The following is a 57,081-nucleotide window of genomic DNA, read 5'->3' on the forward strand; positions in this document are numbered from 1 at the left end:
GCGCTTCATGGCGATCCATCCGCAGGTCCAGGTGCATCTCGAGGCAACGAATCGCCGCGTCGACCTGTTGAGCGAAGGATTCGATCTTGCGCTGCGCGTGCGCTTCCCGCCGCTGGAGGACAGCGATCTCGTGATGCGCGTGCTCGCCGACAGCCCGCAGCGGCTGGTGGCCGCGCCGCAGTGGCTGGACGGGCGACCCGCGCCGTCGGGCCCGGCCGAGCTGGCCGGCGCGCCGAGCCTCGACTGGGGGCCGGCGCGGCATCACGTGTGGCAACTGGTCGGGCCGAACGGCGAGCAGGTGCAGTTGCGCCATCACCCGCGCTTCGTGACCGACGACATGCACGCGCTGCGCGATGCGGCGATTCATGGCGTCGGTATCGTGCAACTGCCGTGCATGGTCGTGGAGGACGACCTGCGCAACGGCACGCTGATCGACGTGCTGCCCGGCTGGGCGCCGAAGGGCGGCGTGGTGCACGCGGTGTTTCCGTCGCGGCGCGGCTTGCTGCCGCGCGTGCGGCTGTTGATCGACTTCCTGGCCGAGCACATCCGCAAGGATTGACGGGCGGCGCGCGGCCTTGGTGCGTCGCAGCAATCTGTCGGCGCACCGGCCGTGGCCCGGCGACCGAGCGTATCCCCTGATGCAAGCAGGCACGCCGGGCGTCGCGGATTGGTGTTAAATACATTTCGGCACACCGTGGCCCGGCGCGCAAACGGGGCGTACCGGGTATCGGCGTCCACCCGGGGTGAAACAGGGCACGACATATCGATAACGAATCGGGCGCATCGGACCCGGTCGGACAGACGGCAGGATTCAGCTTGAATACCGAACCGCAACGTTCTCGCTACAGCGGCGGGCTTGCCGCGGAAGTGCTCGCCTCCGAGCAGAGCGTGCTGAGGCTGATCACGCGCAATACGCCGCTGCCGGACCTGCTGGTCGAAGTTTGCCGGCGTGCCGAGAGTTTGCTTGGCGACGGCGCGTCCTGCACGATCCTGCTGCTCGACCCGGACGGCGTGCACGTGCGCGTCGGCGCGGCGCCGTCGTTGCCCGCGCGGTACAGCGCGGCGATCGACGGCGCGGCGATCGGGCCCGCGGCCGGCTCGTGCGGCACCGCGATGTACGAGCGCCGGATGGTCGCGGTCGAGGACATCGAAACCGATCCGCTGTGGGCCGACTATCGCGCCATCGCGTTGCCGCTGGGCTTGCGCGCGTGCTGGTCGGTGCCGTTCCTCGACGATACGGGCGCCGTGCTCGGCGCGTTCGCCGTCTATCATCACCGGCCGTGCCGGCCGAGCGACGAGGAAACCGCGCTGTTGCGCGATATCGGCAACAGCGTCGGCCTCGCGGTGCACCAGGACCGGATCGCGCGGCAGCTCGCGCGCAGCGAGGAACATCACCGGCTCGTCGTCAACAGCCTGAGCGAGGGCATCCTCGTCATATCGCGCGAGGGCGTCGTGATCGCGAGCAACCCGAGCGCGAACCGGATGATGCGCGTGAAGGGCGAACTCGTCGGCCGCCGGCTGTCGACGGTGATCCTGCGCAAGCTGCGCGAGGACGGCACGCCGATCGAGCCGCGCGACTGGCCGAGCCGGCGCGCGCTCGAGACGGCCACGCCGATGCTCGACTATACGGTCGGCTTCGGTCTCGCGGACGGCGACATCATCTGGGTGCGCGGCAACGCGGTGCCGATCGTGAGGCCGGGCGAGACGCAGGCCGACTCGGTGCTCGTGTCGTTCAACGACATCGGCCCCGTGCGCGAAGCGCAGCAGCAGTTGCGGTATCTTGCGACCCGCGACGCGCTGACGGGCCTCTACAACCGCCGCTGGCTCGGCGATCGCATGCGCGAGCTGTTCGGCGTGCGCGATGCGGTGGCCGGGCCCGCGCGCGTCGCGATCCTGTTCATCGATCTGGTCGGCTTCAAGAAGGTCAACGACACGGCCGGCCACGATGCGGGCGACACGCTGCTGCGCAGCGTCGCGGCGCGGCTCGCGGCCTGTGCGGATGGCCGCTACGCGCTGACGCGCGTCGGCGGCGACGAGTTCGTGATCCTCGTCGACGACTGCGACGATCCCGATCGTCTCGCGGTGCTTGCTCGCGAGGTCATCGACGCGATCGCGAAGCCGTTCGCGATCGCGAACAACGAATACTGGCTCGGCGTATCGATCGGCATCAGCGTCGCGCCGCGCGACGGCGACGATGCCGTGACGCTGATGCGCAACGCCGATTCGGCGATGTACGACGCGAAGCAGCGCGGCCGCAACCACTTCACGTTCTTCACCGCGCAGCTGAACCTGCGGCTGCAGCGCCGCTTCGCGATCGAGCAGTCGCTGCGGCGCGCGCTCGCGTCGGACACGCTGCAGCTCGCGTATCAGCCCGTCGTCGATGCGCGCAGCGGCCGCACGGTCGGCGCCGAGGCGCTGCTGCGCTGGACGAGCCCCGAACTCGGGCCGATGTCGCCGGCGGAATTCATTCCGGTCGCGGAGGACACGGGGCTGATCGTCGCGATCGGCCAGTGGGTGCTCGAAACCGCATGCCGGCAGGCGGCCGAGTGGCGCCGCACGATCGCACCGGACCTGATGCTGGCCGTGAACCTGTCGCCGCGGCAGTTTCACGACGGGCTCGTCGAATCGGTCGGCCGCTGTCTCGCGCAAACGCGGCTCGACCCGTCCGCGCTCGAACTGGAGATCACCGAAGGCGTGCTGATGCACGACACGGACACCGTGCTGCCGATGCTCGAGGCGCTCACGGACATGAACGTGCGGATCTCGGTCGACGATTTCGGCACCGGCTATTCGTCGCTCGCGTACCTGAAGCGCTTTCCGCTGCACAACCTGAAGGTCGACCGCTCGTTCGTGTCGGGCGTGCCCGATCATCACGACTCGGTCGCGATCACGCAGGCGGTCGTCGCGATGGCGCATTCGCTCGGGATGAAGGTCACCGCCGAAGGCGTCGAGACGCAGGCGCAGTCGTGGTTCCTGCAGCAGATCGGCTGCGACATGCAGCAGGGCTACCTGTTCGGCCGCCCGCTGGAGGCGAACGACTACGCGCGCCGGCTCGGCGCCGCATGAAGGCGCGCGGCCGGTGTCCCGCTAGCGCGCGTCGAATCCGCCGGTGCCCACCGGTGTTGGCGGCGTCGGCGGCGCATCGATCTCGACCCGGTTCTTGCCTTCGTGTTTCGCGCGATAGAGCGCGCGGTCGGCGGCCTCGATGAGGAGGGTCGTCGGCAGGCCGGCCGCGGGCACGATGCTCGCGCCGCCGATGCTGATCGTCACGGTGTTGCCGGTCGACGAATGCGCGTGCCGCAGCCGCAGCGCCTCGACCGCGAGCCGGATCTTCTCGCCGAGCAGCCGCGCGGCGCCGGGCGACGTGGCCGGCATCACGACCGCGAATTCCTCGCCGCCGAAGCGCGCGGCGAGATCGCCGGACTGCCCGAGGCAGCGCTCGATCGTCGACGCGATCTGCTTGAGCACGCTGTCGCCGGATACGTGCCCGTACGTGTCGTTGTACAGCTTGAAGTTGTCGACGTCGATCATCAGCAGCGACAGTTCGCTGCGCTCGCGCGCGCCGCGCCGCCACTCGGCGGCCAGGTATTCGTCGAGATAGCGGCGGTTCGACAGCCCGGTCAGGCCGTCGGAGTGCGTGAGGCGCCGGAGCTCGAGATTGGCCTCGAGCAGTTGCTGCTGCGACTGCCGCAGCGCGCGATAGGCTTCGTCGCGCTGCAGCAGGTTCAGGTACGAGCGCGAGTGGTAGCGGATCCGCGCGACGAGCTCGATGCGATCGGGCAGCTTGACGAGGTAGTCGTTCGCGCCCGATGCGAACGCCGCGCTCTTGACCACCGGTTCTTCCTGGGTCGACAGCACGATGATCGGCACGTCGCGCGTCGCCGGATTCGCGCGGTACGCCCGCACGAGGGTCAGCCCGTCGGTGCCCGGCATCACGAGATCCTGCAGGATCACGGTCGGGCGCGTCTCGATCGCGGTGGCCATCGCGTCGTCCGAGCGCGGGCAGTAGTGGAAGTCGATGCCTTCCTCGTCGACGAGCGCGCGCCGGATGGCTTCCGCGACGATCGTCTGGTCGTCGACCAGCAGCACCATCGCCGGCGCGTCGGCGGGCGACGCGGTCGGGCCGCCCGGCGGGCGAGTCAGGTCAATCGTCATGGTCGAGGCGGGTCGTTGCGGTCGTGGCAGGGGCAGGCATGGGTGTCGCGCGGGGCATCGTCGGGCTCAGATCCGGGCAAGCGCCGCCAGCTCGCCCGCGATGCGCCCGAGCGGCAGGATCGCCCGCGCCGCGCCGAGCGTCGCGGCTGCCTTCGGCATGCCGTACACCGCGCTGGTCGCCTCGTCCTGCGCGATCGTATGGTAGCCCTTCATCCGCAGCGCCTTCAGGCCGATCGCGCCGTCGCGGCCCATCCCCGTGAGCAGCACGCCGATCACGCGGCCCGGCCAGTGCTCGGTCAGGCTGTTGAAGAACACGTCGACCGACGGACGATACGGCGTGGCGGCCGGTTCCCGCGTGTATTCGAGCGTGCCGGCGCGCGTGATGCGCAGGTGATCGTCGGTCGCGGCGAGCAGCGCGACGCCCGGCTGCGGGCGGTCGCCTTCGCGCGCGACGCGCACCGTGAGCCGGGTCTGGCCGTCGAGCCATTGCGCCATGCCTTCGGCAAACGCGCGATCGACGTGCTGGACGATCACGATCGGCGCATTGAAATCGGCCGGCAGGCTGCCGAGGATCGACGCGAGCGCGCCCGGGCCGCCTGCCGATGCACCGATCGCGATCAGCGGGCCGCCGCCGTTGCGGGTGCCCGCGCCGGCGACCCGCGTGCCGCCCGGCGCGTCGAGCAGGCGGCCGATCTGGTCGATCTTCGCGAGCAGCAGCCTGGTCGTGTCGCCGGCCGCGCCGTCGCCGAGCCGCGGCGTGTCGACCGCGTCGAGCGCGCCGGCGCCCATCGCCTCGAACACGCGCCACGCGTTCGCGCCGATGCAGCTCGTCACGATCAGGATCGCGCACGGTCGTTCGGAGCGCATGATCCGCCGGGTGGCTTCGATCCCGTCGAATTTCGGCATGATCAGATCCATCAGCACGATGTCGGGCGGTTGCGCGGCGCATAGTTCGACGGCCTGCGCGCCGTCGGTCGCGACCCACAGCACGCGGTGCTCGGGCCGTCGCGCGATCGCGCGGCGCATCGCCTCGACGGCAAGCGGGAGGTCGTTGACGATGCCGATGTTCACGAGCGGGATTCTCCGGTCGGTTCGTAGTGTTGGAGGTTGGCCGGGTTCATGGAGGGCGCAGCCGGTTCGGCGCTGCCGGGCGGCATCGGCGGCCGGACGGCGCGGCATTCTTTTCGGTTGGCGACGCCCGAATGCTGTCATGCGGCGCGGGCGGCGGCAATCGAAAAATGTGCGCATGATGCCGTTTCAGTGTGTTTCCTCTATGGCGATGCGGCGTTTCCGGCTGGCCACGTGCACAGGCCGCCGAAGCACGCATGTTACCGTGCCGGTCTCGACGAAAAGAAAAGCGGAAAACCGGCTGACCGTGCGCGATCCGTCATGCGTCGGCCGCGGGCCGGCCGCCCCGATCGCGACCGGGCGCGACGGGCCGGCTGCCGGGCACGGCACGGCGCCGGCATGCCGGCCGCGGCGCGGCGCCCGGCCGCGCGCCGGCGGCACGCGGGACGTGCGGCCCCGTCGTCAATGGCTGCGCGCGTAGCCCTGGATCAGCGCGCGCATCATCCCTTCGACCGTCGCGTCGCGCAGGTCGCTTTCCTGCTCGGCTTCCTCGACGAGCGCGGCATAGGCGGTCGCGAGCGTCACGCGGTCGACTTCGTGGCGTTGCTCCATCAGCGTCACCATCCCGTCCTTCGCCAGATGAGCGGAGAACGCGCGGCTGCCGATGGTCTGGAATACGTCAATCATGGCGGCTCTCCCGTACGTTGCCGATGCCTTTCAGTTTAGTCGGCGTGCCGGGGCGGCGCCATGCGCGCCGGCCGGCCCGATTCGTCCGATGAAACGTGACCGGCACACGGTGCGTGCACGGTGCTCGTCGGGTTCAACGTTTACCCGAACCGGCAAATTATCGACTTTTTATCGATAAAGTCTCGTGTTAGATTTCGCCGTCCGAGCCCGATGCAAACCGGGCCGGCCGCGCGCGGCCGACGTGCCGCGCGTCCAGACACGAGGAGGGGAAATGCTGGTGCTGATTGGGGTGCCGATCGTCGTGATCGGCTTCGCGCTGCGCTTCAATGCGCTGCTGGTGGTCACGATCGCGGGGCTCGCGACGGGGCTGGCGGGCGGGCTGAATCTCGTCGACATCGTCAGCGCGTTCGGCAAGGCGTTCGCCGAGAACCGCTACATGGGGCTGATCTGGCTCACGCTGCCGGTGATCGCGCTGCTCGAGCGCAACGGGCTCAAGGAGCAGGCGAAGCGGATGATCTCGCGCGTGCGGGCGGCCACCACGGGCCGCGTGCTGATGCTGTACTTCGTGCTGCGCCAGGCGACGGCCGCGCTCGGCCTCACGTCGCTCGGCGGCCACGCGCAGATGGTGCGGCCGCTGATCGCGCCGATGGCCGAGGCCGCCGCGGTCGGCCGGCACGGCGAGTTGCCCGAGTCGGTGCGCCAGCAGATCCGCGCGCATGCGTCGGGCGCCGACAACGTCGCCGTGTTCTTCGGCGAGGACATCTTCATCGCGATCCAGTCGATCCTGCTGATCAAGGGCTTTCTCGAACAGAACGGCATCGCCATCGAGCCGCTGCACCTGTCGGTGTGGGCGATCCCGACCGCCGTCGCCGCGCTGCTGATCCACTGCACGCGCCTCGCGCTGCTCGATCGCCGGCTCGCACGCGGCTTCGGCCTGGTGAAGCAGGAGGGCGCGCGATGATCGGCCTCGAATCGCTGTATACGCTCGCGGGGCTGATGTTCGCCGCGTTCGCGTACTTCAACCTGACGGACCGCACGAACCCGCGGCGCGTCGTCAATTTCGCGTTCTGGGCCGTCTACGCGGTCACGTTCCTGTTCGGCGCGCGGCTGCCGCACTTCGTGACGGGCTGCCTCGCGATCGCGCTCGCGGTGATCGCCGGCTCGGGCAAGCTCGGGCGCGGCCGGTCCGACGAGGCCGGCGAAGCGGCGGCCGTGCGGCGCGAGACGCTCGCGCAGCGCTTCGGCAACCGGCTGTTCCTGCCCGCGCTGCTGATTCCGCTCGTCACGCTGATCGGCACGTTCGCGCTGAAGCACGTGCCGTTCGTCGAGCCGAAGAACGTGACGCTGATCTCGCTCGTGCTCGGCACGCTCGTCGCGTTCGTCGTCGCGCTCGCGATGCTGCGCGATTCGCCCGTGCATGCGCTGAAGGAGGCGCGTCACACGATGGACGCGGTCGGCTGGGCCGCGATCCTGCCGCAGATGCTCGCCGCGCTCGGCGCGCTGTTCGCGGTGGCGGGCGTCGGCGGCGTGGTGTCGGGGCTCGTGAAGGCGTGGGTGCCGATCGATTCGCCGTTCGCGGTGGTCGCGGCCTATACGGTCGGCATGGCGCTGTTCACGATGATCATGGGCAACGGCTTCGCCGCGTTTCCGGTGATGACGGCCGGCATCGGCCTGCCGCTGATCGTCCACCAGTTCCACGGCAACCCGGCGATCATGGGCGCGATCGGGATGCTGAGCGGCTTCTGCGGTACGCTGATGACGCCGATGGCCGCGAACTTCAACATCGTGCCCGCGGCGCTGCTCGAACTGAAGGACAAGAACGGCGTGATCAAGACGCAATGGCCGACGGCCGTGCTGCTGCTGGCCGTGAACACGCTGCTGATGTACGCGTTCGTATTCCGCTTCTGATTCGATGGACGAGATCCCCATGACCGACCGACTCACCCCCGAACTCGCGTCGAAATTCGCGTCGCTCGCGCTCGCGCACCTGACCCGCGAATATCCGAACAAGCTCACGCATGCGCTCGCAGGCCCGCACGACGTGCAGGGGCCGCGTGCCTTGCACCCGATCTTCTACGGCAGCTACGACTGGCACTCGTGCGTGCACGGCTACTGGCTCGTGCTGCGCGTGCTCGAACGCTACCCGGCATTGCCGGAGGCCGAACGCATCGTCGCGGTCGTCGACGCGCATTTCACCGACGCGAACGTCGCCGGCGAGCGCGCGTATCTCGCGCTGCCGCACAACAGCGGCTTCGAGCGGCCGTACGGCTGGGCGTGGTTGCTCGCGCTCGCCGCGCAGCTCGAGCGCCTCGCGCTGAAGGGTGTGCTGCCGCAGGCCGCGCGCTGGGCGAAGACGATGGCGCCGCTGGCCGACCTGTTCGTGTCGCGCTTCGAGACGTTCCTGCCGAAGGCGACCTATCCGCTGCGCGTCGGCACGCACTTCAACACCGCGTTCGCGCTGGCGCTCGCGCTCGATTTCGCGCGCGATACGCAGCGCGACGGGCTCGCGGCGCTGATCGTCGATACCGCGAAGCGCTGGCACCTGAACGATGTCGCGTGCCAGGCGTGGGAGCCGTCGGGCGACGAATTCCTGTCGCCGGCGCTGATGGAGGCCGAGCTGATGCGGCGCGTGCTGCCGGCCGCCGAATTCGACGGCTGGTTCGCGCGCTTCCTGCCCGATCTCGCGCGCGGCGAGCCGGCGACGCTGTTCGAGCCGGCGACGGTCAGCGACCGCAGCGACGGCAAGATCGCGCACCTCGACGGGCTGAACCTGAGCCGTGCATGGTGCCAGCGCTCGCTGGCCGGCGCGCTGCCGCAAGGCGATGCGCGGCGCGCGAAGCTGCTCGACGCGGCCGACCGGCATCTCGCGAGCGCGCTTGCGCACGTGGCGGGCGACTACATGGGCGAGCACTGGCTCGCGACGTTCGCGTTGCTCGCGCTGGACGCGTAGCGCGCCATCGGGCTCTCGCCGGCGCGATTGCCTTTGCGTCGTGCGCAACACCGCTTTCCACGACGGCGCCGACGCGCGACGGCGGCGACTCGCTACACTGCCGTACCGGTTGGACGGGCCCCGGCATCAGGCCCGCGAGCAAGGAGACGGAAGAGGATGGACACCCCACGCGCAGCGGTCGTCACGTACCGCGGTCATGCGATCGAGAACACGCACGTCGCCCATGTGGCGGTCGTCGATGCACGCGGCCGGTTGCTGGCCCGGTTCGGCGATCCGTTCCGGATGACGCTCGCGCGATCGGCGGCGAAGCCGGCCCAGGCGCTGTCGGTGATCGAGACGGGCGCGCCGGAACGCTTCGGCTTCGACGACGCGGACATCGCGCTCATGTGCGCGTCGCACAGCAGCGAGGATCGCCACATCGAACGCACGCGCACGATGCTCGCGAAGGTTGCCGCGCACGAATCCGATCTGCGCTGCGGCGGCCACCCGCCGTTGTCCGATGCGGTGTACCGGTCGTGGATCAAGCGCGACTACACGCCGACCGGCGTGTGCAGCAACTGTTCGGGCAAGCATGTCGGGATGCTGGCCGGCGCGCAGGCGATCGGCACCGCGATCGCCGATTACCATCTGCCCGACCATCCGATGCAGGTGCGCGTGAAGCAGGTGGTGGCCGATGCGTGCGGCCTGCGCGACGACGAAGTCGAGTGGGGCATCGACGGCTGCAACCTGCCGACGCCGGCGTTCTCGCTGGACCGGCTGGCGCGCCTGTACGCGTCGCTGGCCGACGGCGCGGACGCGGTGGAAGCCGGCGGTGCGCTCACCGATCGCGTGCGCGCACTGGCGCGCATCCATCGTGCGATGACCGCCCATCCGGAACTGGTGGCGGGCGAAGGGCGCTATTGCACGGTGCTGATGAACGCGTTCGGCGGGCAGGTGGTCGGCAAGCTCGGCGCCGATGCGTGCTACGGAATCGGCGTGCGCGCGTCGGAACGCACGCGGCAGCTCGGCGCGGACGGGGCGCTCGGCATCTCGGTGAAGATCGAGGACGGCAATCTCGACGTGCTGTATATGGTCGTCAGCGAAATCCTCGAGCGGCTGCAGATCGGCACGGCCGGGCAGCGCGCGCAACTGGCCGGCTTCCACCGGCCGCGGATGCTCAACACGCAGGGCGTCGAGTTCGGGCACGCGACCTTTCCGTTCGAATTGCAGGCGGCCTGAACGCCGTCGCCGCGCCGCGGCCGCCGGCCCGCGATCCGGCCCGCGATCCGGGCCGCGCGTCGGCGCGGGCTACGCGCGTGCGTCGCGAATCTTCGCGAGTTCGCGCTCCGACAGCTCGCCGATCTGCGCGAGGTGTTCCGCGAGAAAATCCTTCAGCACCCGCAGCTTCGCCGAGCTGCGCCGGTTCGCCAGGTACGCGATGTAGATGTATTCGCCGGTCAGCCGGTTGTGCAGCCGGTAGCGCGGCAGCACGGCCTCGAGCTGGCCGCTCGCGAGCAGGTCGCGCACCAGCCAGATCTCGAATTCCGCGATGCCGAGCCCCGCGCAGGTCGCCTCCAGCAGCAGCTCCGAATGGTCGGTGACGAGATTGCCGGCCGGCAGCACGCTGTGCCGCGTGTCGCCCCTCACGAGATCCCAGCGCGGATCGCCTTCCGGGTGCACGTAGCGCAGGCAGTTGTGGTGCTTCAGGTCGTCCGGCGTTGCCGGGCGACCGCAGCGCTCGAGGTAGCCGGGCGTCGCGCACAGGATGCTGTCGTTGCGCGACAGCCGGTGGACGACCAGGTTGTCCAGGTAATTCTCGCCTTCGTGGATGTCGAGGTCGAAGCCGCCGGCCACGAGGTCGTTGTGGTTGTCGGTGAGCCGCACGTCGAGCTGGATCGTCGGATAGCGTGCCAGGAACGGCGCGATCAGCGGCGCGAGATGACGGCGGCCGAACGCGACCGGCGCGGTGAGCTTCAGCGGGCCGCTCGGCTGCGCATTCAGCTCGGCGACGACGCGCAGCGTGTCGTCGAGATCGGCGATCAGCGTGACCGCGCGTTCCAGGTAGATATGACCGGCTTCGGTGAGCGTCACGCTGTGCGTCGAGCGGTGCAGCAGCGCGACGCCGAGCGCCTCCTCGATCGCCGTCACCTTGCGCGCGACGGTCGACGTCGACACGTGCATCTCCTTCGCGACCGCCGAAAAACTCCCCGTTTCGACCACGCGCACGAACGCGCGCATCGCGCCCAGATGATCGATGCCGGTTTCTCTCGCGCCTTTTTTCATTCGATTCTCGCTGTTGCGTCCCACGCAAAACCGCTTTCGATAATACAGAAGGGAGCTTGTTTTTGCAAAGGCATAGAATGCGAACCCGTCGCGTCGGGAAGCGACGGACCACGAGCGGCACGAGACAATCAGGAGGGCACGATGGCAGAGAACGGCTTCCGCGTCGAAGCGGATCTTTTAGGCAAACGAAGCATTCCGGACACCGCCTATTACGGCGTCCACACGCTGCGCGCGAAAGAGAACTTCGACATTTCGGGCCGCACCATTGCGTCGCTGCCGTACCTCGTGATGGCGCTCGCGTCGGTGAAGGAAGCGGCGGCCGATGCCAATTGCGAACTCGGGCTGCTGCCGCGGCCGTACCGCGATGCGATCGCCGCCGCGTGCGTCGAGATCCGCGAAGGGCGGCTGCACGACCAGTTCGTCGTCGACGTCATCCAGGGCGGCGCCGGCACGTCGACCAACATGAACGCGAACGAGGTGATCTGCAACCGCGCGCTCGAAATCATGGGGCACGCGCGCGGGCAGTACGAATACCTGCATCCGAACGAGCACGTCAATCTCGCGCAGAGCACCAACGACGTGTATCCGACCGCGATCCGGATCGCGACGTGCTTCGCGGTCGAGCACCTGCTCGAAGCGATGGCGCGGCTGCGCGATGCGTTCGCCGAGCGCGCCGACGCGTTCGCCGGCTTGCTCAAGCTCGGCCGCACGCAGTTGCAGGACGCGGTGCCGATGACGCTCGGCCAGGAATTCTCGACCTACGCGGTGATGCTCACCGAAGACATCGCGCGGCTGCAGGAGGCCGGCTGGCTGATTCGCGAGATCAACCTCGGCGCGACCGCGATCGGCACGGGCATCACCGCGCATCCGCAGTACGCGGAGAAGGCGCTGGCCGCGCTGCGCCGCATCACCGGGCTCGACCTGAGCACCGCGCCGAACCTGATCGAGGCGACGCAGGATTGCGGCGCGTTCGTGCAGGTGTCGGGTGTGCTCAAGCGCATCGCCGTCAAGCTGTCGAAGATCTGCAACGACCTGCGGCTGCTGTCGAGCGGCCCGCGCGCGGGCTTCGGCGAGATCAACCTGCCGCCCGTGCAGGCCGGCTCGTCGATCATGCCCGGCAAGGTGAACCCGGTGATCCCGGAAGTCGTCAACCAGGTCGCGTTCGAGGTGTTCGGCAACGACGTGACCATCACCTTCGCGGCCGAGGCCGGCCAGCTTCAGCTCAATGCGTTCGAACCGGTGATCGCGAGCGCGCTGTTCCGCAGCTTCAGCCACCTGACGGCCGCCTGCACGACGCTCGCGCAGCGGTGCGTGAGCGGCATCACCGCGAATCCCGAGCGGCTGCGCGAAACGATGGAGCGCTCGGTTGCGCTCGCGACCGCGCTGAACCCGTACATCGGCTACAAGCGCGCGACCGCCGTGGCCGCCGAAGCGCATGCGACCGGCAAGTCGATCCGCGAGGTCGTGCTGGCGCGCGAACTGATGACCGCCGCACAACTCGACGAAGCGCTGCAACCCGAAGCGCTGATCCGCCCGCGCGCGTTCTGACACCGGCCGCGCTCGCGGCCGTACCGAAAGCGCCCCTGCGCGGGGCGCGACACATCAACAAACGACGGAGACTCACGATGAAACACCCCAGCGAGCGCCCGGCCGGCCAGGCCGGCGGCGCGGACGCCGTTCATGCCGACCCCGATGCGATGTTCGCGTCGCACGAAGCCGGCTATGCGAAGCAGTTGAAGCCGCGGCACGTGCAGATGATCGCGATGGGCGGGGCGATCGGCACCGGCCTCTTTCTCGGCGCGGGCGGCCGCCTGCAAAGCGCGGGGCCGGCGCTCGCGCTCGTGTATCTGGTGTGCGGCGTGTTCGCGTTCCTGATCATGCGCGCGCTCGGCGAACTCGTGATGCACCGGCCGACCAGCGGCAGCTTCGTGTCGTACGCGCGGGAGTTCATGGGCGAGCGCGCATCGTTCGTCGCGGGCTGGATGTACTACCTGAACTGGGCGACGACCGGCATCGTCGACATCACCGCGGTCGCGATCTACATGAAGTACTGGGCCGTGTTCACCGACGTGCCGCAATGGGTGTTCGCGCTCGGCGCGCTCGGAATCGTGTCGGTGATGAACATGATCGGCGTGAAGGTGTTCGGCGAGATGGAGTTCTGGTTCTCGCTCGTCAAGGTCGGCACGCTCGCGGTGTTTCTCGCGGTGGGCGCCGTGTTTCTCGCGAGCGGCCATCCGGTCGCGGGGCAGATGACGGGGCTGCATCTCGTCGCGGATCACGGCGGGATCTTCCCGCACGGGATCCTGCCGGCCGTGCTGATCGTGCAGGGCGTCGTGTTCGCGTATGCGAGCATCGAGCTCGTCGGCGTCGCGGCGGGCGAGACGGCCGACGCGCGCAAGGTGCTGCCGAAGGCGATCAACAGCGTGATGTGGCGCATCGCGCTGTTCTATGTCGGCTCGGTCGTGCTGCTGACGCTGCTGCTGCCGTGGACCGCGTACAGCGCGCACGAAAGCCCGTTCGTCACGTTCTTCAGCAAGCTCGGCGTGCCTTACGTCGGCACCGTGATGAACGTCGTGGTGCTGACGGCCGCGCTGTCGAGCCTGAACTCCGGCCTTTATTCGACGGGGCGCGTGCTGCGCTCGCTCGCGATGGGCGGCTCGGCGCCGCGCTTCGTGTCGCGGATGAACGCGCGCGGCGTGCCGTACGGCGGAATCCTGATCACGGTCGCGATCAACGCGATCGGCGTGCCGCTGAACTACATCGTGCCGGCGCAGGCGTTCGAGATCGTGCTGAACATGGCGTCGCTCGGGATCATCACGACGTGGGGCTTCATCGTGATGTGCCAGATCCTGTTCCGCCGCGCGGTCAATCGCGGCGAGATGAAGGCCGTGTCGTTCCGGATGCCCGGCGCGCCGTTCACGTCGTGGCTCACGCTCGCGTTCCTCGTCGGCGTGCTGGTGCTGATGGCGTTCGACTATCCGGGCGGCACCTGGACCATCGCGACGATTCCGGTCGTCGTGCTCGCGCTGGTGATCGGCTGGAAGCTCGCGAAACGCGGCGCCGAGCGCGAGCGGGCGGCGGCGATGCCCGCATCCGTGCACGCCGTGGCGGATCCTGCGCGGAACGCGTGACGAGCGCGTAACGTCATGCGCCGGGGGCGCCGGTCCGTTCGCGGGCTGGCGCCCCCGGTGCGTTCGGTTCGAATTCAGTTCAAATTCGGTTCAATCCGGCGCGCTCGCCGACCCATCGGCCGAAATCGCCGGCCATCTCCGCGGTCAGCTCGTGACCGGCCGCATACAGCCGCGTGTCATGTGCGACGCCGAGCGCCGTCAGCTTCGCGTCGGCCGTGTCGGCCCACGCGACGGGCAACTTGTCGTCGAAGCGGCCGTGCATCACGAGCGCGTGCAGCGTGCTCAATGCATCGCGCGGCGCGATCAGCGGATCGATTTCCGGCAGGATGCGGCCGCACAGCACCGCGAATGCGGAGATGTCGCCCGGCGACGTCAGGCCGACGCTCGCGCTCATGATGCCGCCCTGGCTGAAGCCGGCGATCACGGTCGGCAACGCGGAGGCCGCGCCATCCTGCTTGCGCAGCGCATGCAGCAGCGTGATCAGTTGCACGCGGCTCTTGTCCGCCCGCGCCGCATCGATTTCAGGGCCGTTCGGGCCGAAACGCACCGGAAACCACGCATGCTGATTCGGCCCGAACGTGAGCGGCCCGCGCAGGAACGCGATTTCGATACGTGGATCGATCGCGTCGGCCACGTTCAGCAGGTTGGTCTCGTTGCCGCCGACGCCATGCAGCAGCAACAGGCGGGCGGCGGGGCGGCCGGTGGCCGGGCGCAACCGGTACTGGAGGCCGGATCCGGAGTCGGTGGTCAGCGGCAGGACGTCGGTCATTGCAGGGGTCCGAAAGGGGAGCGATGCGACAGTCTAGAGCGGGCGGATCGGCAGGGGAATCGCCGGGGCGGGATTGATTGTTTCGTGACGGGAACGAATCGGGCACGGTCCGGTACGGGAACGCTCGCGATGTCGCGCGCCCATGCGTGGATGGACCGTCCGGATAGATGCCGACTACAGGCCGATCGGACGACTCGTCATTCTCATGTGCAGTTAATAAAATAGATACATTCTGTAGATACGTGAGGGCGGAAAGATGGATACTGCAAAGCTCTTCAAGCATGGCGGCTCGCAGGCTGTCCGGTTGCCGAAAGATTTCCGCTTCGATACGGCCGAGGTCCGCATCCGTCGCCACGGGGCGGCCGTCATTCTCGAGCCGATGCCGCAAGACTGGGCCTGGCTGGCACCGCTGATCGGCCCGGTCGACGCCGATTTCGAGGCTGCCGCGACCACGCAGCCGGCCGCTCAGGAGCGCTCGGGTCTGGACGTGTTCGAATGAAGTTCCTGCTGGATACCAACGCGGTGATCGCCATTCTCAAAGGCGAGCCGGCGATGCTGGCCCGGTTGCATGCCTGGCAGCCGGCCGATTTCGGGATCCCTGCGATCGTCGCGCATGAGCTTTGTTACGGCGCGTACAAGAGCCAGCGAGCGGCCGCGAACGTCGCGCGGGTCGAGGCGCTGCAATTCGAGGTCGTATCGTTCGACACCGAGGATGCCCGGCATGCGGGCGAAATCCGGGCGCACCTGATCGCGGCCGGCACGCCGATCGGCCCTTGCGACGCATTGATCGCAGGGCAGGCGCGTGCCCGGCAGCTGGTGCTCGTCACGCACGACGTCCGCGAATTCGAGCGTGTGCCGGGGTTGCAATTCGAAGACTGGCTTGCCGAACCGAGCGCGGGCTGAACGGCAGGTCGTGCAGGGTCGGTATTCACGAAGCGGCCGGGCAAACACCGCATCGATCATGAAAAGATGCCAAAACAAATCCCCTCGTCGATAATGCGCAAACGTTTTACCGGCATTCAATAAAACGGATTTTGCGGACATGAATAAAACAATGAATATCCGCTATTCCGGCGATTCGGCGAGTACCGCTGCCTTACTGGGCATGGCGGCCGGAAGTTAACGGCAAATCCGCAAAAAACTTTAGGATTTTCCCCTCGCAATTATTCATTTCATTTTCCTCAATGACCGATTGATTTTCGGTCATCGGACCGTCATACAGCATCCCCGATAATTCGGCGCTCACATTCTTTCAATAGACCAAAGGGCGATCGAACCCGGATCGCTGCGGGGAGCTGTACTCATGACCATCCGTCATCGCATTACGCTGCTAGTCGTCCTGACGTTCTTCGCGCTGTCCGCGATCGGCATCTATGCCGTGTACCAGACGCGCAAGAGCGCGTCCGAGGTGCGTCAGGTCACCCAGGGAATCGTGCCGAGCGCGCTGGCGTCGGCCGATCTCGTCGCCGATGTGAAGAACATCCAGATCGCGACGATGACGCTCGTCTACGCACCCGACGCGAACACCGCCGCACAGGCGCGCGACGAACTGAAGGCGAAGCAGGCCGCACTGCGCGCCGCACTCGACGCGCAGGCGAAGTCGGCGGTCGGCCAGGCGCAGGTCGGGCTCGTCTCGCAGGCGAAGGAGAGCGCCGCGAACTATTTCGCGGCCATCGACGACACCGTGAAGATGAAGGCGGACGGCAAGACCGAGATGGCGCAGGCCTACCTGTTCGCGAATGTCGCGCAGTATCGCGACGAACTCGAAAGCATCGTCGACACGCTGCGCGTCGAGAAGAACCGCCAGAAGGACGACGCGATCGGCGCGCTGAACGGGATGCTCGCGACCACGGCGACCGCGATCGCGGGCGTCGCCGGCACGGTGATCGTGCTGCTGACCGCGCTCGGCCTCGTGCTGTATCGCCAGATCACGCGCCCGCTGATCGGGATGCAGACGGCGATGAGCGAGATCGCGACGAGCCAGGATTTCACGCGACGCGTGCCGGTGGGCCGGATGGACGAAATCGGCCATTCGATCGTCGCGTTCAACGGGATGATCGAGAAGATCCAGGAGAACGCCGCGCAACTGAAGCAGAAGACGGCCGACATCCAGGCGATGCTGCAGAACATGCAGCAGGGCATCCTGACCGTCGTCGAGGGCGGCGTCGTGCATGCGGAGTACTCGGCGTACCTCGAAACCATCTTCGAGACGAACGACATCGCCGGCCGCGACCTGATGGCGCTCGTGTTCGACGATTCGGCGATCGGCGCCGATGCGCGCTCGCAGGTCGATGCGGCCGTGCACGCGTGCCTCGGCGAGGACAGCATGAACTTCGAATTCAACGAACACCTGCTCGTCAACGAAGTCGCGAAGCGGATGCCGGACGGTCGCGAGAAATGGCTCGACCTGAGCTGGTCGGCGATCACCGACGAGACCGATACGGTCGTGCGCCTGATGCTGTGCGTGCGCGACGTGACCGAGATCCGCGAGCTGACCGCGCAGGCCGGCGAACAGCAGCGGCGCCTCGAGATGATCGGCGAGATCCTGTCGATCAGCCAGGACAAGTTCCACGATTTCGTGCACAGCGCGAAGGGTTTCCTCAGCGAGAACGAGCGGATGATCCGCCAGCACGAGCGCGCCGATCACTCGATCGTCGCGGCGCTGTTCCGCAACATGCACACGATCAAGGGCAATGCGCGCACGTACAGCCTCCAGCATCTGACGAACATCGTCCACGAAGCGGAGCAGGCGTACGAATCGCTGCGCTGCGCGGACAGCGGCCCCGAGTGGAACCGCGACGCGCTGATGGAGGATCTGGCGCGCGTACGCGAAGCCGTCGACCACTACGCGACGATCAACGCGGTGACGCTCGGCCGCAGCGGCGAGCCGGCGCCGGATGGCGCCGATTTCCTGATGGTCGAGCGTGCGCACATCAGCGAGAGCCTGCGCGTGCTCGACGGCGCCGATCCGGCGAACGCGTCCGACTGGCACGCGGCGCGCGATGCCGTGCGGCGCATGCTGAGCCAGCTCGGCACGCAAGGCATCGGCGACGTGCTCGGCGGCGTGATCGAGTCGCTGCCGTCGCTCGCGGCCGAGCTCGGCAAGCCGGCGCCCGTCGTGCATATCGACAGCCACGGCCAGCGCGTGCGCAGCGAGATCGTCGCGACGCTGAAGAACGTGTTCATGCACCTGCTGCGCAATGCGATCGACCACGGGATCGAATCGTCCGACGAGCGGCGCGCGTCCGGCAAGGCCGCGTCCGGCACGATCGACATCGCGGTCGGCGTCGGCGGCGGCGAGCTGTGGTTCGTGCTCGGCGACGACGGCCGCGGCCTCGCGCTCGACCGGATTCGCGGCATCGCGCGCGAGCGCGGCTGGATCGATGCCGACGGCGAAGCGGCGCTGTCCGACGAGGAGGTCGCCGAGCTGATCTTCCGGCCCGGCTTCTCGACCGCGCAGACGGTGACCGAAGTATCGGGGCGCGGCGTCGGCATGGACGCGGTGCGCAATTTCCTGAAGCGCGACGGCGGCGATATCGCGCTGCGTTTCACCGACGATCGCGTCGGGGCGCCGTATCGCACGTTCGAGACGATCGTGTCGCTGCCGGCACGCTTCGCGGCGGATGGTGCCGCGCATGGCGCGGGGCCCGCGCAGCGGGCGCGCGTCGCGGATATCGGCGCGGCGGAGTGACGGCGTGATCGTGCAGGCTTGGATGATGCAGATGGCCGCCGCGCTGGCGGGCGGCGCGATCGTCGCGGTGGCGGCGGCGCTCGTGTTTCGTATGATGCGCATGCGGCTCGTCGCGTCGATGGCGCGCGACGCGCGGGCGTTGCGCGATGCGCTCCGCGCGGCCGAGGGGCGGGCGCAAGAGGCGGCGTCGGCGCATGCGGAAGCGGCCGACGCATGGGCGCAACGCGAGGCGCAGCTCGAGGAGACGCTGACACGCGAAGCTTCCGCGAACGGCGCGCAGCGCGATGCGTTGCAGGCGCTGTCGGCAGACCGTGCGGCGCTCGCGCAGCACGCGATGAAGATCGCCGACGAAGCCGCGCGCCTGCGCGGGCTCGCCGGCACGTTCGAGCGCTGGCACGAGCAGATGATCTCGCTGACCACGCAGAACCAGGACATGCGGACGAAGAACCAGGAACTGTCGGCGATCGTCGCGCACGTGTCGATCGTGTCGCTGAACGCGTCGATCGAGGCCGCGCGCGCGGGCGCGGCCGGGCGCGGCTTCTCGATCGTCGCGAGCGAGGTGCGCGGGCTGGCCGCGCGCTCGCAGCAACTGTCGAACAGCTATCGCGACAGCCTGAACCGCAACGATCTCGTGACGGCCGCGACGTTCCAGGACATCCAGGCCGGCGGCAAGATGATCACGGCCGCGCTCGCGACCGTCGAGACGCTGGCCGGGCAACTGCACGCGCGGATCGAAGGAGAGGCCGCGTGATCAGTGCGCAGGCGAGGGCCGGTTTCGAACGGATATTCTTCGATGCGGCGCGCACGCGGCTCGCCGCCGGCGGCGCGTGCGACATCCGGCCGGCCGCCGGTCACGAACCCGATGCGCCCGAGCGGGCGCACGCGCAGTCGCGATGGAAGCCGAAGGTGCCCGAGCATGTCGTGGCGCTGACGATCTCCGCGCTGCATTTCCGCCTGCTGCTCGCGCTGCGCTTCAGCGACGACGACGCGACACGCCGCCATTTCGCCGGCGCGACGGCAGGCACGGGCAGCCAGCGGCCGCTGACCGAAGCGTTCATGGAAGTGGCGAACCTGTGTTGCGGCGCGATCAACCAGGCGCTGACCGTGCCGTTTCCCGATCTGGGGATGTCGACGCCTTACCTGCTGAGCGGCGCGAGCATCGACTACATGCACGCGCTCGCCCCCGATTACGTGGCCGCGTACGACCTGACGCTCGACGGCGACGTGCGGGTCGGCGCGACGCTGTGCGTGTGCGCGAACGCGCCGGTCGATTTCCACGTGCCGGAAACGGCCACGGTGGAAGCCGGCGGCGAGCTCGAACTGTTCTGACCGACCATCAGGAATCCATCAGATGACCGAAGACCAACCCGTCAGCAAGGTGCTCGTGCTCGACGACAGCCGCGTGCATGCCGATGCGATCAAGCGTTTCTGCGACGCGCACAACCTGGTCGGCCTGACCGTGCGGCGCGGCCGGCTGCTGAAGGTGCTGCGCTCGAACATCGATCTCGGCGCGATCCTGCTCGCCGAGGATTACGGCGGCTCGCCGGCCGAGAGCGCGATCATCGCGACGCAGATCGACGCGTTGCGCCCGGAGCTGCCGATCATCCTGCGCCGCGAATCGCTCGCGTCGCGCGACGGGCTGCCCGATGCGCTCGCGCGGGTCGCGTGCGCGGCCTACGTCGCCGACGACATGACGCCGCTCGAGCGCGCGATCGACGAATACCTGTTCGGCCGCGACTACCCGAACGCGCTGGTGCGCGGCATCTCGGAGATCACCGAGGCGCGCATCGACGGCCTGTTCCCGGGCATGACGATCGAGCACGATACGCCGTGCATCGTTCGCGACCAGATCATCTTCGGCGAGGTGTTCAGCCTGATCGCGCTCGAAAGCGCGTGGTGCCGCGGCTACATGCTGCTGCAGACGAGCGAGCAGCCGCTGCTCGACATGCTCGGCGGCACGCGCGACGGCGGCCGCGCGCCGGATTTCCGCGACGTGAACAGCGTGCTCGGCGAGCTGACCAACCTCGTGTGGGGCGCGTTCAAGAACCGCTATCTCGGCGACGCCGAGGCGCTGGCACGCCATCCGGTGCAGGTGCCGCTCGTCGTCAATCACAAGCAGAAGTTCATTTCGTTCGGCGGCGACTGTCCGCAGCTCTGTTTCAAGTACCGGATGACCGATCCGGCGTCGGGGCGCTCGGTCTGTCTCGACCAGCGTTTCGTGTTCAGCCTGAGCTGGTCGCCGGAGGATTTCCGCGAATCGGGGCAGGATGTCGGGCCGATGGTCGAGGCGGGCGAACTCGAACTGTTTTGAATTCAGCAACAACGCAAGGGGAACACGACATGGCAAAGATTCTGGTGGTCGACGATTCGGGCACGGTGCGCGACGAAGTGGCCGGCTTCCTGCGCAATCACGGGCTCGACGTCGCGACGGCCGTCGACGGCAAGGACGGGCTCGCGAAGCTCAAGGCGACGCCCGGCGTGCGCCTCGTGATCAGCGACGTGAACATGCCGAACATGGACGGCCTGACGATGGTCGAGAAGATTCGCGGCGAGCTGGCGAACACGACGGTCAACGTCGTGATGCTGACGACCGAAAGCAGCCCGGCGATGAAGGAGCGCGGCAAGGCCGCCGGCGTGAAGGGCTGGATCGTGAAGCCGTTCAAGGGGGATGCGGTGCTCGATGCGCTGAAGAAGCTCGCGGGCTGACGCGCTCCTCGCCGGAGCGGGCTCGAGCGAGGGCCCGCATTCGACGCTGCGGTTCGGGGCGGGTGGCCGCTGCGTTGCCTGCCGGCGCCGGCGCGAGCGGCACATCGCGGCGATCCTGCCTTTGCGGGGCATCGCACCCGACCTGATCGCCGGATAGCCGCGCGGAAGCCGCGCAACGGCGCCGTTGACGCGCGACGGGCATGGCCGTTGCGCAATGGCCCGCGGTGCACTCGTGCGTCGACGCCGCTGGACGCCGTGCGCAATGTGGAGGACCATTTCGTGACGATGCCGCGAACGGCCGGGCACGATTTCCGTCCGGCCGCGCCGCATCGAATCCTGCCGAACCCCGTCGAGCGGAACACCATGGAACCCATTCACGAGACAGCCGAGCCGATCCTGTTGCGCGACGCGCACGACGGCGTCGTCACGCTGCGCCTGAATCGCCCGCAGCAGTTCAACGCGTTGTCCGAGGCGATGCTGTCGGCGCTGCACGATGCATTCGATACGCTGGCGGCCGATCCGCACGTGCGCTGCGTCGTGCTGGCCGCCGAAGGCAAGGCGTTCTGCGCCGGCCACGACTTGCGGCAGATGCGCGGCAAGCCCGAACTCGACTACTACCGCACGCTGTTCGCGCAGTGCAGCCGCGTGATGCTCGCGATGCGCGCGTTGCCGGTGCCGGTGATCGCGCGCGTGCACGGCATCGCGACGGCGGCCGGCTGCCAGCTCGTCGCCGCGAGCGACCTCGCGATCGCGGCCGATACCGCGCGCTTCGCGGTGTCGGGGATCAACGTCGGGCTGTTCTGCTCGACGCCGGCCGTCGCGCTGAGCCGCAACGTCGCGGCCAAGCGCGCATTCGACATGCTGATGACCGGGCGCTTCGTCGATGCGGCGACGGCCGCCGCGTGGGGGCTCGTCAACGAAGCGGTGCCGGAGGACGCGCTCGATGCGGCCGTCGCGCGCAAGGTGGCCGAGATCGTCGCGAAGAGCCCGGCCGCGGTGCGGTATGGCAAGCAGATGTTCTATCGTCAGCGCGAGTTGCCGCTCGACGAAGCGTATGCATACGCGGGCGACGTGATGGCGCGCAACATGATGGAAGAGGACGCGGGCGAAGGGATCGACGCGTTCCTCGAGAAGCGCAAGCCGACGTGGCGTTCGTGATGCGTTGACGGCGGCGGGCAGCGCGCGCGTCGTTGTGCGACGCGCAACGACGGACCGCGTCGTCGTCGGCGCGCGTGGGGGCGCTGCAAAGCGAACGGGCCGCCCGAGGCGGCCCGCAAGCAGATAGACAGCACGGCATGCGCGGCGACGCGGTCACGTACCGCCGCCGCGACGCAGCGCCGCCGATCAGCGCCCGTGGCTCCCCGTCCGCAGCGCCGGCTGCACGGTCGACGCGCCGGGCGGCACGATCACGACCGGCACGCGGCGCGCGAGCGCGCACATCAGCTCGTAGCCGATCGTGCCGCTGGCCTCCGCGACATCGTCCACCTTCACCTGATCGCCCCACAGCTCGACGCTCGAGCCGATGCCCGCGTTCGGGCACGGCGTCAGGTCGACGGTCAGCATGTCCATCGACACGCGGCCGACGACGCGCGTCATCACGCCGTCCACCGCGATCGGCGTGCCGGTCGGCGCGTGGCGCGGATAGCCGTCCGCGTAGCCGCACGCGACGACGCCGATGCGCATCGCCCGGTCGGCCGTGAAGCGGCGGCCGTAGCCGACGGTTTCCTGCGGCGTCAGCGTCTGCACGCCGATGATCCTGCTCGTCAGCGTCATCGCGGGTATCAGCGGCGTGTCGGCGATATGCCGCGTGGCGCCCGTCGGCGACGCGCCGTACAGGATCGTGCCGGGCCGTACCCAGTCGCGGTGCGCGCGCGGATGCCACAGCACGGCCGCCGAATTCGACACCGAGCGCTCGCCCGGAATCCCGGCCGTGGTCGCGTCGAACTGTTCGAGCTGCCAGTCGACCTCGCCTTCGTCGGCGTTCGCGAAATGCATCATCAGCGTGATCTTGCCGATCGACGGCGCGCCCGCCGCGCGTTCCCACGCGGCGCGGAACGCGGCCGGCCGGTAGCCGAGCCGGTTCATGCCGGAATTCATCTTCAACTGGATGTCGATCGGCTGGCGCGGCTTCGCGGCGATCAGCAGGTCGAGCTGTTCGTCGCAGTGCACGGCGACCGTCAGCCGGTGGCGATCGGCGAGTTCGACGTCGGCCGGCTCGAAGATCCCTTCGAGCAGCAGCACGGGCTTGTCCCAGCCGAGTTCGCGCACGCGCACGGCTTCGTCGAGATCGAGCAGCGCGATGCCGTCGGCGGCCGCGAGGCCCGGGTAGATCCGTTCGATCCCGTGACCGTATGCGTTGGCCTTGATCACGGCCCACACGCGCGATTGCGCGGCGGTGCGGCGGATGAAATCGAGGTTGCGGCGGACGGCGTCGGGGCGGATATGGGCGACGATGGGACGGGGCATGGCAAGGGCTCGGGTCGGATGTCGTGCGGCGCACCAGGGCGCGGAGTGAAACGGCGGCTTGGCGCGATCGCGCGCCGAGCCAGTGTCGAGCGCTATCTTATTGGTGTTCGACCAGTTTTAATTAACGTATTTGTCGACGATTTGGTGGAAATTTTGGTGCCGACACGGGCAGGGCGCCGTCGTCCGCGGTCCGCGCGGCCGAGTCTCCCGTCTACAAAATCGGTGCGCGAACAGGACCGCCAATGTTAAGCTCCCCGCGATCTTGTCATTGTTCAATGTAACCATAACGGAGGAGACTTTGATGACGACGTCCCAGCTGTGCCTGTTCATCGTGGCGCTGTTGCCGTTCGCGATGACGTTTCTCGCCAAGGCCCGCAAGGGTTACGACAATCGTACGCCGCGCGATTACCTGGCGAAGCTCGAAGGCTGGCGCGCCCGCGCGCAGGCCGCGCATCAGAATTCGTGGGAAGCGCTCGCGCTGTTCACGGCCGCGCTGGTGGTGGCATGGCACAACGGCGCGAACGTGCATCGCGTCGACCAGCTCGCGATGGCGTTCGTCGCGATCCGCATCGTCTATATGCTGATGTACCTGCTGAACTGGGCGTCGCTGCGTTCGCTCGTGTGGTTCGGCGGGATGGCGTGCGTCGTCGCGCTGTTCTTCGCGACACCGTAAAGCGGCGGGCAGGCCACCCGTGCGGCCTGCGCTGCATGGCGGCCGTCAGGCGCCGCCCGCGCCTCGTGCGTGACTGTCGTTGGATGCGGGCGCAACCTTCTTCGCGACGAACGGCGGCGCGTCCGCTTCGCTGCGCAGGAATGCGATCAACGGATCGAGCAGCCGATGCCGCGTCGACGGATGGCGGCGCAGCACGAAGCGCCATGACGCGTCGCGCGAGAGGCCCGGCACCAGCGGCACCAGGCGGCCGCTGCGCAGTTCGGGCTCGATCAGCGGCATGCGGCCGAGCGCGATGCCCGCGCCGCCGACGGCCGCGCCGATCACCTGGCTGAAGCTGCTGTAACGGACGATCTTCGTCTCGAAGTCGTCCGGCAAGCCGAAATGCACGGCCCAGTTGCGCCAGTCGATCTCGGGGCTGTCCTCGTGCATCTCCTGCAGCAGGCGCGACCGGCAGACGTACCCCGATGCGTACGGAAACAGCTCGGGGCTGCAGACCGGAAACACGGTTTCCCGCATCAGCACGTCGTCGTCCGCGCGCAGCCGGTGCGCGGGCACGTGCACGATCGCGAGGTCGACGCCGCTGCGCGCGAAATCCGGCTCGTGGTCGAGCACGACCGCATGCAGCGGGGTGTCGGGATGAAGCGACGAGAATTCCGCCAGACGGCGCGCGAGCCACATCGACGAAAACGGCGCGTTGGCGGACACGGTGAGCCGTTGTGCGGTGCCGCGAATCTCGGCGCACGCATCGGTGAGACGCGCCAGCGCGTCGCCGACGGCCGGCAGCAGGCGCGCCCCGGCCGGCGTGAGGCTGATGCCGCCGAGCCCCGTGCTGCGTTCGAGCAGCCGCGCGCCGAGCGATTCTTCGAGCGACCGGATCTGGTGGCTGACCGCGCTGGTCGACACGTTCAGCTCGGCCGCCGCGCGCGCGAACCCGCCGAGGCGGACGGCCGCCTCGAAGGCACGCAGCGCGCTGAGGGGAGGAAGGTGCGACATGCGGGGTATTGTAGTTGACTCAACACCCGTTGAAAAATCATCTTTTGCCGCGCGCGGGCGGCGCGGGTAGCCTCGATCCGGTCAAGAAAAACGCAACGAAACAACCGACTGGAGCGCTTCATGTATTTCGACCGACGACTATGGGCAATGATGGCCGGACTGCGCTGGCGGGTGGCGGCGGCCGTCGCGCTCGGGCTGCTCGCGATGGGTGTCGGCATCCTCCGCTTCGTGTTTCTCGGCCGCGTGCTGGCGCTGGTGTTTTCCGGCGCGCCGGCGCGCGGCATCGGCGAGGCCGTCGTTGCAACGGCGGCCTGCGTGCTGCTGCGTGCATGGCTCGATCATCGCCGCACGGTGCTCGCGCAGCACACGGCGGGCCGCGTGCAGGCCACGCTGCGCGCGCGGCTGTTCGACCGGATCGCCGCGCTCGGCCCCGCCTGGTTCAGCGGCGAACGCACGGGCGGCGTGATGCTGGCCGTCGTCGACGGCGTCGAGCAACTGCAGACCTTCTTCGGCGTCTACCTGCCGCAGCTCGTGATCGCCGCGTGCGCGCCGATCATGATCTTCGCGGTGCTCGCGTGGTGGGACGTGCCGACGGCCGCGATCCTGCTGGTCGCGGCGCTCGTCACGCTTGCGCTGCCGCAGCTCGTGCATCGCGCCGACAAGCGCGCGGCGCTCGCCCGTTCGGCCGCGTTCAAGGCGTTCGGCGAGGAGTTTCTCGACGCGGTGCAGGGGCTGCCCACGCTGAAGGCGTTCGGGCAGAGCAGCGCGTTCGGCGCGAAGCTGGCCGCGAAGGCGCGCGCGTTGTCGAACAGCACGTTCTGGGTGCTCGCGCTCGGGCTGCTGACGCGGCTCTTCACGGACCTCGGCACCGGCCTCGGCGCGGCCGCGGCGATCGCGGTCGGCGCGTGGCGCGTGCGGCACGGCGACATGAGCCTTGAAGCGCTGCTGATCGTGCTGATGGCCGGCAGCGAGATCTTCCGGCCGCTGCGCGACCTGCGCGCGGTGCTGCACCAGGGGATGATCGGCCAGTCGGCGGCGAATGCGGTCCATGCGCTGCTCGACGCGGACAGCCATGCGCGTTCCGTCGACGCGCCGCGCGTGGCGGGCCTGCGACCGGAGATCGCGTTCGACCGCGTCCGCTTCGCGTATCCGGGGCGCCGCGCGGATGCGCATGCGGCGCTGAGTTTCTCGGTGCGCGAGGGCGAGACGGTGGCGATCGTCGGGCCGAGCGGGGCCGGCAAGTCGACCATCGTGCGCCTGCTGCTGCGCCAGCACGACGCGCAGGGCGGCGCGGTCCGGATCGGCGGACACGACGTGCGCACGCTCGATGCCGACCAGGTGCGCGAGATGATCGCGGTCGTCGCGCAGGATGCGACGCTGTTCGATGGCAGCGTCGCCGACAACCTGCGGCTCGGCCGGCCGGATGCGAGCGACGCGGACATGATCGCCGCCGCGCGCGCGGCCAATGCGCACGATTTCATCTCGGCGCTGCCCGACGGCTATGCGACGCGCATCGGCGAACGCGGGCTCATGCTGTCGGGCGGCCAGCGCCAGCGCATCGCGATTGCCCGTGCGCTGCTGCGCGATGCGCCGATCCTGTTGCTCGACGAGGCGCTGTCGTCGGTCGATGCGGAGAACGAAGCGCTGATCCAGCAGGCGCTCGACCGGCTCACGCGCGGACGGACGACGCTCGTGCTCGCGCACCGGCTGTCGAGCGTGATCGGCGCCGATCGCATCCTGGTGCTCGACCAGGGCCAGGTCGTCGACGAAGGCACGCATGCGGCGCTGATCGCGCGCGACGGCCCGTATCGCCGGCTGATGGGGCCGCAGCTGGAGGCCGTCGCCGAATCCGTCGGCGCGGCGGCCCCGGCGGGTACGGCCGCCCGCGCGTCGTCGGGCCCGCAGGTGCGGCCGCTGAACGACGACGCGGCGACGATCGGCTGGCCGGAAACCTTGCAGACGCTGCTGCGTTTCGTGCGTCCGTGGAAGGGCAAGGTGGTGCTGACCGTGCTGTTCGGGATCGGCCGCGTGCTCGCGTTCATCGGCGTCGGCGTGCTCGGCGCGCGGGTGGTCGGCGCGGTGCCGACCGGCGATGTCGGCACCGGGCTGGTTGCCGCGCTGCTCGCGATCGCGCCGGTCGCGGCCGTGCTGCACTGGCTCGAATCGTGGCTCGCGCACGACATGGCGTACCGGCTGCTCGCGGAAATGCGCATCGCGCTGTTCGCGACGCTCGAACGGCTCGCGCCGGCCGGGCTGCTGCGTCGCCGTTCGGGCGATCTCGTGTCGCTCGCGACGCAGGACGTCGAGACCGTCGAATATTTCTACGCCCATACGCTGGCGCCCGCGTTCGTCGCGGTGCTCGTGCCGGCCGCCGTGCTGGCGTTGCTCGCGTCGGTCGCGTGGCCGCTCGCGCTCGTGCTGCTGCCGTTCCTGCTGTGGGCCGGGCTGGCCCCCGTGCTGGCCCGCCGCGACGTCGACCGGCTCGGCACCGGCGCACGTGAAGCGCTCGGCCGACTCGGCGCGCACCTGACCGAAACGATCCAGGGCCTCGCGGAACTGACCGCGTTCCAGGCGATCGCGCGCCGGCGCGCGGCGTTCGTGGCCGAGGTCGATGCGTATCGCCGGCAGCGGGCGAAGCTGCTCGACGATCTGTCGACGCAAAGCGCCGCGCTGGAGGTCGCGAGCGGGCTCGGCGGGCTGGCCGTCGCTGCGCTCGGCGCGTGGTTGTGCGCGCGCGGCTGGTTTCCGCGCGAGTCGTTGCCGCTGCTGGTGCTGGTCGCGGTGGCCGCGTTCATGCCGGTGGCCGAAATCGGCCAGGTCGCGCGCCAGCTTGCCGACACGATCGCGTCGACGCGCCGCCTGCGTGCAGTGGAGAAGGAGCCGGTGACGGTGACGGACGGCGCGCACGCGATGCCAGGCAATCCGGCGGTGCGGTTCGACGCGGTGTCGTTCACGTATCCGGGGCGCGGCGTGCCCGCGATCGACCGCGTGAGCTTCGAGGTGGCGCCCGGCAGCACGGTCGCGCTGGTCGGCGCATCGGGCGCCGGCAAGTCGACCGTCGCGAGCCTGCTGCTGCGCTTCTGGGATCCGCAGCAGGGCCGCGTGACGCTCGGCGGCGTCGACCTGCGCGACCTGCGGCTCGACGACCTGCGGCAGCACATTGCGCTCGTCGCGCAGGATACCTACCTGTTCAACGACACGCTCGAAGCGAACATCCGGCTCGCCGCGAACGACGCGTCCGACGCTCGCGTGCAGCGCGCGATCGACCACGCGGCGCTCGGCGACTTCGTCGCGCGGCTGCCGGACGGGCTCGCGACGCGCGTCGGCGAGCGCGGCGTGCAGCTGTCGGGCGGCCAGCGCCAGCGTGTGGCGATCGCGCGCGCGTTCCTGAAGGATGCGCCGGTGCTGATCCTCGACGAGGCGACGTCGCACCTCGACACGATCAGCGAGCAGCAGATCCGCGCGGCGCTGGAGGACCTGATGACGCAGCGCACGTCGATCATCATCGCGCACCGGCTGTCGACCGTGCGCAATGCGGACCTGATCCTCGTGATCGAGCAGGGCGCCGTGATCGAGGCCGGGCGCCATGCGGACCTGATGGCGCGGCAGGGCGCGTATGCGCGGCTCGTGTCGCATCAGGCGAGCGGGGTGGCGGCGTGAGCCGCGCGGCGTCCGCGCGCCGTCGTCGGGCGACGCCGGGCGCATTCCGCAGCCTGCGTTGAGCCGAGCCGGCGGTTGCCGGCGTTGCGCGCGCGGCCGTGCCGGCACGGCGCGTCACCTTCTCTGCCCGTACCGCGTTCCACCGGTGCGGCGCGATCCGGCGGGGCGTTCCGCGCCGCCGGCCTCCCGTTTTCTTCCGATCTATCCGCGCCCGCGCGGCCCGGGTTTGCCTCGATGCATTTATGTGTTGCGGACTTTTTTGTTGTCGTAGTATCGCCATTGACAACACTTGTTGCACTAAGGTCTAATTCGACATCGCATGTTGCGGTGCGGCTTGATGTCGTCACTTCGCCGGCCCGTTGGCCGGTTACATCGCTCAATCATGCGGAGAGAAACCATGAGTCGCCGTTCCTTCCTGAAAGCCGTCGCGGTCGTCGCCGCGCTCGGCGCCAGCCTCGCGCACGCGGACACCAAGACGCTCGTCGTCGGGACCGATACGTCGTTCATGCCGTTCGAGTTCAAGCAGGGCGACAAGTACGTCGGCTTCGATCTCGATCTGTGGGCCGAGATCGCGAAGGACCAGGGCTGGAAATACACGATCCAGCCGATGGATTTCGCGGGCCTGATCCCGGCGCTGCAGACGCAGAACATCGATGTCGCGCTGTCGGGGATGACCATCAAGGAAGAGCGGAAGAAGGCGATCGACTTCTCCGCGCCGTACTACGACAGCGGCCTCGCGGCGATGGTGCAAGCCGGCAACACGTCGATCAAGTCGATCGACGACCTGAACGGCAAGGTGATCGCCGCGAAGACGGGCACCGCGACGATCGACTGGATCAAGGCGCACCTGAAGCCCAAGGAGATCCGCCAGTTCCCGAACATCGACCAGGCCTATCTCGCGCTGGAAGCCGGCCGCGTCGACGCGGCGATGCACGACACGCCGAACGTGCTGTTCTTCGTGAACAACGAAGGCAAGGGCAAGGTGAAGGTCGCGGGCCAGCCGGTCAGCGGCGACAAGTACGGGATCGGCTTCCCGAAGGGCAGCGCGCTCGTGCCGAAGGTCAACGCGTCGCTCGTGAAGATCAAGGCCGACGGCCGGTACGCGCAGATCTACAAGAAGTGGTTCGGCGCCGAGCCGCCGAAGATGTGAGCGTGACCACGCACCATGGCGCGGCCAAGTGGCCGCGCCGGTCTTGAATCGAACGGGGAGCGACACGTGAATTTCGATTGGTCGGCGATCTGGACAGCGCTGCCGGACCTGATGGACGGGGTCCGGCTGACGGTGTTCATCGCATTTTTCGGGCTGGTGGGCGGCTTCATCGTCGGGATGATCGCGGGGATGTTCCGCGCATACGGACCGAAGGCGATGAACGTGCTCGCACAGGTTTATATTGAATTGATCCGCGGCACGCCGATCGTCGTGCAGGTGATGTTCCTGTACTTCGCGCTGCCGCTGCTCGCGCATATCCGCATCGACGGCCTGACGGCCGCGATCATCGCGATCACCGTGAATTCCGGCGCGTATCTCGCGGAAGTGGTGCGCGGCGCGCTGCTGTCGATCCCGAAGGGGCTGACGGAAGCGGGGCTCGCGATGGGCCTGTCGATGCCGCGCGTGCTGCTGAAGGTGGTCGGGCCGCTCGCGTTCCGGCGGCTGATTCCGCCGCTCGGCAACCAGTGCATCGTGAGCCTGAAGGACACGTCGCTGTTCATCGTGATCGGCGTGGGCGAGCTGACGCGCAAGGGGCAGGAAATCATCGCGGGCAATTTCCAGGCGGTCGAGATCTGGACGGCGGTGGCCATCATCTACCTGATATTGACCGGCGTGATGACGCTGACGCTGCGGCTCGTCGAGAAGAGGATGCGTATCCTATGAGCATGATCGAATTCCAGAACGTGTCGAAGAGCTTCGGCCACCTGCCGGTGCTCAAGCATATCGACCTGAAGATCGACGCGGGCGAGGTGGTCGTCGTGATCGGTCCGTCGGGCTCGGGCAAATCGACGATGTTGCGCTGTATCAACGCGCTGGAGAAAATCACCGACGGCGAGCTGCTCGTCGACGGCCAGAGCGTGCGCGGCAACGCGGCCACGATCCGCAACATCCGGCTCGAAGCCGGCATGGTGTTCCAGCAGTTCAACCTGTTCCCGCAAATGACCGCGCTCGAGAACGTGATGTTCGGGCCGATCCAGGTACGCGGCGCGTCGCGTGCCGATGCGCGCGACCAGGCGATGGCGCTGCTCGACAAGGTCGGCCTCGAATCGCGCGCGAATCATTACCCGTCGGAACTGTCGGGCGGCCAGCAACAGCGTGTCGCGATCGCGCGGGCGCTCGCGATCCGGCCGCGGCTGATGCTGTTCGACGAGCCGACCTCGGCGCTCGATCCGGAGCTGCGCCACGAAGTGCTGAAAGTGATGCAGGATCTCGCGACCGAAGGGATGACGATGATCGTCGTCACGCACGAGATCGGCTTCGCGAAGCGGGTCGGCACGCGGCTGCTGTTCATGGATCAGGGCGGCATCGCCGAGGACGGCCATCCGGTCGACCTGATCGACCGGCCGCCGACGCCGCGCCTGAAGGAATTCCTGAAACACGTGTCCTGACTGGAACCGAACCCTCCGACATGCCGCTTTCCCTTTCCCCCGTCATCGCCGGCACGCCGTTCGACATCGGCGTGCGCCTCGGCGAGCTCGCCCGCCCGGTATTCGACGCGTACATGCAGCAGAGCCGCGCATGGCAGGCCGTGCGCCGCTGGCGCGGCCATCCGTTCGTCGATGCGCTGCGGCAGGCCGCGCTGGCCGCGTACCCCGATCTCGTCGCGGAACTGGACGGGATCGCGGCAGGCATCGGCTGGCCGGCCGAGGACATCTTCCTGTGGAACTGCCGCGGCGAGCTGATCCACAACGCGCCGGACGGCTGCACGACGCTTGCCGCGCGCGATGCGAACGGCACGCGCTGGATCGCGCACAACGAGGACGGCGATCCGTACCTGCGCGAACGCTGCCTGCTCGTCGACGTGCAGCCGGCGGGCAAGCCGGGCTTCATCAGTTTCTACTATCCCGGCTCGCTGCCGGGCCATACGTTCGCCGCGAACCGCGCGGGCATCGCGCAGGCGATCAACAACCTGCGGATCCGCACGCCGGCGCCCGGCGTGCCGCGCATGATTCTCGCGCGCGCCGTGCTCGACGCGACGTCGCTCGACGCGGCGGCCGACGTGCTGCGATCGCATGCGCGCGCGAGCGGCTTTCATCACACGATCGGCGCGACCGGCGATGCGCGAGTGCTCAGCATCGAGGCGAGCGTCGCGCGCTGTTCGATCGTCGACGTCGCGCGGCTGGCCGGGCACGCGAATCATCTCGTGCATGCCGGTTGCGACGCGGAAGCACAGATCGTCACGCAGTCGTCGGCCGACCGCCAGCGCCGCATCGATGCGCTGACGCCCGGTATCGACACGATCGACGCAGCCGCGCTGCTGAGCGTGCTCGGCGATCGCGCGCCGGAAGGGCTGCCGATCTATCGCGACGATCCTGCCGATCCCGACGACGAGAACACGCTCGCGACCGCGGTGTTCGAGATTCATGACACCGCGATCGACTTCACCGTTCATCAACACGGCACGCCGCGCTTCGCGACGCGTATCGTGCCGTCCGGACGCGCGCCCCGCGCATCCTGATCCATGAGGCCACGCATGACGACCGTTTTCCATCGCGCCCCGCGCGCCACCTTGCCCGTCGCCGTCGCAGGCGACGGCATCGAGATCATCGATTCGACCGGCAAACGCTATATCGACGCGTGCGGCGGCGCGGCCGTATCGTGTCTCGGCCACAGCAACCAGCGCGTGATCGACGCGATCAAGCGGCAGGCGCAGCAATTGCCTTACGCGCATACGTCGTTCTTCACGACCGACGTGGCCGAGGAACTGGCCGACCGGCTCGTCGACGGCGCGCCGGCCGGGCTCGACCACGTGTATTTCGTGTCGGGCGGCTCCGAGGCGATCGAGGCCGCGCTGAAGCTCGCGCGCCAGTATTTCGTCGAGAAGGGCGAGCCGCAGCGCCGTCATTTCATCGCCCGGCGCCAGAGCTATCACGGCAACACGCTCGGCGCGCTCGCGATCGGCGGCAACGCATGGCGGCGCGAGCCGTTCCTGCCGCTGCTGATCGAAGCGCACCACGTGAGCCCGTGCTATGCGTACCGCGATCAGCTTGCCGGTGAAACCGACGAAGCGTACGCGCAGCGCCTCGCCGACGAGCTCGAACGGAAGATCGTCGAACTCGGCGCGGAAAACGTCGCGGCGTTCGTGGCGGAAACGGTGGTGGGCGCGACGGCCGGCGCGGTGCCGCCGGTGCGCACCTACCTGAAGAAGATTCGCGCGGTGTGCGACAAGTACGGCGTGCTGCTGATCCTCGACGAGATCATGTCGGGGATGGGGCGCACGGGCTACCTGTATGCGTGCGACGAAGACGGCGTCGCGCCCGATCTGCTGACGATCGCGAAAGGGCTCGGCGCGGGCTACCAGCCGATCGGCGCGACGCTGGTGAGCGAGCACATCTATCGCACGATCGTCGACGGCTCGGGCTTCTTCCAGCACGGTCACACCTACCTCGGCCACGCGACTGCCTGCGCGGCCGCGCTCGAAGTGCAGCGCGTGATCGCCGAAGACAAGCTGCTCGACAACGTGAAGGCGCGCGGCGAGCAACTGCGTGCGTCGTTGCGCGAGCACTACCGCGCACATCCGCATGTCGGCGACGTGCGCGGCCGCGGGCTGTTCGTCGGCATCGAACTCGTGCGCGATCGCGACACCAAGGCGACGTTCGACCCCGCGCTGAAACTGCATGCGGCGGTCAAGCGCGAAGCGATGCAGCGCGGCTTGATGGTGTATCCGATGGGCGGCACGATCGACGGCGTGCACGGCGATCACATCCTGGTCGCGCCGCCGTTCGTGTGCACCGCGCAGCAGATCGACACGATCGTCGAGCGGCTGTCCGGTGCGATCGGCGCGGCGCTCGCGTCGGCCGGCGCTTGAATCCCGACCTCACTCCCTTCTCACCATGACGGACAGACTGCCTCCTTTCGATCCCGCATCGGCCACCGACGAACAGAAGGCCGTGCTCGCCGACATTCTCAGCGGCCCGCGCGGCAACCTGAACGGGCCGTTCCTCGGCTGGATCGCGAGCCCGGAGCTGGCCCAGCACGCGCAGAAGCTCGGCGCGTTCTGCCGCTATCGCACGGGGCTGCCGCTGCGCCTGTCGGAGCTCGCGATTCTCGTGACGGCCGCGCGCTGGCGCTCGCAGGCCGAGTGGCACATCCATCATCCGATCGCGCTCGACGCCGGCGTGCCGGCCGCGACGGCCGACGCGATCCGGCTCGGCGTCGCGCCCGCCTTCGAATCGGACGACGACGCGCTGATCCATGCATTCGCCACCGAGCTTTACGACACGCGCCGCGTGAGCGATGCGACGTTCGCGCGGGCGCGGGCGCGCTTCGGCCACGAGACCGTGGTGAACCTCGTCGCGCTGCTCGGCTATTACGCGCTCGTCGCGATGACGCTCAACACGTTCGATATGCGCGCGGACGGACAAACTGATTTGCCGTTTCCGGAATAATCGCCGCCGGCGCGTGCGTCGGCGGCAGGTCGCACGCGCGTCCGGATTGCCCGAAAAGCCCGTTTGCGCGGGCTTGTCGGCGTTTCGGCGCGGATCGACCGACCCTCTCGACACGTCGTGACAGGCACGCCGCAGGATCTCGCCGTCAGAGCAGGAAATTTTCCCCGTACCTAGAATTCCGGCAAACAGCTTACGGGGGAAATATCGATGCGCTGGGTCCTGTTGATCGTGTTCATTGCGTGTGTCGTGTACACGCATCGGCGCGGCAAGGTTCGGCACCCGTTGTTCAGGCAACTCTCCGACCACTCGACCTTCACCGCACCGCTGAACTGCTTTTCGTACGCGTTCTCGTCGGTGCCGACCACGCCGTTTCTCGACCCGGATCATTTTCCGGAACTCGCGGTGCTGCAGCGCGAATGGCGCACGTTCCGCAGCGAAGCGCTCGCGCTGCGCGACGCGAGCCGGATCAAGGCGTCGGGCGAGTACAACGACATCGGTTTCAATTCGTTCTTTCGCCACGGCTGGAAGCGCTTCTACCTGAAGTGGTACGACGCGCCGCATCCGTCCGCGCGGGCATTGTGTCCGCGCTCGGTCGAGATCCTGTCGCGGATTCCGTCGATCAAGGCGGCGATGTTCGCGCAGTTGCCGCCGGGCGGGAAGCTCGGGCTGCATCGCGATCCGTATGCGGGTTCGCTGCGCTACCACCTCGGGCTCGATACGCCGAACGACGACGCGTGCCGGATCGTCGTCGACGGCGAATCGTATGCATGGCGCGACGGCGAGGCCGTGATGTTCGACGAGACGTACCTGCACTGGGCCGAAAACCGGACCGCGCACGATCGCGTGATCCTGTTCTGCGACATCGATCGCCCGATGAAATATCGCTGGGCGCAGCGCGTCAACGATGCGTTCGGGCAACTGCTGATGCGCGCGGCCGCGTCGCCGAACGAAACGGGCGATCGCACGGGCGGGCTCAATCGTGCGTTCAGATACCTGTATGCGATTCGCCGTGCCGGCAAGCGCCTGAAGGCGTGGAATCGCACCGTGTACTACATCGTCAAGTGGCTGCTGTTCGGCGGAATCGCGGTCGCGATCTTCTGCATCTGACCGACGAGGGCGGGCGGCCTTTTTCTCGTCTGACGATAGTGCGGCGCGATATCGCACCGCGCCGGCGGCCTTCGCCGTCAGCAATGCAACGAAATGTATTCGTACGGGATCGGCGGACGCTGGCCGGGTATGATGGCTTGTTCACGTGGACAGGATCGGTGAGCAAGCATGACGAGTACCCGTAAAACCATGATGATCGCCGGCGGGCTCCTGGTCGCCGCGGCCGGCTCCGCATACGTGATGCTGCTGCGCGCGGACCACCGCGCGATCGAGGACGCCGGCATCGGCGATTCGGCCGCGCCTGCCGCCGCGGCGCCCGCGGGCAACGGTCACGCGGTGCAGGGTGCGATCGCGCCGTCGGCGCCGGCCGCCGCGACCGCAACGAAGCAGGCGGCTGCCGCTGCGCCCGCACCCACGCCCGCACCGGCCGCGACCGCGCGCGCCGGCACCGTACCGGCGGCCGCTCCCCCCGTTCCAGTGGTCAGCGACAAGCCGCAACCGGTGACGAAGCCGGCCGCGCCGCCGCCGAAGGTCAACGTCGTGACGGTGGATGCACAGGGTTCGACCCCGCCGACACCGACGCCGGCCGTCAAACCCGCTCAGCCGGCTGCGCCTGCGCAGGTCACGCACCGCGCGCCGCGCAAGCGCGACGGGCTCGAACGCCACGCAGCCGCCGCGCCGGCCGCGACGAAATCCGAAACGCCGGAGACGGCCGCGCTCGTCAGGGAATCGGCGAAGCTCGATCCGTCGCTGCCGCCGCCGTCGATGTCGTCGATGCCGCCGATGTCGGCGAGCACCGGTTCGTATCGGCAGGGAAGTGCGTCGTCCGGCGCGAATCCGGTGGCGGCCGCGATGACCGAACAACTGGTCAGGCAGTCGAGCAGTTTCAAGCCGACGGCGCCTGCGCCCGTGCCGGCAGACGGCGGCCCGACCGCGACCAAGTAAGCATCGCGTCGTCTGCATAAAAAGGGCCCCGCACGCCGACCAAGGCATGCGGGGCCAAGAGAGACAAACGGTGATGCCGGCGGGCCGACGTCCGTCAGGCGGCGACCGCTTCTTCGGCCTGCGGCTGCGCGGTTGCCACCGGCGCCACGTCTTGCCGGATCAGGTGGTCGAACGCGCCGAGCGACGCCTTCGCGCCTTCGCCGACCGCGATCACGATCTGCTTGAACGGCACCGTCGTCACGTCGCCGGCCGCGAACACGCCCGGCACCGACGTCGCGCCGCGCGCATCGACGACGATCTCGCCGTGCTTCGACAGCTCGACCGTGCCTTTCAGCCATTCGGTGTTCGGCACGAGGCCGATCTGCACGAACACGCCTTCGAGATCGATGCGCTGCGTGTCGCCCGAGCGCAGATCCTTGTAGACGAGCCCGTTCAGCTTGCTGCCGTCGCCGGTCAGCTCGGTCGTCTGCGCCTGCGTGACGATCGTCACGTTCGGCAGGCTGCGCAGCTTGCGCTGCAGTACTTCGTCCGCGCGCAGTTGCGCGCCGTATTCGATCAGCGTGACTTCCTTCACGATACCGGCGAGGTCGATCGCGGCCTCGACGCCCGAGTTGCCGCCGCCGACCACCGCGACACGCTTGCCCTTGAACAGCGGGCCGTCGCAGTGCGGGCAGTACGCGACCCCGCGGTTGCGGTATTCGCGCTCGCCCGGCACGTTGATTTCGCGCCAGCGTGCGCCGGTCGCGAGGATGATCGTCTTCGCCTTCAGCACCGCGCCGTTCGCGAGGCGGATCTGGTGCACGTCGCCCGGAATCAGCGCGTCGGCGCGCTGCACGTCCATGATGTCGACGTCGTACTGCTTCACGTGCTGCTCGAGCGCGGTCGCGAACTTCGGTCCTTCGGTTTCCTGCACCGACACGAAGTTCTCGATCGCCATCGTGTCCAGCACCTGGCCGCCGAAACGCTCGGCGACGACTCCCGTCACGATGCCCTTGCGTGCCGAGTAGATTGCCGCGGCCGCGCCGGCAGGGCCGCCGCCGACGATCAGCGTGTCGAATACCGGCTTGTTCTCGAGCGACTTCGCCGCGCGTTCGCCGGCGCCCGTATCGAGCTTCGCGAGGATTTCCTTCACGCTGCTGCGGCCCTGGCCGAACGACGCGCCGTTCAGGAACATCGTCGGCACGGCCATGATCTGGCGCGACTCGACTTCGTCCTGGAACAGCGCACCGTCGATCGCGACGTGGCGGATGCGCGGGTTGATCAGCGACATCACGTTCAGCGCCTGCACGACTTCCGGGCAGTTCTGGCACGACAGCGAGAAATACGTTTCGAATGCGTAGTCGCCGTCGAGCGCGCGGATCTGTTCGATCACGTCGTCGTCGAGCTTGATCGGATGGCCGCCCGTCTGCAGCAGCGCGAGCACGAGCGACGTGAATTCATGGCCCATCGGGATGCCGGCGAAGCGGATGCCGGCCGGCTTGCCGGGCTCGCCGATCGAGAACGATGGCTTGCGCTCGGCGTCGTCGCGGCGTTCGGTCACGGTCACGCGATCCGTCAGCGACGCAATCTCGTTCAGCAGCGCCAGCAGTTCCTGCGATTTCGCGCTGTCGTCGAGCGAGGCGACGAGTTCGATCGGGCGCGTGATCTTGTCGAGGTACGCTTTGAGTTGGTTCTTGAGATTGGCGTCGAGCATGGCGTTTCGGATTCCGTATTGATCATTCTGGTCGGGCACGTCGTGCCGGAGGAGGGCGCGGGCCGCGCGAGGCGGCCCGTGGCGATGCTTGTCGCGCGCCTCGTGCGAGGCGCGCGGCGATCGTCAGATCTTGCCGATCAGGTCGAGCGACGGGGTCAGCGTTTCCGCGCCCGGCGTCCACTTGGCCGGGCACACTTCACCCGGGTGCGCGGCGATGTATTGCGCGGCCTGCACCTTGCGCAGCAGTTCGCCTGCGTCGCGGCCGATGCCGTTGTCGTGGATTTCGCACAGCTTGATCTCGCCTTCCGGGTTGATCACGAACGTGCCGCGCAGCGCCATCCCTTCTTCCTCGATCAGCACGTCGAAGTTGCGCGACAGCGTGAGCGTCGGGTCGCCGACCAGCGGGTACTTGATCTTGGCGATCGTGTCCGACGTGTCGTGCCATGCCTTGTGCGTGAAGTGCGTGTCGGTCGACACGCCGTAGATTTCGACACCCAGCTTCTGGAATTCCGCGTAACGGTCGGCGAGGTCGCCCAGTTCGGTCGGGCACACGAACGTGAAGTCGGCCGGGTAGAACACGACGACGGACCACTTGCCCTTGAAGTTCTCTTCCGAGACGGGCACGAATTCGCCGTTGTGGTAAGCGGTTGCCTTGAACGGCTTGATTTGGGTGTTGATGATCGGCATCTGGACAATTCCTTTTCGTCAGGGGTGAGTGGAGTGTTGCCAGTATCCGGGTTCACCCCGAGCTTGTGAAATTGCTTGTTTCAATCCGCGGCATCGGGATTTTCTATCTGCTTCCGGCCCTTGATTGGTAGGCGGGGAGGGCGGCGGACATCGACGCGGGCGGCACCCCGCTCGGCATGAGCGCGGCCGGGGGATGTGCCGGGAAGGCGTATGCGCTCGCGTACGCCGGCTTAGATCTGATACGGCACGCGAACGCCGGGTTCGGAGGCGGGAAAGTCCTTCGTGTTGCGCGACACGAGCAGCAGACCGTTCACTTGCGCCGATGCCCACACGATTGCGTCGGGCAGGCGTATCCGGCGGTCCTTGCGAATCGTCGCGGCGCGATTGGCAACCGTGCTGTCGAGTGCGATGACATCGAACGACGCGAGCCATGCCATGGGGCCCCGCTCAAATCCCCGCCATCTTCCGCAACCACGCCGCCAGCCGCCTGGCCCCGTCCGGCATGTCCGCGTCCTCGCGCGTGCACAGGTAGTAGTCGCGCCCGTCGTCGAGCGCGTGATCGAACAGTTTCACGAGCTCGCCGTTCGCCAGTTCGCGCTGCACCAGCGGCGCGCGCAGCAGCGCGGCGCCGAGATCCGCGCGGGCGGCGCTCAGCGTGAGCTGGCCATCCTCGAACATCGGCCCGACCGCGTGCGACACGTGCCGCACGCCGGCGCCCTGCAGCCAGTTGACCCACGTGCTGCGATCCTCGTCGTGCACGAGCGGCGCGCGCGCGAGATCGGCCGGCGTGCGGAACGGCCCGTGACGCTTCAGGAACGACGGGCTGCACATCGGCACCATCGCGCCCGGCAGCAGCCGCTCGCAGCGATAGCCGGGCCAGTCGCCGGTGCCGAAGCGGATCGACAGGTCCGACGCATCGCTTCGATAGTTGCGGTGATGCGCGTACAGCACCGTGACGTCGACATCGGTGTTGTCGGCCAGGAACGCGTGCAGCCGGGGAATGAACCAGCCGATGCCGAGCAGCGGAATCAGGCTGACGGTGATCTGTCGCAGCGACGAACGGTCGCGCACGAAGCGCGTCGCGCTGCGCAGCACCGAGAACGCCGCGCTGATCGACCGGTAGTAGTCGCGTCCTTCGTCGGTGAGCGCGAGCAGCCGGCCTTCGCGCACGGTCAGCGGCGTCTGGATGAACGCTTCGAGCAGTTGCAGCTGATGGCTGACCGCCGACGGCGTGATGTCGAGCTCGGCCGCCGCCGCGGTGACCGAGCCCAGACGCGCAAACGCTTCGAACGCACGCACCGCGCGCAGCGGCGGATCGTGCGGCAATTGTTCGATATTTTTCATGTGTCAAATTTTATCGAAAAGTCAGGGTAAGCGGCAACATGAAAATATTCTTTATTTACAGCTGCATAGGGTAATGTGACGGGAACGGCATAAGCATCCAACCATTGGGTATTTGGGGTTTGGATGCTGAATATTTAATATTTTTCATGTTTTTGATCCGACTGACCGATCCCCGCACATGAAAATCGCTTTCCTCTCCGCCAGCGTCGCCTTCTCGGCGGTCGCCCTCGTCGCTTCCGTTCCCGCATTCGCGCAGTCCGCTCCACAGACGGTCCTGATCGGTCTCGCCGCGCCGCTCACCGGCCCGTCCGCGCGGATCGGCAAGGACTTGCAGAACGGCGCGCAACTCGCGATCGACGACGCGAACGCGAAGCATCCGACCATCGGCGGCAAGCCGGTCGTCTACCAGCTCGTCGCGGCCGACGACCAGTCCGACCCGCGCACGGCCGTCGCGGTCGCGCAGCAACTCGTCGACCGGCACGTGATCGGCGTCGTCGGTCACTGGAACACGGGCTGCAGCGTGCCGGCGTCGCGCGTGTACCGCGATGCGGGCATTCCGCAGATCGCGCCGGCCTCCACCGGCCATCAATACACGCAGCAGGGCTACGCGACGGCGTTTCGCATCATGGGTCACGACGATGCGGGCGGCCACTTCACCGGTGCGTACGCGGTGAAGACGCTGAAGGCGAAGCGCATCGCGGTGATCGACGATCGCACGTCGTTCGGCGCGGGGCTGGCCGACCAGTTCATCAAGGGCGTGCAGGCGAACGGCGGCACGATCGTCGATCGCCAGTACGTGAACGACAAGACGACCGACTTCAGCGGCGTGCTGACCGCGATCAAGGGCAAGCGCGCGGATCTCGTGTTCTTCGGCGGCCTCGACGCGCAGGCCGCGCCGATCGCGCGCCGGATGCGCCAGCTCGGCGTGAACGCGCCGCTGCTCGGCGCGGGCGGCTTCGTGAGCCAGACCTTCCTGTCGCTCGCCGGCAAGGACGGCGACGGCGTGGCGGCGCTCGAACCGGGCCTGCCGCTCGACCGGATGCCGGGCGGCAAGGCATTCGACACGCAATACCGGGCGCGCTTTCACGCGCCGATCGAGCTGCATGCGCCGTTCGCGTACGACGCGGCCGCCACGCTGATCGCGGCCGCGCAGAAGGCCGGCACGACGCAACCGGCGAAGCTGGTCTCGGCCGTTCGTGCGGTCGACCGGCCCGGCGTGACGGGGCGTATCGCGTTCGACGCCGAAGGCAACCTGAAGGATCCGGCCTTCACGATCTACCAGGTGCGCGGCGGCAAGTGGGCCGTCGTCGACGTGCTCGGCGGCGCGCGCACCGCAACGAAGTAACGACAAAACCACCCAGACGATCCCCATGACAGAAGCGAACCAGACATCCGCCGCCGCCGAGGACACGCGCCTCGGAATCCTCGCGCGGCGCCGCATCGAAGCGGAAATCATCAAGCCGATCTACGAGATCATGAAGCGCGAGTTCGGCGCCGAGCGCGCGCAGGCCGTGATCGCGGAAGCCGTGCGCGGCGCGGCCGTCGACGCGGGGCGAACGTTCGCCGCGCAGGAGCCGGGCGGCACGAGCGTGAAGTCGTTCATCGCGCTGCAGGTGCTGTGGGAGAAGGACGATGCGCTCGACGTCGAGGTGCGGCGCGCGGACGACGCGCACTACGACTACGACGTGCATCGCTGCCGCTACGCGGAGATGTATCACGCGATGGGGCTCGGCGAGATCGGGCACCTGCTGAGCTGCGCGCGCGACAGCCATTTCATCCAGGGTTATGCGCCGGACATCGCGCTCACGCGCACGAGCACGATCATGCAGGGCGGCACGCGCTGCGATTTCCGCTATGCGCTGCAACGCGCGCCGGAGAACGGCGATGCATGACGCTACCGTGGCCATGCCGCGTGTCGACGGCGATCGTCTGTGGGCGTCGCTCGAACGGATGGCGCAGATCGGCGCGACGCCGAAGGGCGGCGTCTGCCGTCTCGCGCTGACCGATCTCGACCGCGAGTCGCGCGACCTGTTCGTGCAGTGGGCGCGCGACGCCGGCTGCACGGTGCGGGTCGACCGGATGGGCAACGTGTTCGCGCGCCGCGCAGGCCGCAAGCCCGATGCCGCACCGGTGATGACGGGCTCGCACGCCGACTCTCAGCCGACCGGCGGCCGCTACGACGGCATCTACGGCGTGCTCGGCGGGCTCGAGGTCGTGCGCGCGCTGAACGATGCGGGTATCGAGACCGAGCGCCCGATCGACGTCGTGATCTGGACCAACGAGGAGGGCTCGCGCTTCGCGCCGGCGATGGTGTCGGCCGGCGTGTTCTCGGGCGTCTATACGCTCGAATACGGGCTGTCGCGCACCGACGGCGCGGGCCGGACGATCGGCGAGGAGCTCGAACGGATCGGCTATGCGGGCGCGGAGCCGGTCGGCGGCTATCCGGTGCACGCCGCGTACGAACTGCATATCGAGCAGGGCGCGATTCTCGAACGGGCCGGCAAGACGATCGGCGTCGTGACGGCCGGGCAGGGGCAGCGCTGGTACGAGGTGACGCTCACCGGTGTCGACGCGCACGCGGGCACGACGCCGATGGCGTTCCGCCGCGATGCGCTGGTCGGCGCCGCGCGGATGATCTCGTTCATCGAAGTGCTCGGCCGCCGTTACGCACCGGATGCGCGCGCAACGGTCGGGATGATCGAGGCGCGGCCGAACTCGCGCAACACGGTGCCCGGCGGCTGCTTCTTCACGGTCGAATTCCGTCATCCCGACGATGCGGTGCTCGACGAACTGGACGCGGCGCTGCGCGTGGAACTCGCGCGCGTGGCCGATGAAACCGGCCTCGGCGCACGGATCGAGCAGATTTTCACGTATGCGCCGGTGCCGTTCGCGCCGCGCTGCATCGACGCGGTGCGCGACGCGGCCCGGGCGCTCGGGCTGTCGCACATGGATATCGTGTCCGGCGCGGGCCATGATGCCTGCTATGTCGCGCGCGTCGCGCCGACCGGCATGATCTTCGTGCCGTGCGTCGACGGGCTGAGCCACAACGAGGCCGAAACGATCACGCCCGAATGGGCGACGGCCGGCGCCGACGTGCTGTTGCGCGCGGTGCTGCAGAGCGCGCAGGAAGCGTGAGCGCGACGGGCGCGGCCGCGGGCCTGCGCGGGCGCGCCCGGCCGCGCCGGTTCTGTGTCGCCTGTATGTTCCGTTACTTCTCCGCCTTGCGCCGCGCCCTATACGCGAGATACGCGACGATCTGGTCGAGTTCGCGGTCGCTCAGCTGATCGGGCGGAAACGCCGGCATGCTGCGGCCCGGCCAGTCGCGCACCGACGCCGGGTTGCGGATGTAGCGGCGCAGCGCGGTGGGCTGGAAGTAGTCGACCGGGTTCATCGGCGTGTTCAGGTCGGGGCCGGCGTGGCTGCTGCCCGCGCCGTCGATGCGGTGGCACGCGAGACACTGCGTGACGAACAGGCGCTGGCCCGCGCGCGCCGGATCGTTCGCGGCCACTGCGGCGTCGACGGCGAGCGACGGCCAGCGCGCGAGCGGCGACGATTCGATCGTGATGCGCACGATCTGGTACGGCCACTGTTCGCCGCGCACCGACGACGCGTCCGGCCCGAGCCAGACGAGATAGAACGGCCCCGCGCTGACCTGCTTGCCGGGCAGCTTCGGCCACGGATGGGCCGGATCCTCGATCGCGAGCCACGGGATCGCGCCGGCCGGCGCGCGGCGGCGCACGAGATCGAGCGGCAGCTGCGCGGCGAAACCGTCGGCCGCGCGCGTTTCGAGCACGCCGTCGGCCGGTAGCGGCGTATCGCCGAGCAGCGCGGCGAACGGCACCGCGCGGAACGTCATCGGCCGGCCGTATGCGATGTCGCGCGGCACGTGGATGTCGGCCGCATCGGCGCGCGCGAGCAGCGTCTGGCGGGCGAGGGCGCGGCTCGTGCCGTCGGTGTCGAGTTCGAGCGTGGACTGGGCCGACACGCGTTGCCCGAGCAGGCAAACCGTCAGCAGCACGAGCGAAAACCACTGGCGCTTCAGCATTCGTTCTCCGGGAAGGGGCGTTCCGGCGGCGGCAAGGGGCGGGACGCCGCGGCCGATGGAAGGAATCGGGCGACAGTCTATCCGGTACGGGCGGCGCTGGCGAATCCGACGAGGAAAGGTGAGGCGGCCGTGATTGAACGGGTCGCGACGGCGGGCCCGGCTAACGGGCGCCGGATGGGCGAGGTGCTTTCGCCGCGCCGTCCGGACGGCGAAGGCGAAGGGTACGGGCGCGACACGGTCTGCTCGCGCTCGCGACGTTGCGCGACCGGGCCGGCCGCCGTCAGCGACGCGAACACGTCGCTTCGTTCTTCGGCATCGGCGTGCCGCGCTCCGGTTCGAAATCGGCTTCACGCAACCCCGACGGCGTCAGCGACACGAAATGCATCGCCGTGCCGCGCGCCGGGAAGCCGGCGATGCCGGTCGAGCCCCACGGAACCGGCGAGCGCTGCACGCCGCTCACCGTCATGTCCGCCGGCGCAAGCGCAAGCGTCAGCAGCCGCCCGTCGCGGGTCGGCACATAGGCATGCGTGCCGGCGACGCCGATGTCCGATTCGCGCACGGACGCGGGCAGGCAATCGAGCGTCGCCGTGCGGCGGCCGTCCGGCGCGATCAGCATCGCGACGCCGCGATCGTCCGCCGTCGTCGTGACGACGAGGAAACGGTCGATCTCCGGCACATAGGCAGCCGAATACACGTAGTACTGGATCGCGTCGTTCAGCGTTCCGCGTTTGTCCAGTTTCGCGCTGACCGGGTCGAACATCGCGTATTCGAGCGTCGCATCCGTGCTGCCGTCGATGAATTTCTGCCACACGAGCAGCGCGTTGCGCGGCGAGCCCGCGATCACGGGCCACCACTCGCGGCGGCGCGGCGCGACCGCGACGCGGTTCAGCACGCGCCCGGCCGCGTCGTAGGTTTTCAGGTAGACGCCGTTGCCGCTGCCGAGGTTGTCGACCCCGCCGCCGTTGACCCAGTCGGCCGAGTAGAACACGACGAAGCGGTCGGCGACCGTCGCGACATGCCCCGAATGGCCGCCCGATTCGACGTCGTTCGGGTAGGGCTTGATCGGCTTCAGGTCGCGGCGGTAGACGCCGTAGCGCTGGCTGACTTCCTGCGGCGTGTTCCAGCCGTCCTCGAACGTGACGAAGATGTCGCCGCGCGCGTTCTGCGCGATCGATACCGGCTCCTGCGCCTCGGGGCGGCTGATGAACGTGCGGACGTGCTGCACGCGCGGCTCGCCGGGCAACCATTCGCCGACGTACACGTCGTGCGGCCAGCTGCCGCCGCGCCGCGCGCCGCGCGGCACGATGCCCGAGCTGCTGAAGAACACCCAGCGTTTGCCGTTGCCGGCGTCGGCCACGCCGATGCCATGCATGAAGCGCCGCGGGTCGCCGGTGTCCTGCGGCGCCGGGGCGCCCGACACGGTGACCGTATGCACGACCGGCGCGCCGGCACAGGCCGGCGGCGACGCCGTGCCGATGCCGCCCGCGCCGCAGAGCGCCGCGGCGGCCAGCCGCACGAGCGCCTGTACCGGGCGCGTTCGTCGCATCATTCGACGGTCACCGATTTCGCGAGGTTGCGCGGCTTGTCGACGTCGGCGCCGCGCGCGCAGCCGACGTGATACGCGAGCAGTTGCAGCGGGATCACGTTGACGATCGGCGACAGCAGGTCGCCCGATTCGCGTACGCGGATCAGGTGCGTGTCGCGATCGGCGTCGATCTCGAGCTGATTGCCGGCCAGCACGTAGAGCCGCCCGCCGCGCGCACGCACCTCGGCCATGTTCGACTTCAGCTTCTGGAACAGGCGGTCGTCCGGCGCGATCGTGACCACCGGCATCGCGCTCGTGACGAGCGCGAGCGGCCCGTGCTTCAGCTCGCCGGCCGCATAGCCTTCCGCATGGATGTACGACACCTCCTTGAGCTTCAACGCACCTTCCATCGCGATCGGGAAATGGATCCCGCGGCCGAGGAACAGCGCGTTCTCGGTGCGGGCGAACTTCGCGGCCCAGCCCATGATCTGCGTCTCCAGCGCGAGCGCGTGGCCGATGCGCTCGGGCAGCGCGCGCAACTGCTTCAGGTGCGTCGCGACTTGCGCGGCATCGAGCCGGCCGCGCAGTTGCGCGAGCGTCAGCGTCAGCACGAACAGCGCGACGAGCTGCGTGGTGAACGCCTTGGTCGACGCGACGCCGAGCTCGATGCCGGCCCGCGTCAGGAACCGCAGCGGCGCATTGCGCGCGATCGTGCTGGTCGCGACGTTGCAGATCGCCATCGACAGTTCCTGGCCCATCGCACGCGCCTGCTCGATCGCGCCGATGGTGTCGGCCGTTTCGCCCGACTGCGAGATGCCGACGACGAGCGTGCGCGGATCGGCCACCGTGTCGCGGTAGCGGAATTCGCTGGCGATCTCGACCTGCGCGGGCACGCCCGCGATGCTTTCGAGCCAGTATTTGGCGGTCAGGCCCGCGTAGTAGCTGGTGCCGCAGCCGAGCAGCAGCACGCTTCTCACGCGCGACAGCAGCGCGCGCGTGCCTTCCGTCGCGTCGAACAGCGCCGGCGAGATCGTGTCGATGCCGTCGAGCGTGCTATCGATTGCCTTCGGCTGCTCGAAGATCTCCTTCTGCATGAAGTGCTGGTACGGGCCGAGCGCGGCGTCGTCCGCGCGCGCCTTCACTTCGCACAACGGGCGCCGGGCTTCCTGTCCGCCCGCGTCGACCACGGCGATGCGATCCGGCGTGATCAGCGCGACGTCGCCGTCCTCCAGGTACACGAAGCGGTCGGTCAGGTCGCTGAGCGCCGCGCAGTCGGACGCGAGGTAGTTCTGCTCGGCGCCGATGCCGATCACGAGCGGCGAGCCGGCGCGCGCGGCGACGAGGCGCTGCGGTTCGCGTGCGCTGAGCACCGCGATCGCGTACGCGCCGTGCAGCCGTTTGACGGCGCGCACGACCGCGTCGAACAGGTCGTCGCGATAGAGGCTGTGGATCAGGTGCGCGATGACTTCGGTATCGGTCTGCCCGCGAAACGTATAGCCGCGTTCGCGCAGCTCGACGCGCAGCGTGTCGTGGTTCTCGATGATCCCGTTGTGCACGACGGCGATCGTGTCGCCCGACATGATCGGGTGCGCGTTCATTTCGGATGGCGCGCCGTGCGTCGCCCAGCGCGTATGCGCGATGCAGGTCTGCGCTTCGAGACCGAGCGTCAGCACGCGATCCTGCAGGTCCGTCACGCGTCGCAGCGTGCGTTCGCTGCGCAGGCGGCCGTCGCCCTGCACGGCGATGCCGCACGAATCGTAGCCGCGATATTCGAGCCGGCTCAACGCATTGACCAGTTGCGGCACCTGATTGTTCAGGCCGCTTGCTCCGACGATTCCGCACATGATTCACCTCGTCTCCAGGAAGTTGCCGGCTGACGCGCGACGCGCGCCAGCACGATGTCGGGAGCGATGCCACGTCGCGCGGCAGGCGTCGCGCGCGGCGCGGCATGTCTCCGGCGAGTTATTCGCGGGGCTGCGGCCCGGCATGCGCGACCCATTCGATGCCCGAAATCGACCCGTTCGCATCGTGCGACGCGACGAGAATGCGCGTCGTGCGCCGCGCGCCGCGGCGGCGGGCGCTCGCGATCGCGGTCGGCGGCACGGAGCGCACCTTCACGCTGGCCGAGCGCCGCAGCATCTTCGACACGCGCAACCGGTATGCGAGCGGATGCACGACGCGTCCCGCGATCAGCCACATGACGATCGTGCCGGCGATCAGCGCGATGCTCGTCACGTAGAACACGATCTGCTCGATCGGCATCTCGGCCTCGTTGAACGGCAGCAGGTAGCGGTACGTGTAGATGCAGATCGATGCCCAGACACCGCCGACCAGCGCGGGCCGCACGAGGCGGAACCATGCGACGAGCACGGGCCCGACGATGCTGCCGCGTTCGGCGATCAGGTCGCGCGGGGCGCGCAGGGAAAGGTCAATAATCGGCGCGTTCTTCATGTTGAATGCCTCGGTCGGGACTGACCCAAACGGCGCGCTTGCCGCGGCCCCGCAGCACGACGGCGGGCAGGGCGACGACGGTGGTGATCATGCTGATCAGCCAGAACGCGACGGGGTACCAGATGGTGTCAAGGAAGTACATCAGGAGTTTTTCGTCGTAACGACGATCGATCATGCTGCCGATGATCAGCTGCAGGATGCAGGTCGCGACCAGCAGCATCCCGTGCCAGTGCGGCACCACGGATACATGCCAGTTCGGCGGAAGCGGGTAGACGACGTCGATCAGCGCGAGCAGCAGGATGAACGACATCGAGTACGCCCACGCGATGCCGATCAGGTATTCGGCGAACAGCGGCCACATCATCATCTGCGTGGGCCGCATCAGCGTGCCCGCGTACTTGAGCAGCACCTGGATGCCGCCCTTCGACCAGCGCAGCCGCTGCCGGTAGAGCCCCTTGACCGTCTCCGGCATCAGGATCCAGCTGAGCGCGTGCGGCTCGTACACGACGCGCCAGTCGCGGCACTGCAGCTTCCAGCTGATGTCGATGTCCTCGGTCAGCATGTCCGAGCTCCAGTAGCCGACGTCGGCGAGCGCGGTCTTGCGGAACATCGTGATCACGCCCGACACCGTGAAGATGCGGCCGTACACCTGCTGCGTGCGCTTGATCAGCCCGACGATTGACGAAAACTCGCCGACCTGCATGCGGCCGAGCAGCGACGTGCGCGTACGGATACGCGGGTTGCCGGTCACCGCGCCCACGCCCGGGTCGGTCAGGAAATGTTCGAGCATCCAGCCGATCGCGTCGTGCGCGAGCAGCGCGTCGCCGTCGATGCAGAGCAGGTACTCCGCGTTCGACACGGCCGCCGCGGTCGTGAGCCCGACCGCCTTGCCTTCGTTGCGCGCGTGATGGATCACGAGCAGCCGGGGGATCTCGACGGCCAGCTCGTTGAGGATTTCGCCGGTACGGTCCTTGCTGCCGTCGTTGACCGCGATGATGTCGTAGTTCGGATACTGCATGCCGTTCAGGTGGCCGATCACGCTGCGCGCGTTCGCGGCTTCGTTGAAGCACGGCACGACGATCGAGACCTTCGGGATGCCGCTCGACGCGATCGTGCGCGTCGACAGCTCGCGGCCCTCTTCGAGCAGGAAGTAGTGCACGACGCCGCCGATCATCCACAGATACGACATGAAGAACGGATAGTAGAAGACGAAATCCTGCAGGCGCTGGATGAGGCTGTGGGTGGTCATGGCGTCTTGGTTCCCTGCGATTGCTGCATCTGCATCAGCGCGTTGATCGAGGTGGGATCGAGGCGCGACTTCAGCGACATCACGTCGCGCATCGCGTCGAGCTCCGGCTGGCCGTTCAGGAAGTTGTCGGGGTAGTAGCCGAAATTCACCGCGCCTTCGCTGCGCAGCCGCCGCATCTGCGCGAGCAGCGTGCTGGCCGGCACCGCCTTCTGTCCGTGCCAGTCGTATGACTGCAGTTCGAACACGGTGCGCTGCAGCCCGCGCTGCTTCGTGCGCACCGCCTTCACGAGCTGGTCGAGCCAGCCTTGCGGATCCTTCGCCTGTTCCATGTACGGCATCGCCATCAGCGCGACGTAGTCGTAGGCCGCGAGGAAATCGTCGTAGTTCTGCGCGTACCACGCTTCCGACTCGGGCTTGAGCACCGGCATCGCGAAGAGGTTGCGCGCGGTCAGCACGTCGCCGACGTTCTGGTGGGCCAGCACGATCTGCTCGAGCTGCCGGGTCATGTCGATCAGGTGGCGCGTTTTCTGGCGCGTCCAGCGTTTCATCAGGTCGGGGTTCTCGCGGATCTTGCCGACGTCGGCCGGCAGGCCCCATTGCGAATAGGTGCGCAGCGCATGCCGGCTCGCGTCCTCGTAGTCGTCGAGCACGGCGTCGTCGCTGAACAGGATGCCGCTGAACGACGCGTGCTTGCTGAGATCCTCGTAGATCTGCTGGATCATCAGCCGCGCATCGGGATCGAACGGGCTCAGCCGGAACACCCGCGTGCCGTTCTCGCGGGCCGGCGCGCCGCCGAACGCGCTCACGGCTTCGAGCGAGCGGAGCTTGTCGGCCGGCGGCCGGAACGCGAGCACCGGCATCCACGCGTACACCTGCACGTTGGAGCGCGTGTTGAGCTGCCACGCGGCACGCGAGAACAGGTCGGAGCGCATCGGCAGGTGCCGGTTCGGGAAATACACCGCTTCGGCCACGCCCGTGCCCTTCGGGTCCGCATACGCCTGCAGGTACACGGATTTGGGCTGCATCCGGTAGATGCGCTCGATCAGCTTGCCGAGATTCGCTTCCTGCCGCGCGGGATCGGGATCGTAGACCTGGTCGAGATCGACCTGCACGGTGCGCTCCGGCACGTCGACGTCGCCGCGGTTGGCCGCCGGCTCGCGCATCGAGCGCTCGAACCCGCCGATATCGACGTCGTACATCATCAGGATCCGTCTCAGCCGGTCGAGCGGCACGTCGGGCGTATTCGGGCCGGCATCGAGACTGAACTGGATGTCCATGCCGAGCGACGTCGAGATCTGGCGCACCGGCTGATTTTCCGCGCCGTATGGCCACACCATCGAACGCGCCACGATACCCGTGCGTTCCTTGATTTGCCGCACGCACGTCTGCAAGTCGTCGTGCACGCGTGCGTGGAACTCGGCGTCGGTTTCGTAGCGCTTCTGGTCCTTCAGGTAAAGATGCGACGTGGTCGCCGGCAACTCGTTGCCTTGCGGGTTCGCGACCGCGCCATGATGGAGATTGTGGGTGTGGCAGCCGAGCTCGACGAATTCCGACTGGCCGAGCTTCTTCACCTCGTCCCACGACAGGAAGTAGTCGCGCGGCACCTGCACCTTGTCGCTGATGCGGATCGGCGTATCGGGCGGCGTATCGATCCACGCGGTGACGAGGCCCATCACGGCCGGATACTTGAAGCGCTCGAGCAGCGGCAGCACCTTCGTGTAGTGGCTGCGGAAGCCGTCGTCGAACGTGAGCAGGACCGAACGCGGCGGCAGCGGCTTGCCGCCGCGGCGCGACTCCTCGATCTGCTTGACCGTGATGGTGTGGTAGTTGTTGGTCTGCAGCCACGAGAAGATCGCGGTCAGCGTGCCGGTATCGACCGCGAACGGATCGATTATCGCGGTCGGCGACGAAAACGACGCCATCAGGTTGTCGCGCACGTCGTGCATGCAGATCACGCGAAACGTCTTGCCGTCGGCCGGATCGGACGGCGGCAGCAGGTCGATCATCCTGGCGTGGGTCACGCCAGGGAACAGCGAACAGGCGGCAAACGTGCCGAGGCATCCGCACATGAAGGTCCGTCTGGATTGCAGCATTACGCCATCTCCTTGCTAAAACGGCAGGTTGACCGACAGGAAGCCGGTTTCCGAGCGCTCGCGCTGGCCGTCGTACGCGTGGCTGCTGACCTCGACGCCGTAGCTCAGCGTGATGTCGTGCTTGAACGTCCACGCGTGCTCGAGGCGCGCGCTCCACAGCGGGCTGGTGCCGAAGCCGCGCTCGTTGTACGCGCCGCCCGATACCGACACGCGCTGCTGCAGCCCCGTGTCGCCCTTCTTCCACAGCGTCAGCTGGTGCATGACGGTCGCGGCGGCCGCATAGTCGCGACCGGGGCTGAAGTAGGGCGCGTCGTGACGCGTGTTGCTGTCGGTACCGAGATTCAGCGAGACGTTGACGAGCTGGTTCGCGGACGTGTACACGCGCTGCGTCGCCGTCGCCGCGATCTCCTGGTGCAGGTTCGAATCGCTGTAGCGGCTCACGCCGTAGCTCAGCTTGACTTCGCGCCGGTCGTTCTGGCGATACACGACCTCGACGTTCGCGGAGCGGCCCCAGATGTGCGCGGCATACGCCTTCCACGGCAGCGAGTTGTCGTTGGTGTCGAGCCCGGCGCTGACGGTCCAGTAGTCGTTCAGTGCGTACGCGATCGTCCCGCGGCCGCCGGTTCGGCCGTCTCCGCCGAGCGAGCGCGTGACCTCGCCCAGCACGGTGAGCGGCCCGTGCCGGTAGTCGCCGCCGATGCCCGTGCGTGTGCGGCTGACGCTGCCGCCGTCGGTTTGCGCATGGCCGTAGAACGTATGCGCGAAGACCCGCCAGTTGTCGCCGAACGGTTGCGAGTAGATGTAGCTGTCCGACGTGAAGCTGTTGTCGGCCAGCGCGCTGTTGCCGTGCTCGAAACTCACGTCGGTCGTGAACACCGGGCTGCGATAGGCCTTGTAGTCGCGCTTGAAGCCGCGCACGGCGCCGCTGTCCGGGAACGTGTTGCCCAGCGTCTGGTCGACGGTCTTCGCGGTCGCGTAGTCGTCCGCCGTCAGCGACGCGCGGCCGAGGCCCGCGAGCATCTCGACGCTGTCCGGGTGATCGGTCAGCGAGGCGCGATACATCGAGATCGCCTGGCGCGGATGCGACTGGCCCGACACTGCATCGGCGTGCGCGGCGCGGATCTCCGCGTTGAACGGCACCTCCTTCTCGAGTTGTTCGAGGGCGGCGATCCCCTGGTCGACGTGACCCGTGAAGATCAGGTACTGCGCGCGCAGCCGGTAGTAGCGCAGATAGTCGCTTTCTCCGGGGCCGACGTTGGTCACCTGCTTGACCGGCGGCAGCGACTTCTCCATGTCGTCGAGCACCTGCTTCGCCTGCGGCGCACGCCCCTGGTCGACGTACGACCAGAACAGTCCTTCGCGCAGCTCGATCGGCTGCGTGCGGGCGCCGTACTGGAAGCCGCGGGTCGCGCGATCCGTCGGCGACGCGGTGGCCTGCTTCAGCGCACGCGCGTACACGGCGTTCGCCTTGACCGGCTCGCCCAGGTACAGGTACGCGTCGCCGACGGCCGCCAGTGCGTCGATCGAGATTTCCGCGTTGGACGGAATCGTCTCGAACGTCGCGACGGCCGTCTTCATGTCGCCGCGTGCCGCAAGGGCGACGACCCGGTCGCCCGCGAGTGCGGTGCGGACCGGGGTGTACTCGGGGGTGGGCGGTATCCGCTTGTCGAGGTCGTCCGCCGCACGCAGGGCGCTGTCGATTCCGTCGAAGCGGTCCGAACTCGTCATCGAACGCGACTTGTCGCGTCCGCCGCGCACCTGCTGGCGAATCGACAGCTCTTCCAGTTGCGCGATGTCGACGGCGGAGAACGCATCGGGCCGCGCCTTCGCTTCGTCGAGCGCCTTGACCGCGCCGCCGCTCGCCGCGAGGCCGAACACGTCGTTGCGCACCGTCGCGACGTCGGCCGTGCGGAGGTTCGGCGCCTGCGCATTCGGTGCCTGGACGTCGGGCCCTTGCGATCGCTGGATCGACTCGCCGGGGAGTTGCGCGCCGGGCGACTGTGAATTCGGTTGCTGGGGCGACGGCGGTTCGGCGTGGGGCGGCTGGGTCACGGGTGTCGGCGAATTCGGCATCGGCATGCCGGCTGCCTGCGCGGTGAGCGTCGGCGTGGCGGGCGTCGCTGCCGTAGCCGGCGGTGCGGCGGTCGCGGCCTGGGCGAGCTGCTGCGGCGCATCCGACGCTTGCGCGCGTGGCGCGGGCGTATCGGGCGGCGCGGTGTCGAATGCCTGCGCGAGCAGCATCGGTGCGGTCGACGCCTGCGCGGCCGGCGCAGGTGCATTCGACGACGTTGCGACCGGCACGGGGGCGCCCGGCTGCGCGGCATCGGGGTCCACCACGACCGTGGTCGGCATCGCCGGGTTCGGCGCCTGCGCGGCCTGCATCGACGCGTCCGAGGCCCGCGCGATCGGCGTCGGCGCAAGAGGCGGCTGCGTGCCCGAACCCTGGGCGGCCTGCATCGACGCACCCGTCGGTCGCAGGTCGGGCGGCAGCGTATCCGGCGCGCCGCGGGAGCCGGCGATTTCACCCGTACTGCGCGGTTCCGCGTCGCCTTCGGCGGCAAGGCACGAGCCGGACGCGACGAGCAGGCACAGCAGCGGCGCATGCAGGAGGATCCGCCGGTTCGGCGGAATGACGGTGGTGCATTGTTGGTGACGATTGTTGGCCACGGTGTCTCCTCACTTTGAAACGAACACATCGGTTGCGCGCCCGACGGCGCGCGTCGCCGGCCGTCGCCCCCGCCGGGCGGCGAGGCCCGGCGGCATCCGGCCGGTTCAGAGGCGGTTGCGGATCGCTTGTCCAAGCAGCGCGCGCGATTCGCTGTTCCTCGGGTCGATGGCGAGTGCACGGCTCGCGTTTTGCTCCACACAGCTCCATTCGTCGATCTGTGCGCACCAGCGCGCCTTGGCCAGCGCGCGGGCGCCTTCCAGCTCATCGTGCGTGACGCTCGCGGCTTCCATGTGCGAGGTACCGGCGATATACGATTGCGGTGGCTGTTTCGGCACGGGGTCGGGGTGTTTTCTCGCGCGCGCCAGCGCTTGCGAACGCGAGGTCCGATGCGCATCGCCGGGGCGCGCCGTGCGGCTGCCGGCCGACGCGGCGTGCGGGGCGGCTGCGAGCCTCGTCGGCGGCACATGCGCCGGGCGGTGTCTCGCGTCGGAGCGTGCCGCCGCTTGCGGCGGCACGGCCGGTTCGGCCACGGCAGACACGGCGGGCGCGGTCGATGCCGAGGGCGTTGCCGGCTGCGCTTGCGCGACCGTCGACGGCGAGCTGGCGGGTGCGGACGCGCCGCCGGTCGCGGCCACGATGAACTTGCGGTACTTGCCGACGGCGGTTCCGATCACGTCGGCGATATCGTGCGTCACGCTCGCATGGCCGACCCTCGCGTCTCGTTCGACGTACGCGAAGGCACCGAAGATCGCGGCAAAGGCGGCGACGCTGAGCGCCGCATTCTTTCCCGGACCCCACGAGGGTTTCGGCTGACGGGCGGGCGAGCCGTCCGGTCGTTCTGCACGGGTCATTCACAACTCCTTGATTCGATACGTTCTCCGGATGACGCGATCGGAGCGGGGCGTGCGACGTTCACCATCGCAACTGCGTCGTGAGCGTGCCCGTCTCGACGATCGCGAACTGGGTGGCTCCCTGATAGGTTCCTTCGACCCGGTAGCTCGCATCCGGCACGCTGAACAGGCAGCGCGATCCCGATGCGTTGAATTCGACGAGCACGCGCCCATGCCGGCGCAGGCGCACCTGCACGTTGGAGAGCGGCTGCCCGGTGCTCCCCGACAGGAACGACACGCCCAGGTTGTACGGGCGTCCGTCCGGGGGAAGGGGCGCGGTACCGTCGATCCGCGCGTCGCCGCAGATATACGAAATCACGTACCGGTCCGCCCCCGGGGCGGACGCCGGCGACGAGGCCGCCGGTGTCTGGGCCATGGCGTTCATGCAGAGCGTGGAAAGCACGGCGCTCAGGAAAGGGCGAGCATGCTGTCGAAGCGAAGGTGACATTGAAATCTCCCGTCCGGAATCGATGACGTGTATCGACTCCGAGTCGAATTTGCCAACGTTCTTTTTGCGACACGCTATTGATACACGATGGCTTTTGAACCAACAACCGCGTGTGGCCGGAATGGGACGGGGTGAAAGATCCTATTTAAATAGGATAAGGAAGGATTGATGAGGATTTCTTAATGCTGATGAAAGTCGATATTGCCGAACACGAAAATTGCTCGTCGGTAGCGATGATCGAGCACGCTTTGAGTCACGTAGGAGGTATCGACCTTCGTGCCGAAAAATAACGACTGATAAAAGAAACTATTGCGGCTGTATTCGAGGAGATTCGATGAAGATCGGAATACAGGTCGCGCATCGTGAAATGAGGGTGCGACGTTTTGGATTAATCCGGCTGTTACAGGTAAATGGAAACTTGTGTAACAAGGTATTTCTGTCTTAAAAATGGGGCTGAATATTCTTACTTAATGCGTAAAGCAGTAAAAAGTACGACATGAATTAGCAAACGTTTGCGTTTTATCGAAATCGATTACGGGGCGGTGCGGGATTTTACGGAGTCCGACGGGATTATCGATTGCTATCGAGAGAATGCGCGTGCGCGCCGTGGATGTTCACGGCGCGCACGCTGCGTCAACGGCTGCCGGCCGCGCTTCGCCGCGCGCTGCGCATCGCCGGTGCAGCCGCGTCGTCGGTGCCGAGCGCAGCGTCTGCGGCGGCGCGCGGCCGGTTCATGATGTAGGCCCACAGCTGCTCGGCCGCGAGCCCGCGCTTGCGCGCCGATCGATACAGGCGGATTTCGAGTTCGGTGATCCAGTCGCCGGTGCCCGCGCACACGAGCGTGCCGTCCGCGAGTTCCTTCGCGACGCAGCTTTCCGGCAGCCAGCCGATGCCGTGCCCGGCCATGACCATGCCTTTCAGCGCCTCGGACATGTGCGTCTCGAAACACCGGTGCAGCACATATGGCTCGGTCGCGTTCAGCAGCAGCATTTCGACGACATTGCCGAGAAAGGCGCCCGACGAATACGCGAGCAGCGGCAGCGGGGCATCGGGCGTGCCGGGCAGCCGGAACACCGGCCTGCCGAGCGCATCGGGTGTCGACACGGGCAGGATCCGCTCGACGCCGA

Annotated in this window: 49 protein-coding genes and 1 pseudogene (2 of these 50 cut by a window edge); 29 read left to right on the forward strand and 21 right to left on the reverse strand. The window is 68.2% G+C overall.

The window, feature by feature from the left end; translation table 11 throughout:
* On the forward strand, positions 1 to 559 hold the 3' portion of the coding sequence (locus HWX62_RS24720; protein ID WP_175928211.1) for a LysR substrate-binding domain-containing protein. The gene continues 335 nt to the left of window position 1, outside the view; the window shows 559 of its 894 coding nt (coding positions 336-894); the start codon falls outside the window, past its left edge; its stop codon occupies positions 557 to 559.
* Between the two features lie 257 nt (positions 560 to 816).
* The gene (locus tag HWX62_RS24725; RefSeq protein WP_175928212.1) at positions 817 to 3,066 is read left to right on the forward strand and encodes an EAL domain-containing protein; all 2,250 of its coding nucleotides are present in this window, start codon (positions 817 to 819) and stop codon (positions 3,064 to 3,066) included.
* Positions 3,067 to 3,087: 21 nt separating this feature from the next.
* Here HWX62_RS24725 and HWX62_RS24730 read toward each other — a convergent pair whose 3' ends face one another.
* The 3 genes from HWX62_RS24730 to HWX62_RS24740 all read right to left on the reverse strand — a co-directional run bounded on the left by HWX62_RS24730 (position 3,088) and on the right by HWX62_RS24740 (position 5,910).
* Complete coding sequence (locus HWX62_RS24730; protein ID WP_175928213.1) at positions 3,088 to 4,155, reverse strand: diguanylate cyclase; 1,068 nt, start codon at positions 4,153 to 4,155, stop codon at positions 3,088 to 3,090.
* A gap of 66 nt (positions 4,156 to 4,221) precedes the next feature.
* A complete protein-coding gene (locus HWX62_RS24735) occupies positions 4,222 to 5,226 on the reverse strand; it encodes a chemotaxis response regulator protein-glutamate methylesterase (protein WP_175928214.1) in 1,005 nt (334 codons plus the stop codon).
* Between the two features lie 459 nt (positions 5,227 to 5,685).
* On the reverse strand, positions 5,686 to 5,910 hold the full coding sequence (locus HWX62_RS24740; protein ID WP_034185901.1) for a hypothetical protein: 225 nt from the start codon (positions 5,908 to 5,910) through the stop codon (positions 5,686 to 5,688).
* 271 nt (positions 5,911 to 6,181) lie between these two features.
* Between HWX62_RS24740 and HWX62_RS24745 the strand changes: the two genes are divergently transcribed.
* From HWX62_RS24745 to HWX62_RS24760, 4 genes are all read left to right on the forward strand, one after another.
* On the forward strand, positions 6,182 to 6,871 hold the full coding sequence (locus HWX62_RS24745; protein WP_175928215.1) for a DUF969 domain-containing protein: 690 nt from the start codon (positions 6,182 to 6,184) through the stop codon (positions 6,869 to 6,871).
* The gene (locus HWX62_RS24750; protein ID WP_175928216.1) at positions 6,868 to 7,818 is read left to right on the forward strand and encodes a DUF979 domain-containing protein; all 951 of its coding nucleotides are present in this window, start codon (positions 6,868 to 6,870) and stop codon (positions 7,816 to 7,818) included. Before HWX62_RS24745 ends, HWX62_RS24750 begins: the two co-directional genes overlap by 4 nt.
* Before the next feature lie 19 nt (positions 7,819 to 7,837).
* Positions 7,838 to 8,860, forward strand: a complete 1,023-nt coding sequence (locus HWX62_RS24755; RefSeq protein ID WP_175928217.1) for a DUF2891 domain-containing protein — start codon at positions 7,838 to 7,840, stop codon at positions 8,858 to 8,860.
* Positions 8,861 to 9,016: 156 nt separating this feature from the next.
* On the forward strand, positions 9,017 to 10,078 hold the full coding sequence (locus HWX62_RS24760) for an asparaginase (RefSeq protein ID WP_175928218.1): 1,062 nt from the start codon (positions 9,017 to 9,019) through the stop codon (positions 10,076 to 10,078).
* Between the two features lie 69 nt (positions 10,079 to 10,147).
* Here HWX62_RS24760 and HWX62_RS24765 read toward each other — a convergent pair whose 3' ends face one another.
* Entirely contained in the window at positions 10,148 to 11,122 is a 975-nt protein-coding gene (locus tag HWX62_RS24765) for a LysR family transcriptional regulator (protein ID WP_175928219.1), read from the reverse strand.
* 141 nt (positions 11,123 to 11,263) lie between these two features.
* Here HWX62_RS24765 and HWX62_RS24770 point away from each other — a divergent pair, with 141 nt between their 5' ends.
* Entirely contained in the window at positions 11,264 to 12,670 is a 1,407-nt protein-coding gene (locus HWX62_RS24770) for an aspartate ammonia-lyase (RefSeq protein ID WP_175928220.1), read from the forward strand.
* 77 nt (positions 12,671 to 12,747) lie between these two features.
* The gene (locus tag HWX62_RS24775; protein ID WP_175928221.1) at positions 12,748 to 14,253 is read left to right on the forward strand and encodes an amino acid permease; all 1,506 of its coding nucleotides are present in this window, start codon (positions 12,748 to 12,750) and stop codon (positions 14,251 to 14,253) included.
* Between the two features lie 79 nt (positions 14,254 to 14,332).
* Here HWX62_RS24775 and HWX62_RS24780 read toward each other — a convergent pair whose 3' ends face one another.
* Entirely contained in the window at positions 14,333 to 15,022 is a 690-nt protein-coding gene (locus HWX62_RS24780) for a phospholipase (RefSeq protein WP_175928222.1), read from the reverse strand.
* A 256-nt stretch (positions 15,023 to 15,278) separates the two neighbouring features.
* On the opposite strand from HWX62_RS24780, the gene vapB reads away from it, so the two are divergent.
* The 8 genes from vapB to HWX62_RS24820 all read left to right on the forward strand — a co-directional run bounded on the left by vapB (position 15,279) and on the right by HWX62_RS24820 (position 22,577).
* Complete coding sequence (gene vapB, locus HWX62_RS24785; RefSeq protein WP_175928223.1) at positions 15,279 to 15,521, forward strand: type II toxin-antitoxin system VapB family antitoxin; 243 nt, start codon at positions 15,279 to 15,281, stop codon at positions 15,519 to 15,521.
* On the forward strand, positions 15,518 to 15,925 hold the full coding sequence (locus tag HWX62_RS24790; protein ID WP_175928224.1) for a type II toxin-antitoxin system VapC family toxin: 408 nt from the start codon (positions 15,518 to 15,520) through the stop codon (positions 15,923 to 15,925). The genes vapB and HWX62_RS24790 overlap by 4 nt, the downstream gene beginning before the upstream one ends.
* Positions 15,926 to 16,325: 400 nt before the next feature.
* Positions 16,326 to 18,713 (forward strand): MCP four helix bundle domain-containing protein, encoded by a 2,388-nt coding sequence (locus HWX62_RS24795; protein WP_175928225.1) that lies wholly within the window; start codon positions 16,326 to 16,328, stop codon positions 18,711 to 18,713.
* 22 nt (positions 18,714 to 18,735) lie between these two features.
* Positions 18,736 to 19,464 (forward strand): methyl-accepting chemotaxis protein, encoded by a 729-nt coding sequence (locus tag HWX62_RS24800; protein WP_175928732.1) that lies wholly within the window; start codon positions 18,736 to 18,738, stop codon positions 19,462 to 19,464.
* Positions 19,461 to 20,042, forward strand: coding sequence for a hypothetical protein (locus tag HWX62_RS24805; RefSeq protein ID WP_175928226.1), 582 nt, complete (start codon positions 19,461 to 19,463; stop codon positions 20,040 to 20,042). The genes HWX62_RS24800 and HWX62_RS24805 overlap by 4 nt, the downstream gene beginning before the upstream one ends.
* A gap of 22 nt (positions 20,043 to 20,064) precedes the next feature.
* A complete protein-coding gene (locus HWX62_RS24810) occupies positions 20,065 to 21,024 on the forward strand; it encodes a chemotaxis protein CheX (protein WP_175928227.1) in 960 nt (319 codons plus the stop codon).
* 29 nt (positions 21,025 to 21,053) lie between these two features.
* Positions 21,054 to 21,419 carry a response regulator gene (locus tag HWX62_RS24815; RefSeq protein WP_175928228.1) on the forward strand — a complete coding sequence of 122 codons (366 nt, stop codon included), beginning with the start codon at positions 21,054 to 21,056 and terminating at the stop codon, positions 21,417 to 21,419.
* A gap of 363 nt (positions 21,420 to 21,782) precedes the next feature.
* Positions 21,783 to 22,577: an enoyl-CoA hydratase gene (locus HWX62_RS24820; protein WP_175928229.1), complete on the forward strand. Its 795-nt coding sequence runs from the start codon at positions 21,783 to 21,785 to the stop codon at positions 22,575 to 22,577.
* A 186-nt stretch (positions 22,578 to 22,763) separates the two neighbouring features.
* On the opposite strand, the gene alr is transcribed toward HWX62_RS24820, so the two are convergent.
* The gene (alr, locus tag HWX62_RS24825; protein ID WP_175928230.1) at positions 22,764 to 23,885 is read right to left on the reverse strand and encodes an alanine racemase; all 1,122 of its coding nucleotides are present in this window, start codon (positions 23,883 to 23,885) and stop codon (positions 22,764 to 22,766) included.
* Positions 23,886 to 24,186: 301 nt separating this feature from the next.
* Here alr and HWX62_RS24830 point away from each other — a divergent pair, with 301 nt between their 5' ends.
* On the forward strand, positions 24,187 to 24,558 hold the full coding sequence (locus tag HWX62_RS24830; protein WP_175928231.1) for an MAPEG family protein: 372 nt from the start codon (positions 24,187 to 24,189) through the stop codon (positions 24,556 to 24,558).
* 45 nt (positions 24,559 to 24,603) lie between these two features.
* Here the strand turns inward: HWX62_RS24830 and HWX62_RS24835 are convergent, their stop codons facing one another.
* Positions 24,604 to 25,551 (reverse strand): LysR family transcriptional regulator, encoded by a 948-nt coding sequence (locus HWX62_RS24835; RefSeq protein ID WP_175928232.1) that lies wholly within the window; start codon positions 25,549 to 25,551, stop codon positions 24,604 to 24,606.
* A 120-nt stretch (positions 25,552 to 25,671) separates the two neighbouring features.
* Here HWX62_RS24835 and HWX62_RS24840 point away from each other — a divergent pair, with 120 nt between their 5' ends.
* From HWX62_RS24840 to HWX62_RS24880, 9 genes are all read left to right on the forward strand, one after another.
* Positions 25,672 to 29,211, forward strand: coding sequence for an ABC transporter ATP-binding protein (locus tag HWX62_RS24840; protein WP_175928233.1), 3,540 nt, complete (start codon positions 25,672 to 25,674; stop codon positions 29,209 to 29,211).
* Positions 29,212 to 29,608: 397 nt separating this feature from the next.
* The gene (glnH, locus tag HWX62_RS24845; protein WP_175928234.1) at positions 29,609 to 30,361 is read left to right on the forward strand and encodes a glutamine ABC transporter substrate-binding protein GlnH; all 753 of its coding nucleotides are present in this window, start codon (positions 29,609 to 29,611) and stop codon (positions 30,359 to 30,361) included.
* 15 nt (positions 30,362 to 30,376) lie between these two features.
* The gene (gene glnP / locus HWX62_RS24850) at positions 30,377 to 31,084 is read left to right on the forward strand and encodes a glutamine ABC transporter permease GlnP (RefSeq protein WP_175928235.1); all 708 of its coding nucleotides are present in this window, start codon (positions 30,377 to 30,379) and stop codon (positions 31,082 to 31,084) included.
* The gene (glnQ, locus tag HWX62_RS24855) at positions 31,081 to 31,809 is read left to right on the forward strand and encodes a glutamine ABC transporter ATP-binding protein GlnQ (protein ID WP_175928236.1); all 729 of its coding nucleotides are present in this window, start codon (positions 31,081 to 31,083) and stop codon (positions 31,807 to 31,809) included. Before glnP ends, glnQ begins: the two co-directional genes overlap by 4 nt.
* 20 nt (positions 31,810 to 31,829) lie before the next feature.
* Positions 31,830 to 32,879, forward strand: a complete 1,050-nt coding sequence (locus HWX62_RS24860) for a C45 family peptidase (protein ID WP_175928237.1) — start codon at positions 31,830 to 31,832, stop codon at positions 32,877 to 32,879.
* A 15-nt stretch (positions 32,880 to 32,894) separates the two neighbouring features.
* Complete coding sequence (locus tag HWX62_RS24865; RefSeq protein ID WP_175928238.1) at positions 32,895 to 34,229, forward strand: aspartate aminotransferase family protein; 1,335 nt, start codon at positions 32,895 to 32,897, stop codon at positions 34,227 to 34,229.
* Between the two features lie 25 nt (positions 34,230 to 34,254).
* Positions 34,255 to 34,809, forward strand: a complete 555-nt coding sequence (locus tag HWX62_RS24870) for a carboxymuconolactone decarboxylase family protein (RefSeq protein WP_175928239.1) — start codon at positions 34,255 to 34,257, stop codon at positions 34,807 to 34,809.
* A gap of 207 nt (positions 34,810 to 35,016) precedes the next feature.
* Entirely contained in the window at positions 35,017 to 35,916 is a 900-nt protein-coding gene (gene lpxO, locus HWX62_RS24875; protein ID WP_175928240.1) for a lipid A hydroxylase LpxO, read from the forward strand.
* 168 nt (positions 35,917 to 36,084) lie between these two features.
* Complete coding sequence (locus tag HWX62_RS24880) at positions 36,085 to 36,861, forward strand: extensin (protein ID WP_175928241.1); 777 nt, start codon at positions 36,085 to 36,087, stop codon at positions 36,859 to 36,861.
* 94 nt (positions 36,862 to 36,955) lie between these two features.
* Here HWX62_RS24880 and ahpF read toward each other — a convergent pair whose 3' ends face one another.
* From ahpF to HWX62_RS24900, 4 genes and pseudogenes are all read right to left on the reverse strand, one after another.
* Positions 36,956 to 38,554 carry an alkyl hydroperoxide reductase subunit F gene (gene ahpF / locus HWX62_RS24885; protein ID WP_175928242.1) on the reverse strand — a complete coding sequence of 533 codons (1,599 nt, stop codon included), beginning with the start codon at positions 38,552 to 38,554 and terminating at the stop codon, positions 36,956 to 36,958.
* 123 nt (positions 38,555 to 38,677) lie between these two features.
* On the reverse strand, positions 38,678 to 39,241 hold the full coding sequence (ahpC, locus tag HWX62_RS24890; protein WP_011547973.1) for an alkyl hydroperoxide reductase subunit C: 564 nt from the start codon (positions 39,239 to 39,241) through the stop codon (positions 38,678 to 38,680).
* 230 nt (positions 39,242 to 39,471) lie between these two features.
* A pseudogene (locus tag HWX62_RS24895) lies at positions 39,472 to 39,675 on the reverse strand (PIN domain-containing protein); the annotation flags it as partial.
* Between the two features lie 13 nt (positions 39,676 to 39,688).
* Entirely contained in the window at positions 39,689 to 40,585 is an 897-nt protein-coding gene (locus HWX62_RS24900; protein WP_175928243.1) for a LysR substrate-binding domain-containing protein, read from the reverse strand.
* 178 nt (positions 40,586 to 40,763) lie between these two features.
* Here HWX62_RS24900 and HWX62_RS24905 point away from each other — a divergent pair, with 178 nt between their 5' ends.
* Genes HWX62_RS24905 through HWX62_RS24915 form a run of 3 tightly spaced genes read left to right on the forward strand, consistent with a single transcriptional unit; the run spans position 40,764 to position 43,720 of the window.
* Complete coding sequence (locus HWX62_RS24905) at positions 40,764 to 41,930, forward strand: branched-chain amino acid ABC transporter substrate-binding protein (protein ID WP_175928244.1); 1,167 nt, start codon at positions 40,764 to 40,766, stop codon at positions 41,928 to 41,930.
* A 25-nt stretch (positions 41,931 to 41,955) separates the two neighbouring features.
* On the forward strand, positions 41,956 to 42,477 hold the full coding sequence (locus tag HWX62_RS24910; RefSeq protein ID WP_175928245.1) for an L-2-amino-thiazoline-4-carboxylic acid hydrolase: 522 nt from the start codon (positions 41,956 to 41,958) through the stop codon (positions 42,475 to 42,477).
* Positions 42,470 to 43,720 (forward strand): Zn-dependent hydrolase, encoded by a 1,251-nt coding sequence (locus HWX62_RS24915; protein WP_175928246.1) that lies wholly within the window; start codon positions 42,470 to 42,472, stop codon positions 43,718 to 43,720. Before HWX62_RS24910 ends, HWX62_RS24915 begins: the two co-directional genes overlap by 8 nt.
* Positions 43,721 to 43,793: 73 nt before the next feature.
* On the opposite strand, the gene HWX62_RS24920 is transcribed toward HWX62_RS24915, so the two are convergent.
* From HWX62_RS24920 to HWX62_RS24965, 10 genes are all read right to left on the reverse strand, one after another.
* Positions 43,794 to 44,630, reverse strand: coding sequence for a cytochrome c (locus tag HWX62_RS24920; RefSeq protein WP_175928247.1), 837 nt, complete (start codon positions 44,628 to 44,630; stop codon positions 43,794 to 43,796).
* Positions 44,631 to 44,910: 280 nt separating this feature from the next.
* Entirely contained in the window at positions 44,911 to 46,179 is a 1,269-nt protein-coding gene (locus HWX62_RS24925; RefSeq protein ID WP_175928248.1) for a hypothetical protein, read from the reverse strand.
* Complete coding sequence (glmS, locus tag HWX62_RS24930) at positions 46,176 to 47,999, reverse strand: glutamine--fructose-6-phosphate transaminase (isomerizing) (RefSeq protein WP_175928249.1); 1,824 nt, start codon at positions 47,997 to 47,999, stop codon at positions 46,176 to 46,178. Before glmS ends, HWX62_RS24925 begins: the two co-directional genes overlap by 4 nt.
* A 118-nt stretch (positions 48,000 to 48,117) precedes the next feature.
* Entirely contained in the window at positions 48,118 to 48,606 is a 489-nt protein-coding gene (locus HWX62_RS24935) for a Biofilm PGA synthesis auxiliary protein PgaD (protein ID WP_175928250.1), read from the reverse strand.
* On the reverse strand, positions 48,584 to 49,855 hold the full coding sequence (gene pgaC, locus HWX62_RS24940; protein WP_175928251.1) for a poly-beta-1,6-N-acetyl-D-glucosamine synthase: 1,272 nt from the start codon (positions 49,853 to 49,855) through the stop codon (positions 48,584 to 48,586). The genes HWX62_RS24935 and pgaC overlap by 23 nt, the downstream gene beginning before the upstream one ends.
* Positions 49,852 to 51,945 carry a poly-beta-1,6-N-acetyl-D-glucosamine N-deacetylase PgaB gene (gene pgaB, locus HWX62_RS24945; protein ID WP_175928733.1) on the reverse strand — a complete coding sequence of 698 codons (2,094 nt, stop codon included), beginning with the start codon at positions 51,943 to 51,945 and terminating at the stop codon, positions 49,852 to 49,854. Before pgaB ends, pgaC begins: the two co-directional genes overlap by 4 nt.
* An 18-nt stretch (positions 51,946 to 51,963) precedes the next feature.
* Positions 51,964 to 54,615, reverse strand: a complete 2,652-nt coding sequence (gene pgaA / locus HWX62_RS24950) for a poly-beta-1,6 N-acetyl-D-glucosamine export porin PgaA (protein ID WP_175928252.1) — start codon at positions 54,613 to 54,615, stop codon at positions 51,964 to 51,966.
* Positions 54,616 to 54,720: 105 nt separating this feature from the next.
* On the reverse strand, positions 54,721 to 55,467 hold the full coding sequence (locus HWX62_RS24955) for a hypothetical protein (RefSeq protein ID WP_175928253.1): 747 nt from the start codon (positions 55,465 to 55,467) through the stop codon (positions 54,721 to 54,723).
* A gap of 61 nt (positions 55,468 to 55,528) precedes the next feature.
* The gene (locus HWX62_RS24960) at positions 55,529 to 55,954 is read right to left on the reverse strand and encodes a hypothetical protein (RefSeq protein WP_175928254.1); all 426 of its coding nucleotides are present in this window, start codon (positions 55,952 to 55,954) and stop codon (positions 55,529 to 55,531) included.
* A 633-nt stretch (positions 55,955 to 56,587) separates the two neighbouring features.
* Positions 56,588 to 57,081, reverse strand: the end of a protein-coding gene (locus HWX62_RS24965; RefSeq protein ID WP_175928255.1) for a LysR substrate-binding domain-containing protein. The gene runs 502 nt beyond the window's last position; 494 of the gene's 996 nt are visible here — the last part of the coding sequence; its start codon lies beyond the right edge, outside the window; the stop codon is at positions 56,588 to 56,590.

The sequence above is a fragment of the Burkholderia sp. BCC0506 genome (assembly GCF_902833145.1).
Taxonomy (GTDB): domain Bacteria; phylum Pseudomonadota; class Gammaproteobacteria; order Burkholderiales; family Burkholderiaceae; genus Burkholderia.

What these genes read in the sequence shown, in the direction of transcription:
- HWX62_RS24730 (WP_175928213.1), bottom strand. Translation starts at nt 4,155, where the DNA reads ATGACGATTGACCTGACTCGCCCGCCGGGCGGCCCGACCGCGTCGCCC.
- HWX62_RS24740 (WP_034185901.1), bottom strand. Translation starts at nt 5,910, where the DNA reads ATGATTGACGTATTCCAGACCATCGGCAGCCGCGCGTTCTCCGCTCAT.
- HWX62_RS24745 (WP_175928215.1), top strand. Translation starts at nt 6,182, where the DNA reads ATGCTGGTGCTGATTGGGGTGCCGATCGTCGTGATCGGCTTCGCGCTG.
- HWX62_RS24750 (WP_175928216.1), top strand. Translation starts at nt 6,868, where the DNA reads ATGATCGGCCTCGAATCGCTGTATACGCTCGCGGGGCTGATGTTCGCC.
- HWX62_RS24755 (WP_175928217.1), top strand. Translation starts at nt 7,838, where the DNA reads ATGACCGACCGACTCACCCCCGAACTCGCGTCGAAATTCGCGTCGCTC.
- HWX62_RS24760 (WP_175928218.1), top strand. Translation starts at nt 9,017, where the DNA reads ATGGACACCCCACGCGCAGCGGTCGTCACGTACCGCGGTCATGCGATC.
- HWX62_RS24765 (WP_175928219.1), bottom strand. Translation starts at nt 11,122, where the DNA reads ATGAAAAAAGGCGCGAGAGAAACCGGCATCGATCATCTGGGCGCGATG.
- HWX62_RS24770 (WP_175928220.1), top strand. Translation starts at nt 11,264, where the DNA reads ATGGCAGAGAACGGCTTCCGCGTCGAAGCGGATCTTTTAGGCAAACGA.
- HWX62_RS24775 (WP_175928221.1), top strand. Translation starts at nt 12,748, where the DNA reads ATGAAACACCCCAGCGAGCGCCCGGCCGGCCAGGCCGGCGGCGCGGAC.
- HWX62_RS24780 (WP_175928222.1), bottom strand. Translation starts at nt 15,022, where the DNA reads ATGACCGACGTCCTGCCGCTGACCACCGACTCCGGATCCGGCCTCCAG.
- vapB (WP_175928223.1), top strand. Translation starts at nt 15,279, where the DNA reads ATGGATACTGCAAAGCTCTTCAAGCATGGCGGCTCGCAGGCTGTCCGG.
- HWX62_RS24790 (WP_175928224.1), top strand. Translation starts at nt 15,518, where the DNA reads ATGAAGTTCCTGCTGGATACCAACGCGGTGATCGCCATTCTCAAAGGC.
- HWX62_RS24795 (WP_175928225.1), top strand. Translation starts at nt 16,326, where the DNA reads ATGACCATCCGTCATCGCATTACGCTGCTAGTCGTCCTGACGTTCTTC.
- HWX62_RS24800 (WP_175928732.1), top strand. Translation starts at nt 18,736, where the DNA reads ATGATGCAGATGGCCGCCGCGCTGGCGGGCGGCGCGATCGTCGCGGTG.
- HWX62_RS24810 (WP_175928227.1), top strand. Translation starts at nt 20,065, where the DNA reads ATGACCGAAGACCAACCCGTCAGCAAGGTGCTCGTGCTCGACGACAGC.
- HWX62_RS24815 (WP_175928228.1), top strand. Translation starts at nt 21,054, where the DNA reads ATGGCAAAGATTCTGGTGGTCGACGATTCGGGCACGGTGCGCGACGAA.
- HWX62_RS24820 (WP_175928229.1), top strand. Translation starts at nt 21,783, where the DNA reads ATGGAACCCATTCACGAGACAGCCGAGCCGATCCTGTTGCGCGACGCG.
- alr (WP_175928230.1), bottom strand. Translation starts at nt 23,885, where the DNA reads ATGCCCCGTCCCATCGTCGCCCATATCCGCCCCGACGCCGTCCGCCGC.
- HWX62_RS24830 (WP_175928231.1), top strand. Translation starts at nt 24,187, where the DNA reads ATGACGACGTCCCAGCTGTGCCTGTTCATCGTGGCGCTGTTGCCGTTC.
- HWX62_RS24835 (WP_175928232.1), bottom strand. Translation starts at nt 25,551, where the DNA reads ATGTCGCACCTTCCTCCCCTCAGCGCGCTGCGTGCCTTCGAGGCGGCC.
- HWX62_RS24840 (WP_175928233.1), top strand. Translation starts at nt 25,672, where the DNA reads ATGTATTTCGACCGACGACTATGGGCAATGATGGCCGGACTGCGCTGG.
- glnH (WP_175928234.1), top strand. Translation starts at nt 29,609, where the DNA reads ATGAGTCGCCGTTCCTTCCTGAAAGCCGTCGCGGTCGTCGCCGCGCTC.
- glnP (WP_175928235.1), top strand. Translation starts at nt 30,377, where the DNA reads ATGGCGCGGCCAAGTGGCCGCGCCGGTCTTGAATCGAACGGGGAGCGA.
- glnQ (WP_175928236.1), top strand. Translation starts at nt 31,081, where the DNA reads ATGAGCATGATCGAATTCCAGAACGTGTCGAAGAGCTTCGGCCACCTG.
- HWX62_RS24860 (WP_175928237.1), top strand. Translation starts at nt 31,830, where the DNA reads ATGCCGCTTTCCCTTTCCCCCGTCATCGCCGGCACGCCGTTCGACATC.
- HWX62_RS24865 (WP_175928238.1), top strand. Translation starts at nt 32,895, where the DNA reads ATGACGACCGTTTTCCATCGCGCCCCGCGCGCCACCTTGCCCGTCGCC.
- HWX62_RS24870 (WP_175928239.1), top strand. Translation starts at nt 34,255, where the DNA reads ATGACGGACAGACTGCCTCCTTTCGATCCCGCATCGGCCACCGACGAA.
- lpxO (WP_175928240.1), top strand. Translation starts at nt 35,017, where the DNA reads ATGCGCTGGGTCCTGTTGATCGTGTTCATTGCGTGTGTCGTGTACACG.
- HWX62_RS24880 (WP_175928241.1), top strand. Translation starts at nt 36,085, where the DNA reads ATGACGAGTACCCGTAAAACCATGATGATCGCCGGCGGGCTCCTGGTC.
- ahpF (WP_175928242.1), bottom strand. Translation starts at nt 38,554, where the DNA reads ATGCTCGACGCCAATCTCAAGAACCAACTCAAAGCGTACCTCGACAAG.
- ahpC (WP_011547973.1), bottom strand. Translation starts at nt 39,241, where the DNA reads ATGCCGATCATCAACACCCAAATCAAGCCGTTCAAGGCAACCGCTTAC.
- HWX62_RS24900 (WP_175928243.1), bottom strand. Translation starts at nt 40,585, where the DNA reads ATGAAAAATATCGAACAATTGCCGCACGATCCGCCGCTGCGCGCGGTG.
- HWX62_RS24905 (WP_175928244.1), top strand. Translation starts at nt 40,764, where the DNA reads ATGAAAATCGCTTTCCTCTCCGCCAGCGTCGCCTTCTCGGCGGTCGCC.
- HWX62_RS24910 (WP_175928245.1), top strand. Translation starts at nt 41,956, where the DNA reads ATGACAGAAGCGAACCAGACATCCGCCGCCGCCGAGGACACGCGCCTC.
- HWX62_RS24915 (WP_175928246.1), top strand. Translation starts at nt 42,470, where the DNA reads ATGCATGACGCTACCGTGGCCATGCCGCGTGTCGACGGCGATCGTCTG.
- HWX62_RS24920 (WP_175928247.1), bottom strand. Translation starts at nt 44,630, where the DNA reads ATGCTGAAGCGCCAGTGGTTTTCGCTCGTGCTGCTGACGGTTTGCCTG.
- HWX62_RS24925 (WP_175928248.1), bottom strand. Translation starts at nt 46,179, where the DNA reads ATGATGCGACGAACGCGCCCGGTACAGGCGCTCGTGCGGCTGGCCGCC.
- glmS (WP_175928249.1), bottom strand. Translation starts at nt 47,999, where the DNA reads ATGTGCGGAATCGTCGGAGCAAGCGGCCTGAACAATCAGGTGCCGCAA.
- HWX62_RS24935 (WP_175928250.1), bottom strand. Translation starts at nt 48,606, where the DNA reads ATGAAGAACGCGCCGATTATTGACCTTTCCCTGCGCGCCCCGCGCGAC.
- pgaC (WP_175928251.1), bottom strand. Translation starts at nt 49,855, where the DNA reads ATGACCACCCACAGCCTCATCCAGCGCCTGCAGGATTTCGTCTTCTAC.
- HWX62_RS24955 (WP_175928253.1), bottom strand. Translation starts at nt 55,467, where the DNA reads ATGACCCGTGCAGAACGACCGGACGGCTCGCCCGCCCGTCAGCCGAAA.
- HWX62_RS24960 (WP_175928254.1), bottom strand. Translation starts at nt 55,954, where the DNA reads ATGTCACCTTCGCTTCGACAGCATGCTCGCCCTTTCCTGAGCGCCGTG.